Here is a 55,261-nt window from a genome sequence, read left to right on the forward strand (position 1 = left end):
TCGGCCTGCCCGAAGCCATCGACCTCCCCGACGACGCCCGGCAGGACCCGACCTGGTTCCGCACGAACGGCGAACGCTACGGCCGCGACGGATGCCGCGTCCCCATCCCCTGGGAGGCCGGCTCGCCGTCCTACGGATTCGGACCGACGGATGCCTCCTGGCTCCCCCAACCCGCCGAGTGGGCCGAGTACGCCCGCGACCGCCAACACGACGTACCCGGATCCACCCTCTCGATGTACCGCGCCGCCCTCCGCCTGCGCCGCGAGCACACCCTCGCGAACGGCACCCTCGAATGGGTCGAAACCCCCGGCGCCCCCGACGTCGTCGCCTTCACGAACGGGCCGCTCCTCGTCGTCGCGAACACCGGCGACACCACCGTCGCGCTCGACGAGGTCCTCCCCGACGAGCACACCGCCCCCGCGGCCGCGCAGCCCCTGCTCGCCTCGGGAGACATGGCCCGCGGCATCCTCCCCGCAGACACCACCGTCTGGCTCGCCCGCTGAGCCGACGTCGGCCGGTGCCGCCTCAGCGGCCGGTGCCGCCTCAGCAGCCGGTGCCGGCTAGTTGGTGTTGGCGTACAGCCACTCGAGCGGGTCGACCCAGGTGCCGTTGATGCCGCCGATGCGGATCTCGAAGTGCAGGTGGGGCCCGGTCGACATGCCGGTGTTGCCGGTCTCGCCGATGATCTGACCGACCCGCACGGTGTCGCCGATCTCGACGGTGCGCGATCCCTCGATCATGTGCGCGTAGACGCTCGTGACGGTCTGGCCGTCGATGACGTGATCGATCATGATGACCGTGCCGAGCGATCCGCCCTCGTCGGTCGACTGCGACACGACGCCGTCGGCGATCGCCTGGATGTCGGCGCCGAGGCCCGGGTTGAAGTCCTGCCCGTGGTGGTCGCTCGAGCAGCCCGCGCAGTCGCGGTAGCCGAAGCGGTCACCGATGTGCACGCCGACGGCGAAGGGCCACTGGATCGTGCCGTTCGGGTTGTTCGTGAACGTCGCCTCCGGGCGGATGCCGGCGGCCGCAGCGTATTCGGCGATCGACTGCGACTTGTACGACTCGAGCCCGAGCTCCGGGGTCGCGGCGATCGCGTCGCCGCTCGTGTCGAGCGTCTGGCCCGCCTCGCGGCCCGAGTCGGTGCCGGTGAGCGCCATCGCCTGCACGTCGTCGGAGCTGAGCAGCGAGAGCGACGGCACCGAGGTGGCGACCGCGAGCATGGCCGCGAAGCCCATCGCGACGAGGCTCGTGAGCTTGGCCGCGCCGCGGCGCGAGCGCGCCGGAGCGGTGCCGGCGAACGCGGCGTTGGCGGAGCGGGACGGCTGCTCGGCCCGGGGCGCCTCGGGGGCTGCGGTCTTCGCGAGCCGGTGCGAGCGATTCTGCGGCGCGGGCTCGCGGAGGGCGCGCCGGCTGAGCGCGGCCTCGGGGCTCGGTACCGGGATGGCGGGCACGGTGGCGGCGAGCTCGGGCTCCGCCGGGGCCGGGAGCGGCTCGGCGATGCGAGCGGCGGGGTGCTCCTCGACCTGGGGCGGCGCGGCCTCGGCGGCGGCGGCCACAGCCTCGGCGGGCACGGGCTCGCCCGAGATGATGGCGTCGAACAGCTCGAGTCCGCTCGGCTCCTCGACCGCGGCGACCGGTGCGGCGGGCGCCGGTGCGGCGGGCGCCGGTGCGGCAGCCGGCATCGGCTCGGCAGCGGCTGCCGGAACGACCGGTGCCGGTGCGGCCGCAGGGGCCGCCGCCAGCTCGGCGGCGCGCTCCCGTTCGCGAAGCTCTCGACGGGTCAGGGGTCGTTCAGACCGCAGCGGGGTCTGAGTGCCTGGCGTTGAACCGTCGGGCACGAGGGGGGACTCGAGCACGTAGGGGCTTTCGGCGTTGGGGGCGGACGTAGGGGCCGTCATCCCGAGCGGTGCTCGGATAACAGATTGGTAAAGGCTACCCCGGGCACGCCGATCGCGCCACCCGCCGGGCGGCATCGACCTGCGGCATCCGCTCCGTTCCGGGCGACGCGCCGTGTCGCGCCGGCGGCCATCCGACCCGCGCCGGCCCGCTCGCGGACGCGCGGCGCGGAAGGAGAACGCCTAGGCTCGGGAGCATGTCCGGAGCGCTCTTCCACGCGGGGAACCGAACGGCGCCCCGCACCGCCGGGCGACGGATCGTCTGGATGGTCGTGACCCTCGTTCCGCTCGGCGCCCTCGCGACGGTCTTCACCGTCGCCGCGGTGTCGGCCTGGGCCGACGGCGGCCCGCCGCCGCGCGAGCTCGGCGAGGCGGTGCAGTTCACGGTGATCGCCGCGATCTCCGGGCTCTTCTTCCTCATCACCGCGATCGGCGGGGTGGTCCGCGTGCGCGAGCAGCTCCGGGAAGAGCGGGCGCAGCGCGAGCAGCGCGCCCCGGGAACCACGCAGCACGGCTGATCCGGCACGGGTCGGGGACGCATCCACCGACCCGCCGGCCGGCACGCTCAGGCGGCCAGTCCGGCCGCCGTCAGCGCCGCCCGCAGCTCCGGGGCGAGCGCCGGGCCGGCGGCGACGAGCAGCTCGCTCGACTCCGGGCCCCCGTGCGGGCCCGTGACGAGCGCACCGGCCTCACGGGCGACGAGTGCGCCGGCGGCGTGGTCCCAGGGGTTCAGGCCCGTCTCGTAGAAGCCGTCGATGCGCCCGGCCGCGAGCGCGCAGAGGTCGAGCGCGGCCGAGCCGAGACGGCGGACGTCGCGGATGCCGGGGAGCAGCTCGGCGACGACGGCGCCCTGCGCCCGCCGCGCCTCCGCCGAGTAGCCGAAGCCGGTGCCGATGAGCGCCCGCGAGAGCGGCACCGGATCGTTCACCCGCAGCTCCGCGCCCGCGAGCCGGGCGCCGCCGCCCGCGCTCGCTTCGAAGAGCTCGCCGGAGACGGGGTTCACGACGACGCCCGCGAGCGGGGTCCACGCGGCCGGATCGGCGCCGCCCGTCACGACCGCGACGCTGATCGACCAGTGCGGGATGCCGTAGAGGAAGTTCACGGTGCCGTCGATGGGGTCGACGATCCACTCGAGGCCGCTCGCGCCGATGCGCGCGGCGTCCTCCTCGCCGAAGACGCCGTCGTCCGGTCGCGCCTCGGCGATGAGCGCCCGGATGAGCGCCTCGGTGTCGCGGTCGACGGCGGTGACGATGTCGAGGGGCGTGGACTTCGTCGCGGCGACGCTCACCCCCTCGCGCCGGGCGGCGAGGGCGTGCTCGCCGGCGCGGACCGCGATGTCGCGGGCGAGGCCGAGGAGCTCGGCCGGGGACGGAACGGCTGTGGAGGTCATGCCCCCACGCTACGCGGCGCGGGTCTCGGCGAGCGAGCGCTCCAGCAGCTCCCGCAGGACACCGAGGTCGACGTTCGTCAGCCGGGTGAGGTACAGGCAGACCTTGCTCGAACGGTGCGGCCCGAGCCGGTCGAGCAGTTCCGGCCAGCGCTCGGCGAAGTCGTTCGCGAGGTAGATCGTGTGCTTCGTCGGCCCGGGCGCGAACGCCAGCTCCGGCGAGCGCCCGCTCCGGCCGCTGTCGTAGCGGTACTCGTATTCGCCGAAGCCGACGATGCGGTCCGCCCACACCACGGGCGATTCGCCGCTGACCTCGGCGTGCAGGCGCAGCAGCACGTCGACCTCGTCGCGGCGGGGGCCGCTCGCCCGGTCGAGGACCTCGGCGACCGGCCGATCGGACGGTGACATCGCGGGTGCCGTGCTCATCGTCGCCCTCCTGATCCGCGGGTCCCGTCGACCGTCCGGATCCCGTCGGGGCTCACGATACGTGAGGCGCGCCCTCGCCGTCAGTCCCCCGTCGCGAGCCGGGCGGACAGGTACGGGCGGGACTCCGGGCGGACGAGCACGAGACTCACTGGCCGAACAGCGGAAGGTCGGGGTACTCCCGGTCGTCCGGCTCGCTCGGCGGCTCGTAGCCGAAGCGGTTGCGCAGCGCCGGGCCGCGCGCCTCGAGCACCGCGCGGGCGGCGACGAGCAGGATCCCCACGGCGAGCCACCCCGCGAGGAACGGGGCGGCCTCGCCGAACGACGGCGGCTCGAGCGCGGCGGCGGAGCCGTCGGCCGGCGTCTCGACGAGCGCGGCGAACCACCAGCCCGCGGCGGCGACGCCGCAGACCGTCCACCAGATGAGGAGCGTCGTCGCGGCGCCGACGAGCGACGTCGTCGCCGAGCGCAGCAGCGCGGCGTCCCCAGGCGCGGGCCAGTCGCCGGCCCCCGCGCGCCGGAGCGCGGCCGCGGTGCGGCGGAACGCGAGCACCCCGGTGACGGCGAGCACCAGGATGCCGAGCGCGAGCACGACCGCGCCGACGACGGTGCCGGCGTCGATGACCCGCTCGACCTCGGGGGCGTAGGCGACGGGATCGGCGTAGAGCCCGGGCTGACGGAGATACACGCCGAGGAAGACGACGCCGGCGCCGATCGCGACCGCGATCCGCCCGGCCTGCGCGACCCGGTCGAGCGCGCCCCAGCCGCGCCGCTCGGCCCGCCGCATCGCCCGCGTCGTGATGCGGGTGGCGGGGCCGCGGTCGCCGACGACGCCCGTCGGCAGCTGGGAACCGAGACGCTGCCACCAGCGGCGGTCGCGGAGGACGAGCAGCCAGACTCCCGCCGCGCAGGCGAGCACCGCCGCGAGCAGCGCGCCCGAAGCGACGGCCCACGGCCAGAACTGGGCCCGGCTGAGCTCGTCGTCGAGCCGGCCGCCGTACTCGGCGGCGAGCACGAGGCACGGGATGACGGCGAGGAGCGCGAGCGAGCCGAGCCCGATGAGGCTCACGATCGCCGGCGTGGAGGGCGTGCGCGAGAGCTGCCCGCGCACGAGCACGGTGTCCCGCAGCTCGGCGGTCTTCGCCGGCAGCCCGGCGTAGAACGCCCCGAGGGCGAAGCGCGCGGCGGTCGCGAGCACGCCGAGGAGCAGCCCGACGAGCACGATCCCCCCGGCCGAGGCGGCGACGATCCCGCGGCCGAGGCGCTCCGTCGAGCCCAGAGCGGGCTCCGGCACCGCGGCGAGCGCGACGAGCATCGCGGCGCAGTCGAGCATCAGGGCGACGGCGCAGCCGAGGAGCACCGCCAGCGCGACGGCCTTCGCCGTGTCCGCGGCGACCAGCCGTCGGGTCGGCAGCGCCTCATGATGACGGCGCGCGCGGCCCCGTCCGTTCCCCCCGCGTGTCCGTGCCATCCAGGCCACGCTAGCGTGCCCCGGCGGCCGGCTCAGCCCTGCGCCCGTCCCTGGGTGGACTCGCGCACGTGCAGTTCGAGGGGCAGCTCGATCGAGGCGCCGCGCTCGGTCTCGCCGCTCATCAGGCGGAACAGCAGCCGCGCGCACTCCGCGCCCGCCTCGCCGCCCTTCGTGTCGATCGCGGTGACGGAGGGGTGCATGGCGCGCAGCGCGCTGTTGTCGACGCAGGAGGCGAGCAGGAGGTCTTCGCCGATCACCCGGCCCGCGGCGGTGACGACGGGGGCGACGGCCGCGGCGAAGCCGTCGCTCGCACCGATGAGCGCGTCGACGTCGGGCTCGCGCTCCAACAGCGCGGCCGCCTCGGCCTGCGCCTGCGAGGCATCCGTGCCGAAGGTGGCGACCGCGACCGCGGGATCGACGCCGTGGTCCCTGCACCAGGCGAGGTAGGACTCCTGGATGCCGATCGACCAGTCGGACACCGTCGCCGAGGCGAGGAGCGCCGGCCGCCGGGCCCCGCGCGCGGCGAGGTGGTCGAGGAGCACCCGGGTGTAGCCGCCGTGATCGGACCACACCACCCCGGTGGGCTGCTGCCCGCTCGGGAAGCGCTCCGAGGAGACGACCGGCAGCCCGCTCGCGAGCAGCCGCTCGACCATCGCGTCGCCCTCCGCCGGGTCGATCATGACGAGCCCGTCGACGTGCGGGGCGTAGTTCGGCCGCGCCTCCTCGCCGGAGACGATGACGGTCACGTCGTAGTCGAAGCCCGCCGCGACGTCGACGACGCCGTAGACGAAGGAGAGGTAGTGCTCGCTGCGGAAGACGACCTGCGGGATGTACAGCCCGATCGCGCCGGTCGTGGCGGTGCGGAGCGAGCGCGCCGAGCGGTTGATCGCGTAACCGAGCTCGGCTGCCGCGGCAAGCACCGCCTCGCGGGTGGCGTCCGAGACGCGGCCGTGCCCGCGCAGCGCGTCGGACGCGGTCGTCTTCGACACCCCCGCGGCCCGCGCCACGTCCACGATCGTCGCCGGTGTCACGTAGCCTCCCCGAGTCCCCGCCATTGTGCCAGACCCTCCCCGCTCAGAACACCTGCCAGCTCGCGCGCTCGACCCGGCACGGGCCGCCCTCGTGGAACTGCAGCCGCCCCGCCTCGAGATCGAGCGCGATCGTGAGGAGGGTCTGCCAGCGGTGCTCGAACGCGAGCTCCGGGTCGGGGTGGCAGCAGACGGGGGCGCCGTCGGCGTCGTGCACGAGCATCCCGATGGCGCGCTCGACCGGGTCCTCGGAACGGAACACCTCCTGCCTCGCGAGCAGCTGCTCGAGGCGGGGGTAGCTGCTCGCCGTCGCCGGGGAGAGCTCGCCGCCCGACAGCGCGCCGTCGAGGAAGTGGTTCGTGTGCACGAGCAGCCCGTCCTCGCTCGGCCGCACGACGGCCGTGCCGCCCGAGCTCAGCTCGACGCAGACCGCGTCGGCGACGCCGTCGGTGTAGGCGACGACCGTGAGCACCGTCGACGCGCTGACCGCCGCGGAGGACGCGATCGCGACCGCCTCCTCGAGCGTGCGCGCCCGGTCGAGCACGGCGCGGGCCACGACGTGCACCGGCACCCCGATCCCGTCGCCGTCGCCCGCGTGGTTCAGGATGTTGAAGTGCACGCCGATGCCGGCGCTGTTCAGGCCGATCTTGCCGAGGATGCCGAACTCGGTGAAGTAGCGCACCTCGTGGTCCGGGCGGATCCGCGCCCGCACGACGAGCGTGTGGTCGTTCGAGACGTCGTGCCAGTCCCAGGTCTGCACGGTGCGGGGCGCGGCATCCGCCGGCAGGGTGACCACCGTCGAGCACTCGCCCTCGCCGATCGCGCCGACCGTCGCGAGGATCTCGGTGCGCGCGTTCAGCACGCCGAGCTGCCAGTGCTCGAGGCCCGCGCCGTCGGCGAGGCCGCGGAGCTCCGCGGCGAGCTCCGGCGCCCACTCCTCGGTGCGGGCGATCGCATCCCGGCCGATGCCGGGCAGCGCGGCGGGGTCGACGCCGACGACGTCGAACAGCTCGGCGTAGCCGCGGGCGTTCCACGCGATCTCCTCGGCGCCGAAGCGGCCGAGGGCGAGCCCGCGCTGGTAGGGGTCGAGCTCATCGGTCTCGAAGCGGCGGACGGTCATCTGGCGGGTCCTTCCTCGCGGCGGGCCGCGAACGGGGTGGGGCGGGTGGGGCGGAGCGCAGCGGGCGATCCGCTCATCTGGCCGCCTCGAGCACGGCGTCCCAGGCGAGCTCGGAGGCCACCGCGGCGAGCGCGATGGAGTTCACCGCCTGCTCGCCGAGGCGCGTGCTGCCGGCGGGCGGCAGGGCGATCTCGTCGGTGGTCAGCGCGAACAGCGTGTCGCCGTCGTGGTTCGTGTGGAACGGCTGGATGGCCCGGTGCATGGAGCTGTGCACCTGGCGGCCGAAGAGCCGCAGCTCCTTGTCGTCGAGCTTCACGTTCGTGACGACCGCGGTGATGGTGGTGTTGCCGGCCGCGGTGACGGGCTGCTCGCCGGCGAGGAGCGCGGCCTCGTAGTCGACGACGGGGAGGCGGCGCTCCCCCGTCGCGGGGTCGTAGTTGCCGCGGACGATCCGGCCGTCGCGGTCGACGACGACGCCGACCGGGTTCACGATCGTGACGACGAGGATGCGGATGTCGCCGATCCGGCGGAACGCGGCGCCCTGCCCGGTGAACTCGCAGCGGGAGAGGTCGATCTTCCCCGCCGAGGCGGTGATGCCGGCGCCCACGCGGCCGACCGGGATGGCGTCGGTGCGCGCGGCCTCGAGCGCGGCGCGGCCGAGCGCCGCATCGGGGACGATGCCCGTGTCCCGCGCGCCGAGGTCGTAGATGACCGCGCCCGAGGCGGAGCGGAGGTCCTGCCAGCCGACGCGGCCCTGCTCGCGCACGAGCAGCTCCTCGTCGACGCCGGTCGCCGCCGCGAGCCCGTAGGACGAGCCGCCCGCGAAGCAGATGGCGTGGTTGAACTCCTCGTAGCGGCCGATGATGCCGATCGCGCCGCCGCGCGCGTCGACGGCGGTGCGGGCGCCGTCGACGATCGTGATGACCGTGGCGCCGGTCGGCCCGTTCGCGTACTCGGCCGTGCCGACGGCGACGCCGGGGAAGTCGAAGGGCACGAGTCCGCGGCCGACGCCGTGGCTCGGCACGAGCTCGACGTCGTCGTTGCCGACGCGGTCGCCCCAGTACGGCGGCGGGGTGAGCCGGTGGGGGGCTGCGCGGCCGGCGTCGCTCGCGGCGGGGTCGATGAAGGGCACGGCGGTTCCTTCCGTGGCGGATGCGGTGGGCTGGGCGGTGGGCACGGGATCTGCGGCGGTCATCGCGCCGCCTCGAGCACGGCGTCCCAGGCGAGCTCGGAGGCGAGCGCGCCGATCGCGATGGAGTTCACGGGCGCGTCGTCGTCCTCGGCCGGGATGGCGGGGTTGAGGTCGATCTCGTCGGTCGTGAGCGCGAACAGGGTGTCGCCGTCGAGCGCGGTGTGGAAGGGCTGGATGGCCCGGTTCATCGAGGAGTGCACCTGCCGGCCGAAGTGGATGAGCTCCCGGTCGCTCAGCCGCACGTTCGTGATCACCGCGGTGATCGTCGTGTTGCCGCGCTCAGCGCGGGGCTGCTGCGCGCGCTCGATGGCGGCGATGTAGTCGCCCTCGAGCCGGCGGCGCTCGCCGCGCTCGGCGTCGTAGTTGCCGCGCACGACCTCGCCGTCGCGGTCGACGATGACGCCGACCGGGTTCGGCACGGTCACGACGAGCACCCGGACGTCGCCGGCACGTCCGAAGGCGGCGCCCTGGCCGGTGAGCTCGGTGCGGGCGTAGTCGATCTTGCCGGCGGAGGCGGTGGCGCCCGCACCGACCCGGCCGACGGGGATCCGCCCGTGCGCGGCGGCGCGGATCGCGGCGCGGCCGAGCGCGGCATCCGGGTGGATCGCGGTCTCCCGGGCCGAGTAGTCGTAGATCACCGCGGTGGAGACGAGCTGCAGGTCGTCGACGCCGCCGCGGTTGCCGCCGCGGGCGCGGAGCTCGTCGGCGACGCCGGAGCCGGCGGAGAGGCCGTACACCGAGCCGCCGGTGAGGCAGATCGCGTGCGCGAAGTACTCGAAGCCGTTGCTCATGCCGATCGCGCCGCCGCGGGCGTCGATCGCGAGCCGGGCGCCGCCGGGCACGTGCAGCACGGTGCAGCCGGTGGGGCCGTTCTCGTAGGTGGCGACGCCGACCTCGACGCCGGGGAAGTCGTACGTGACGACGTCGCCCGACCACTCCGTGCTCGGCACGAGCTCGACGTCGCGGTTCGTCGGCCTCGGACCCCAGCTGGGGAGGCCGGCGAGCCTCGGCGGGATCGCGGTGGCTGGGGTGTCGACGGTCACAGTGCCTCCAGGAGTTGGCGGGAGTATTCGTGTTCTGGGGTCTCGTAGAAGCGGGCGGTGTCGGCCAGTTCCACGATCTCGCCGAGCCGCATCACGGCGATCCGGTGGGCGAGGTAGCGCACGGCCGCGAGGTCGTGCGAGATGAAGAGCGCGCCGAAGCCGTGCTCGGCCTGCAGGTCGATGATGAGGTTCAGGATCTGCGCCTGCACCGAGACGTCGAGCGCGCTCACCGCCTCGTCGAAGACGATGAAGCGGGGGTTCGTGACGAGGGCGCGGGCGATCGCGATGCGCTGCCGCTGCCCGCCGGAGAGCTCGTGCGGGAACCGCCCGGCGAGGGCCGGGTCGAGCCGCACCTGGCGGAACAACTCGCTCACCCGCTCGGCGTGCGCCGCGGGGCGGGAGCCGTCGAGGGCGGCGAGCGGTTCGGCGACCGAGAGGCCGACGGGGATCCGCGGGTCGAGCGACCAGGAGGGGTTCTGCGGCACCGTCTGGATGAGTCCGCGCCGGGCGCGGCGCTGCTTCGGCCCGCCGATCGGCTCGCCGAGGAAGCGCACGGTGCCGCTCGTCGGCTCGCGGAGCCCGAGCGCGACGCTCGCCGTCGTGCTCTTGCCGGAGCCGGACTCGCCGACGAGGCCGAGCGTCTCCCCGGCCCGCACGTCGAGGGTCACCTCGCGCATGGCGACGAGCTCGGTGCGGCCGCGGCCCCAGCCGGTGCGGAACACCGTCGTGACGCGGTCGAGCTCGAGGATCGTCTCGCTCATCGGGCCATCACCTCCTCCTCGGGCGCCGGCTCGGCGGGATCGTCGGCGTCGTCGTCGGCGGTGCCGGCATCCGCCTTCCGGCCCTTCGCACGCCGTTTCGCGGCGCGCTCCTCGTCGCGGAAGGCCTCGGCGAGCGAGGCGACGTCGACGGAGCTCGTCTCGATCCGCTCGCCCGGCTGCACCCCGGCCGGGTCGGCCGCGGCGAGCGCCCGGGTGTAGGGGTGCGTCGGCGAGCCGAGCACCTGCTCCGCGGGCCCGTCCTCGACGACGCGGCCCGCGTACATCACGGCGACGCGCTCGCACCAGCGGCCGACGCTGCGCAGGTCGTGGCTCAGCCACAGCACCGTCGCCCCGGCCTCGCGGGCGAGGCCGAAGACGAGCTTCGTCACCTCGCTGCGCACGTTCGAGTCGAGGGCGGCGGTCGGCTCGTCGGCGACGAGGATCCGCGGCGAGCGCGCCATCGTCATCGCGATGACGACGCGCTGGGCCATCCCGCCCGAGATCTCGTGCGGGAAGAGTCGGAGCACCCGCTCGGGCTCCCGCATCCGCACCCGCTCGAGGTGGCCGACGAGCGCGGCGCGGTCGTTCGGCAGCCCCTGCAGGGCGAGCTCGAGCTGCCGGCCGATGCGCATCGTCGGGTCGAGGGCGGAGATCGGGTCCTGCGGGATGAAGCCGAGCTGCTCGCGGCGGAGCGCCCGCAGCTCCTTCACGCCGAGGGTGAGCACGTCGCGCCCGTCGACGAGCACGCGGCCCTCCGGGTAGCGGGCGTTGCCCGGCAGCAGCCGGCCGATGAGCGAGCCCAGGGTCGACTTGCCCGAGCCGGACTCGCCGACGAGGCCCACGGTCTCCCCCGCCTGCACGGCGAGGCTCGCCCCGTCGAGGGCGCGCACGATGGTGCCGCCCGTCGAGTACTCGACGGTGACGTCCTGGATGTCGAGGATGGCGCTCATTCGAGGGACCTCGCCTCTCTCGGTTCGAATCGGTCGCGCAGGCTGTCGCCGATGAGGTTGATGGCGAGGATGGCGAGCACGAGGATGAGGCCCGGCAAGAGGATGAGCCACGGCGCCTTCACCATGTAGAGGGTGCCCTCCTGCACGAGCAGGCCGAGGCTCGAGCCCGGCAGCTGCACGCCGTAGCCGAGGAAGCTCAGCCCGCCCTCGACGAGGATCGCGACGGACAGCGCGTAGGTGCCCTGCACGGCGATCGTGCCGGAGATGTTCCGCAGCACGTGCCGCGTCATGATCACGGGCGTCGACACCCCGCTGATCACGGCGGAGGTGATGAAGTCGCGCTGCGCCACGAGCCTCGTCGCCTGCCCGACCATCCGGGTCATGAGCGGCACGGTGACGAGCACGATGCTGCAGAGCGCGGCGACGTAGCCGGGCCCGACGACCGCGGCGACGAGGATCGCGAGGACGATCGCCGGGAACGCGTAGAGGATGTCGCCGATCCGCATGATGAGCCCGCCGGTGCGGCCGCCGCGGTAGCCCGCGATGATGCCGCAGAGGGTCGCGATCACGGCGGTGAGGAGCACCGCGACCGCGGAGAGCAGCAGCGTCGTCATGACGCCTTCGAGGAGCCGCGGCAGCAGGGAGCGGCCGAGGCTGTCGGTGCCCGCCGGGTAGGCCAGCGAGGGCGGCGAGAGCCTGGGCCCGACGATCGCGGTCGGGCTGCCGCCGAGCCCGAAGAGCCGGCCGAGGAGCGCCGCGGTGAAGAGCACCGCGAGCGTCCACATGGCGGTCTTCGCGAGCCCGTCGAACGACGCGAGGTAGTCCCAGGCGCGGCGGACGACGTTGCGCGGCCGGCCCTCGACCCGGATGACGGCGGTCATGCGCGTCGTCCCTTCTGCGTGACGCTCACCCGCGGGTCGACGAGCCCGGTGAGCACGTCGATCAGGAGGCTCGCGATCACGAACACGGCGGTCGCGAGGAGCACGCCCGCCTGGATCACGGTGTAGTCGCGCCGGTCGAGCGCGAGCACCAGGTAGGAGCCGATGCCCGGCACGTTGAACACCCGCTCGACGATCACGGCGCCGCCGAGGAGGTAGGCCGTGATGGTCGCCGTGAGGGTGAGCACCGGGATGAGGGCGTTCCGCAGCACGTGGTGGCGGATGATGAAGCCCTTCGGCTCGCCGCGGGCCACCGAGGCGGCGATGTGCGGCTCCACGAGCACCCCGATCACCGCGTCGCGGGTGGTGCGCGCCGTCGCCGCCACGCAGAACACCGACAGCACGAGCGCGGGCAGCAGGAGCGACACGACCCCGCGGCCGAAGTCCGTCGTCGGCGAGGTGAACGCGCCGACCGAGAGTCCGAGGTCGAAGCGGGAGAAGAGGAACACGACGAGGCAGCCGAGCACGAACTCGGGGAAGCTGATGCCGATCGTCGAGACGATCCGCGCCGCGACGCTGCCGCGGCCGGTCGAGGCGTGCGTGCCGGCGTACACCCCGAGCGGGATGCCGATCGCGATGGTGACGAGCATCGCCATCCCGGCCAGCAGTGCCGTGACCGGCAGCCGGGAGGCGAGCTCGTCGAGCACCGGCTGCTGGCTCGCGAGCGAGAGCCCGAAGTCGCCGCGGGCCGCGTTGCCGAGCCAGAGCAGGTACTGCTCGGGCAGCGAGCGGTCGAAGCCGAAGCTCTGCCGCAGCTGCTCGCGCTGCTCCTCGTTGGAGAGCGGGCCGAGCACGATCTGGGCGAAGTCGCCGGGGAGGCTCCTGACCGCGGCGAAGATCAGGATGGATGCCCCGAGCAGCACGACGAGCGCGCTGAGGAGCCTCCCCGGGAGCCAGTGGAGCAGGCGCATCGTGCTGCTAGCCCTCGCTCTTCAGACGGAAGTCCGTGACGTAGCGGAAGATGTCGCCGTAGCCCTCGTTCGAGTTGATCGTGGGGCTGATCAGGTCGTCGCGGTAGGCGATGACGCCGGGGCGGGTCATCAGCGGCACCTGCTCGGCGCTCTCGTCGACCGCGGCGCAGAGCTTCGTGATCGTCTCGTCGCGCGAGTCGCCGGCGGGCTCCTCGCTCGCGTCGACGACGAGCTGGTTCAGCTCGGGCGTGCCCTGCATGAAGCGGGCGGTGAAGCCGGCCTGGTCGGTGTTCCACCAGCGCGAGACCATGGCGGCGTCGCCGTAGCCGGCGTACCAGCTGACGCCGATGTCGGCGCCCGCGGTCTCGTCGGAGCCGTAGAACGTCGCCCCGTAGGTGGCGTCGTCGACGATCTCGATGTCGACGGTCACGCCGAAGGGCTCGAGCTGCTGCTGGATCACCTGGGCGATCTTGCCCGGCGCGCTCTCGGAGTTCCAGGTCTGGAGCGAGAGGGTGATGTTCTCGGCACCGGCGTCGGCGAGGAGCTTCGTGATCTCCTCGTCGCTCAGCTGCTGGCTCGGCAGGCCGTCGGGGTCGCAGGCGCCCGGCAGCGAGACCGGCGAGACGCCGGTCGCGAGGCCGTGGCCGGCGAGGGTGAGGTCGGAGAGCTGCGCGCGGTCGATCGCGGCGTTCACGGCGAAGCGCACGCGCTCGTCGGCGAGCGGCGAGTCGGGGTTCGTCGAGTTCAGGATGACGTAGTAGAAGTCGGTGTTCTGCTGGTTCACGACCTTGGCCTCGGGGGTCCCGGCGAGGAGGTCGAGGGCGTCGGCGTTGTTGAAGAACACGTACTGGGCGCTGCCGTCGCGGATGGCGGCGAGGCGGTTGGCCTCGTCGGGCACGATCTCGAGCTCGACGGCGTCGATGCCGAGCGAGTCGAGGCCGTGGTAGTGCGGGTTCTGCTCGAAGGTCCAGGACTCGTCCTGCACGTGCGCGGTGGGCACGAAGGGGCCGGTGCCGACCATCTCGGTCTTGAGGTCGACGGTGCCGTCGCGCACCTCCTGCACGGGGATGATGCCCGCGGGCGTGTTCGCGAGCGCCCCGAGCAGCGCCGTGTAGGGCGCGGAGAGGGTGATCGTCACCTCGAGGTCGCCGGTGACCTCGACGGACTCGATCGGACCGAGCTGCAGCGACCAGGCGGAGCCGGTCTCGAGGAGGAGCTCGATGCTGCCCTTCACGTCCTCGGCGGTCATCGGGCGGCCGTTCGAGAAGACCGCGTCGTCGCGGAGGTGGAAGACGTACTCGGTGGGGCTGACCTCGTCCCAGGACTCCGCGAGGCCGGGGGTGAACTCGAAGTTCTCGTCGATGTTCACGAGCGTCTCGTAGCTGAGGCCCATGATCGTCCACGAGCGGGCGGTGTCGGCCGTGCGCGGGTCGAGGCCGTTCGGCTCGACGGTGTCGTAGTCGAGGTAGGCGCGGAAGGTGCCGCTCGAGGCGATCGACTCGTCGGCGACCGCGAGGAAGCCGGGGGCGACCTCGGCGGCGCCGTCGTCGCCGCCGGCGGCGGGCTCACCGGTGCAGCCGGTGAGGAGGAGGGTGGCGGCGGCGAGGCCGCCGATGAGGGGGAACGCGTGTCGCATCGTTGTCGACTCCCTTGGGTTCGTGGGCGGGGGCCCGTGATCGGAGGGGTGGAGCAAGGGGTTCCTGGTGTGGCGATCGGGATGCCGGATCGTTCCGGCGTGTTGGAAAGCTAGCCGCGATCGAGAGCCCCGTCAAGACCTCGGGCGAAGAACTTCCGGAATCGAGACATCCCCGTGATCTCGGCCGTCGGATCGTTCCGGCAGCGTTGACGACGCCCGCTGCTCCCGCTAGTCTCACTGCGAATGCCGGATCGATCCGGCATCGATCGCCCCCGACGATGCGATCGCGCTGAAGGAGGCGCCATGGCACCCGCTCATCTGGAGCGCATCGTGCGCTACCCCGTGAAGGGGCTGCCCGGCGTGCCCGAGACCGGGCCGGTGCGGCTCGCACCCGGGCGGGGCCTGCGCTGGGACCGCGGCCACGCGATCGAGAACGGCACGACCGTGCCCGCGGACCGCACGGCCTGGCAGCCCCGGGAGACGTACTTCCACCTCGCGAAGTACGAGACGATCGCCCGCCTCGGCACCGCGCTCGCCGGTGCGGACGGCGACGACCCCGTGCTCACCCTCACCGCCGCGTCCGGCACCGCCGAGGTGCGGCTCGCGGGCGCCGAGCTCGACGCGGACGCCGCGAACGCCCTGCTGCGCGAGACGCTGCCGGCCGGCCCGCTCGGCCCGCCGACCCTCGTGCGCACGACGGCGGCCGGCCTCTGGGACTGGCCGGCCGCCCACCTCTCGATCATCAACCTCGCGACGCTCGAGGCGCTCGCCGAGGCCGCGGACGAAGCCGTCGACGCCCGCCGCTTCCGCGGCAACCTGTATCTCGGCGGACTGCCCGCGTGGGGCGAGCTCGCCCTCCTCGGCCGCCGCGTCCGGATCGGCGAGGCCGTGCTCGAGGTCTTCCAGCCCACCGACCGCTGCCGCGCCACGACCATCAACCCGCTCGACGCGGTCTCCGACCTGAACGTCCCCGCCCTCCTCGCGAGCCGCTTCGGTCACATGTTCTGCGGCGTCTACGCCCGCGTCGTCGTGCCCGGCCGCATCGCGCCGGGCGACGTGCTCGAGCCGTTCGACGAGCGGGCGCCGCTGCCGGAGGGCGAGCACGGCTGGCCCCGCGCCGGCCGGGTCGTCGAGCGCCGGCGGGAGTCCGACGCGATGACGAGCTTCTGGTTCGAGGATCCGCTCGACCTCCTGCCGCGCGCCCTGCCCGGCCAGCACGTCCGCATCCACGCGGCGGGCGCCGCGGCACCGAACTGGCGCAGCTACACGATCTCCGCGACCGAGCGCGACGGCGCGGCCGCCCCCGGGCGCTTCCGCATCAGCGTGAAGCGCGACGGCCGCATCTCCACCGAGCTGCACGAGGCGCTCGAGACGGGCGGCGAGCTCGTCGTCACCGGCCCCTTCGGCGACGTCGTGCTGAACGAGGACGCCTCCCGCGACCTCCTCCTCGTGAGCGCCGGCGCCGGCGTCACGCCGACGGCGGCGATGCTCCGCGCCCGGCTGGCCGCCCCCGGCACCGGCCGAGTCCGTGTCGTCCACAGCGAGCGGGACGCGGCATCCGTCGCGCTCTGGGACGAGGTGGAGCGCGCCGTCGCGGCGCTGCCCGACGCAGAGGCGTCGCTGCACCTCACCCGGGACCCGGAGGGCGCCGCCCGCCTCGGCGCCGCGAGCGGGCGGCCTGGCACCGAGACGTTCGGGGCGATCCTCGCCGAGCTCGACCTCGACCGCTTCGACGTCTACGCCTGCGGCCCGGGCACCTTCACCGCCGACGTGCGCGCCCGGCTCGCCGAGCTCGGCGTGGACCCCGAGCGGGTGCACGCCGAGGTCTTCTTCTCGCCCTCCGCCGCGGAGCTCGTCGAGCCGCGACCGCCGTCGACGAGCGGCCCGCACCGCATCACCGTCGGCGAGGACGAGATCGAGTGGCGCCCCGAGTCGGGCTCGGTGCTCGACGCCGTCGAGGGCGTCGGCATCGACTGGACGAGCGGCTGCCGCGTCGGCGTCTGCGGCACCTGCGTCCGGAAGCTCAGGAGCGGCACGGTGGAGTACCTGAGCGAGCCGCTCGCCCCGCCGCCCGCCGGCAGCGTGCTCGTCTGCTGCTCGGCGCCCACGAGCGACGTCGTGTTCGACCCCGGGGACTAGCCGCCCGCCGCCGGCCCCGCACCGACTCATCCGCTTCCCCTCACCCTGAAGGACCGCTCATGCCCAGCCTCTCCCTGCCCTCCGAGCTCGAGCTCGTGCAGCCGACCCCGCCCGAGCTCGGCCCCGCCGACGCCGAGCGCATCGCCCGCGACGCCTTCGGGCTGACCGCCGCCGCCCGCGCGCTCGGCAGCCACCAGGACCGCAACTTCCTCCTCGATCGCGGCGACGGGGCGCCCCTGCTGCTGAAGATCGCGAACCCCGGCACCACGAGCGCCGAGCTCGAGGCGCAGTCGGCCGCCGCCGCCAGGATCGCCGAGCGCGCGCCCGGGCTGCGCACCCCGCGCAGCCTGCCCGTCGCCGCGGGCGGGGCGGATGCCGCGGATGCCGCGGGCGATGCGGATGCTGCGACGGTCCGTGAGATCGAGGAGGACGGCCAGCGGCTCGGCGCCCGGGTGCTCGAATTCCTCGACGGCGGCACGCTCTCGGGCGGCGGCCATCTCTCCCCCGCGGTCGTCCGCGGCATCGGCGAGCTCGCCGCCCGCGTCGACCTCGCCCTCGCCGACTTCGACGCGCCCGGCGTCGAGCGACCGCACCAGTGGGACCTGCGCCGCGCACCGGCCGTGCTCGACGCGCTGCTGCCCTACATCGGCGACGCGGAGCTGCGCGAGCGCCTCGCCGGCGCCGCCCGCGAGGCCTGGGCCGTCGTCGAGCGACTCGCCCCCGAGCTGCCGGTGCAGGCCGTGCACGGCGACCTCACCGACGACAACGTCGTCTGGAGCGACCCGCGCACCCGGCTCCCCGACGGCATCATCGACCTCGGCGACCTGAACCGCGGCTGGACCGTCGGCGAGCTCGCGATCACCCTCTCCTCCCTGCTGCACCACGACGGCGTCGACCGCCGGGCGGCGCTCCGCGCGGCCACGGCCTACCACGCGCTGCGGCCGCTCTCCCGCGCGGAGGCGGAGGCGCTCTGGGCGCTCGTCGTGCTCCGCGCCGCCGTGCTCGTCGCGAGCGGGCACCACGTGGTCGCGACCGACCCGGGCAACGCCTACGCCGCGGAGAACCTCGGGCACGAGCTCGCGATCCTCGACGCCGCGACCGCCGTCCCGCTCGCGGTGCAGACCGCGCTCGTGCTCGCGGCGACCGGCCACGAGCCCGACACCCTCGGCCTGCCCGCCCACGTCGCGCTCCTCGCGGGGATCCGCCCCGAGGAGATCGCCGGCATCGAGCTCGGCACGACCAGCAGCGCGCTGCACGGCGGCCGCTGGCTGGAGCCGGATGCCGAGTCCGCCGCCGCCCGCGCGGCGCTCGCCGCCGGGGCATCCGCCGCCCTGACCCGATTCGGCGAGGCCCGGCTCACCCGCTCGGCGCCGTTCGCCCAGGAGGCCCCGGCGAACGTCGCCCTCGGCGTCGAGCTCGCCCTCGCCCGCCCCGTCGAGCTGCTCGCGCCCTGGCCGGGCGTCGTGACCGCCGGCGACGACGGGCTCGAGCTCCGCGGCGACGGCCTCGTCCTGCGCCTCGACGGCGCCGAGGCGGCCACGACCGCCGAGGCATCCGATGCGGCGACCGGGGCACCCGCGGCCGGGCACGTCGCCCGCGGGGCCGTGATCGGCCGCGCCGCGACCCAGCTCGCCGTCCGCGTGCACCGCGACGGCGGGCCCGGCGCCCCCTGGTTCGCACCCGTCGCCGATGCGGCGGGCTGGCTCGCCCTCGTCGCCGACCCCACGCCGCTCCTCACCGGCGCCGCGGCGACCGAGCGGGGCGCTGCCGGGAGCGAGTCCGCGCGCGAGCTCATCGCCCGCCGCGAGGCCGTCTTCGCCGAGGTGCAGGAGTACTACTTCGAAGAGCCGCCCGCGATCGTCCGCGGCTGGCGGGAGCTCCTGGTCGACGCCGACGGGCGCGTCTACCTCGACGCGCTGAACAACGTCACCTCGATCGGGCACGCCCACCCGCGGCTCGTCGAGGCCGTGACCGAGCAGTGGCAGCTCCTGAACACGAACTCGCGGTTCAACTACCCCGCCGTGGTCGAGTACGCCGAACGGCTCGCCTCGCTCGTGCCCGAGCCGCTCGACACCGTCTTCCTCGTGAACAGCGGCTCCGAGGCGGTCGACCTCGCGCTCCGCCTCGCGCGGGCGGCGACCGGCCGGCGCGACATCCTCGCCGTGCGCGAGGCGTACCACGGCTGGACCGACCTCTCCGATGCCGTCTCCACCTCCGTCGCCGACAACCCCGGCGCGCTCGCGAGCCGCCCCGAGTGGGTGCACACGGTCGACGCGCCGAACCCATTCCGCGGCCCGTACCGCGGTGCCGAGGCGTCGCGGTACGCGGGCGAGGCCGTCGCCGAGGTCGAGCGCCTCGCCGCCGCGGGCACCCCGGTCGGCGCGTTCATCGCCGAGACGTACTACGGCAACGCGGGCGGCATCGCCCTGCCCGACGGCTACCTCGCCGCGATGTACGACGCGGTGCGCCGGCACGGCGGCGTCGCCGTCGCCGACGAGGTGCAGGTCGGCTACGGGCGGCTCGGCGAGTGGTTCTGGGGCTTCGAGCAGCAGGGCGTCGTGCCCGACGTGGTCGCGGTCGCGAAGGCGATCGGCAACGGGCATCCGCTCGGCGCCGTCATCACGACGAAGGAGATCGCGGCGGCGTACCGCAGCCAGGGCTACTTCTTCTCCTCGGCGGGCGGGAGCCCGGTGTCGAGCGTCGTCGGCTCGACCGTGCTCGACGTCATCCGCGAGGAGGGGCTGCAGGAGAACGCCCGCGACACCGGCGGCTACTTCCGCGAGCGCCTCGCCGAGCTCGGCGAGCGGCACCCGCTCGTCGGCGCCGTGCACGGCTCGGGCTTCTACCTCGGGCTCGAGTTCGTCCGCGACCGGGAGACCCTCGAGCCGGCGACCGAGGAGACCGCGGCGATCTGCGAGCGGCTGCTCGGGCTGGGCGTGATCGTGCAGCCGACCGGCGACCACCAGAACGTGCTGAAGATCAAGCCGCCGATGTGCCTCGGCCGCGAGGGCGTCGACGCGTTCGTCGCCGCCGTCGACCGGGTGCTCACGACCGGCTGGTGAGGCATCCGCCCGTCCGCCCGCCCGCACACCCGATGATCCAGGGTTGCCCGACGTCCACGGCCGTCGGCAAACCCCGGGCGGGGTGAGCCGGGATCAGCCGGCGTAGGCGGCGCGGAGCGCGGCGCCGAGCCCGGCGTCGACGTTCGTCCAGTACTGGAAGAAGCGCTCGCGGATCTCGTCGACCGTGATCGCCCGGGCCTGGCCGAGCAGCGTCTCCTGGAAGCGCGCCTTCGCGTCGGCCGAGTACACCTCGCGGTAGAGCGTGCCGGCCTGGCCGAAGTCGTCGTCCTCGGTGTGCAGCGTCGCCGCGGCGCGCACGAGCTCGCCGTCCGACTCCCACGAGCCCTCGCCCGCGAGCTGCGCGTCGGCGACCGGGCCGCCGAAGGAGTTCGGCGCGTACACCGGCGTCGTCGGCGCGTTGAAGCGGTGCCGCTGCGCGCCGTCCTGCGAGTAGTTGTGCACGGGCGCGGCGTGCGGCGCGTTCACCGGCAGCTGCGCGTAGTTCGTGCCGACGCGGTAGCGCTGCGCGTCGGGGTAGCTGAACACGCGGGCCATCAGCATCTTGTCGGGGCTGATCGCGATGCCCGGCACGGTGTTCGCGGGCGAGAACGCGGCCTGCTCGATCTCCGCGAAGAAGTTCTGCGGGTTGCGGTCGAGCGTGAGCGTGCCGACGGGGATGAGCGGGTAGTCGGCGTGCGGCCACACCTTCGTCAGGTCGAAGGGGTTGAAGCGGTAGGTCTTCGCCTCCTCGTAGGGCATGACCTGCACCGAGAGGTCCCACTTCGGGAAGTCGCCGCGCTCGATGGCGTCGTGCAGGTCGCGGCGGTAGAAGTCCGCGTCGGCGCCCGCGATGGCCTCGGCCTCGGCGGCACCGAGGTGCAGGTCGCCCTGCCGGCTCGCGAAGTGGTACTTCACCCAGAAGCGCTCGCCCGCGGCGTTGATCCACTGGTAGGTGTGCGAGCCGAAGCCGGGCATCTCGCGCCACGACTTCGGCAGGCCGCGGTCGCCCATGAGGTAGGTGACCTGGTGGGCCGACTCGGGCGAGAGCGTCCAGAAGTCCCACTGCATGTCCGCGTCGCGGAGGCCGGAGCCGGGGAGCCGCTTCTGCGAGTGGATGAAGTCGGGGAACTTGATGCCGTCGCGGATGAAGAACACGGGGGTGTTGTTGCCGACGAGGTCGTAGTTGCCCTCCGTCGTGTAGAACTTCAGCGAGAAGCCGCGCACGTCGCGCCAGGTGTCGGGCGAGCCCTGTTCGCCGGCGACCGAGGAGAAGCGCAGCAGCGTCTCGGTCTCGGCGCCGGGCTGGAAGAGCGCCGCCCGAGTGTAGGCCGAGACGTCGTGGGTCACCTCGAAGCGGCCGAAGGCGCCGCCGCCCTTCGCGTGCACGATGCGCTCCGGGATGCGCTCGCGGTTGAACTGGGCGAGCTTCTCGACGAGGTAGCGGTCGTGCAGCGCGGTCGCGCCGTCGGGCCCCGCGGTGAGCGAGTGCGCGTCGCTCGCGACGGGCGTGCCGGTCTGGGTGGTGGTGGGGTTCGTCATGCGTTCGTCCTTCGGTTCGTGGGCGGATGGGTGACGAGCCGCGGCAGGGCGCGGCGGGCGCGGCAGGGCGCGCCGAACACCGCCGGGCAGGGCCGGCGGGGGCGGAGGGGCGGAGGCGGCTAGGCCGCGGGCTCCGATCTGCAGGATTCGCAGAGGCCCCAGAAGGTGACCTCGGCGGTGTGGATGGCGAAGCCGCCGGCGTCGGACGGTTCGAGGCAGGGCGGTTCGCCGACGACGCAGTCGACGTCGGCGACGGTGTGGCACTTCGTGCAGACGAGGTGGTGGTGGTTGTCGCCGGTGCGGCTCTCGTAGAGGGCGGGCGAGCCGGCGGGCTCGATGCGGCGCAGGAGGCCGGCGCCGGTCAGCGCGGCGAGCACGCCGTACACGGCCTGCAGCGAGGTCGTCGGCAGTTCGCCGCGCACGCGCTCGAAGACGGTGTCGGCGTCGAGGTGCCCGTGGCCGGTGAGGGCGGCGAGCACCGCTCGCCGGGGCGCGGTGACCTTGAGCCCGGCGGCGCGCAGTCGCTCCGCGCTGTCCATCGGGGCCCCGTGCGTCTCCATGCTCCGACCCTAGCAAGTTGTTTTGAATGAATCAAAACAACCCGAGCGGATGCCTCGGCGCGCAGCCTCGATGCGGCGGAGGCGCCGGGCGGATGGGAGGATCGTTGCTGTCCACCGCAGCTGAGGAGCGCCACCATGACCGGACTCACCGATGTCACCCTCGACGACGACGGCGACCTGACCGCCACCGCGACCCTGCCCGGCAACCGCGTCGTCGCCGTGCTCTCGGAGCCGGAGGAGGGCACCACCGCCGAGCTCGGCGCCATGCGCACTCTCGTCGAGCGCGCCCTCGCGCCGCTCGCCGAGTCCCACCTGCTGGCCGCCGACGCGCGCGCGGCCGAGGAGCTCGCCGTCGAGGACGGCGAGACGGTCGAGGTGGCGCTCGAGGGCGTCATCGTGCTGCCTGACGCGAAGCTCGTGCTCATGTACGACGCGCCCGGCCAGGGCGTCACGGTCTTCTGCGCCCTCGACGAGGAGCTGGCGGTCGCCGAGGTCGAGCTCGACGAGGACGACGAGGAGTTCGAGTACGAGTACGAGCTGGAGGGCGACGGCGAGGGCGCCGAGAGCCGCTCGTTCGCCACCATGGACGAGCTGCTCGACCACCTGAGCCGGGCCGACGCCGCCGAGGGCGGCACGGCCGAGGCCGAGGACGACAACCGGCCGGCGTGACCGCGCCCGTCGCCGTCCGCGAGCTCGGCGCCGCCGAGCTCGACGAGCTCGCCCCGCGCCTGCTCGAGATCCAGCACGCCGCCTACGCCATCGAGGCGGCGCTCATCGGCGACGACCGTATCCCGCCGCTGCACGAGACCGAGTCGGGGCTCCGCACGGCCGGCCTGCGCTGGCTCGTCGCCGAGCGCTCCGGCGAGCTTGCCGGCGCCCTCGGGTTCACCGTGGACGATGGCGTGCTCGACCTCGACCGCCTCGTCGTCGCACCGGAGCATGCCCGGCGCGGTGCGGGCCGGGCGCTCGTGGTCGCGGCCCTCGCTCTCGCACCCGAGGCGGTGGTGGCGACCGGCCGGGGCAACGAGCCGGCGCGCGGCCTGTACGAGTCCGCGGGCTTCGTGCACGAGGGCGACCTGGAGGTCCTGCCCGGGCTGTGGATCAGTCGCTTCCGGCGCGGCACCCCGACGCGGCGCGCCTCCGCCTGACGACCCGAGCACCACACCGCACCGCACCGAGCACCGGGAGCCGAGATGATCGCAGCGAACTGGCCGGCGGGCGCCCGCGCCCTCTCGATCGGCGAGGCGCTCGTCGACATCGTGCACGACCGGGCGGGCGGCGTCGCCGAGCACCCGGGCGGCAGCCCGCTGAACGTCGCCGTCGGCCTCGCCCGGCTCGGCGCCGACGTCGAGCTCGCGGCCTGCCTCGGCGACGACGAGCGCGGGGCGATGGTGCGGCGGCATGCCGAGGCATCCGGGGTGACGCTCTCCCGCGGCACGCTGGGCGCGATCGCCCGCACCTCGACGGCGCAAGCGACGCTCGCCGCGGACGGCGGGGCGAGCTACGAGTTTGCGCTCGAGTGGCGACCTGCTCGGCCGGACGTGACCGGCTTCGACGTCGTGCACACCGGCTCGATCGCGGCGTATCTCGAACCGGGCGCGACGACGGTGCTCGAGGCGGTCGAGGCGGCGGCATCCGCCGCGCTCGTCTCCTTCGACGCGAACGTGCGACCCACGCTCATCGGTCCGCGCGCCGGGGCGCTCGCCCGCGTCGCCGCCTTCGCCCGGGTCGCGCAGCTCGTGAAGATGAGCGACGAGGACGCCGCGTGGCTCTACCCGGGGCGCAGCGCCGAACAGTCCGCCGCTGCCCTCGCGGCGGAGACCGGCGCCGTCGCGATCATCACCCGCGGCGCGGCCGGCGGGCTGCTCGCGACGGACACCGGCGTGCACGAGTTCCCGGCGTTCCCGGTCGCGACCGTCGACACGGTCGGCGCCGGCGACTCCTTCATGGCCGGCTTCCTCTTCGCGGTCGTCGTCGGCGGCCTCGCGCCCGCGCTGCGGCGGCGGACGGCGGATGCCGAGCCGCTCCTCGACGCGGCCCGCTTCGCCGCCGCGTGCGCGGCGATCACCGCCTCGCGGGCGGGCGCGGATCTACCGAGCGCCGAGGAGGTCGCCGCCTTCCTCGGGCGCTGAACTCGGGCGCGAGCGCTGAGCTCGGCGCGGGCGCGGAGGCCCGGATGCGCCGGCTCGGGTATCTGAAGGGCTGGGCGCCTGACCCAGGTGCACGGGTGCAGGCATCCCCCGATTCCTGCACCCGCACACAGCCCCCCCGACTAAGATCAGCATACCGTCTCCCCGGTTTCCAGTGACCCCGAGCCAGATTGCCTTGGAGCGCCAGTGCTGTCCTTCGACCAAGCGGTCCCGCGCCGCCTCGTCCATCGGAAGTCCACGAGCGAGGTGCTGCCCACCGACTTCGTCCGCTGGGGCGATCGGGAGTACATCGCGGGGCTGCAGTGGCCGCGGCGGCACGGCTTCTTCGATGCCGCCGCCCGCGACTCCGCGCTCGTCACCGAGTCGATCCGCCAGCTCACGATCCTCACCTGCCACCGGGGCTTCGACGTGCCCTTCGACCACCGCTTCCTGATGACCGGGCTCGGCTTCGCGGTGCACGGCGCCCCGCGCACCGCACGCCCCGACTCGGCGATCGAACTGCACGGCACCGTGCGGGCGGTGCGCCTCGGACGCACCCCGCGCGGCGCCCTGCGCAGCGCGCGGTTCGACATCGTGCTCCGGACTCCGGACGGCAGCACCGTCGCCTCCGGGCACGGCGACGCCCTCGTCGTCGGCCCGGCCGCGTACGCGAGGATCCGCGGCGAGCGCGCGGGCTCCCCGCCGCCGTCCGCGCGACGGGGCCCGCTCGTGCCGCCCGCCGCTGTCGGCCGGACCGCCGACGAGGACGTGCTCCTCCTGCGGAGCGACGGCGGACTCGAGATCGACGTCGACCGGGGGCATCCGATCTTCTCCGACCACCCGCTCGACCATGTGCCGGGCGCCGCCCTCATCGAGGCGTGCCGTCAGGCGGCCCGCGTGGAGGCGGGCGATCCGGGGCTCGAGCTCGCGGAGTTCGAGGGCGGGTTCCGACGCCTCGTCGAGTTCGACGCGCCGGCGGCGATCCGGCTCTCGAGCCGCGCCGGGCGCACCTCGTTCGAGATCACGCAGCGCGGGCGCACGGCGATGACCGCCGAGGCTACGCTCGCTTCCGCCCCGGTGCCGGCACGGTGAAGACCTCGTCGGCGAGGGCCAGCTTCGCCGGGAGCTCGGCGGTCGGGATGATCGCGGTGAGCAGCACGCGCCAGAGGTCGTGGATGCGGTCGACGAGGTCGGCCCGCCCGGTGAAGGTCTCGGAGACGAGCTGCACACCGGTGTACGCGGGGATGAGCGTGCGGGCGAACACCTCGGGCGAGATGCGGCCGTTTGTCTCGCCAGCGGCCTCGGCCCGCCGCGCGAGCTCTTCGAAGGTCGCCATCCAGTCGCGGTACGGGTCGAGCAGCGGGGTGTCGAAGGTCGACGAGTCGGTGGTGAGGCGGATGCCGGCGCGCACGATGGGGTCGACGGTGAGCCGCACGGCGAGGTCCATGCAGAGGCGCAGCATGTGCTCCACCGGCGAGAGCTCGAGCTGGAGGATCTCGGCGGCGGCCTCGCGGGTGACCCGGTGCTGCTCCTCGATGAGGGCGCGGGCGATCTCCTCTTTGGAGTCGAAGTGGAAGTAGAGCGCACCCTTCGTGACCCCGGCGGCGGCACCGATGTCGTTCAGCGTGGCGTTGGCGTAGCCGGCGGTGCGGATCACCTCGGCCGCGCCCAGCATGATCTTCGCCCGCGTCAGTCGCGCCCGTTCCTGCTGGACCATTCCACCCCGCTTCGATTCGGCTGCGGTCAACCCTAGTCAACCGGTGGCCGGTGAACGGAGGTGAACCTGCCCGGATCTTCCCGTCCGGCCATCGCCGTCCTCGACGCGCGCGGCGACGTCTCCCGGCTGGATCACCCGGAGCGAGTGCCGGGCTGCGGGCTAATCCGCGCGCACGAGCTCGAAGGGCGCACCATCGGCATCGGTGAGCACGAGGACGCGCGCACCGGCGTCGACCTCGGCGGTGACAGCTGTCCAGACGGGCAGCGGGAGCACCGAGTTGTTGCAGCCGATCAGAGTCATCCCTCCGTCTCCGGCGGTCTCGAAGCGACCGCCGGAGACGTTCCACGTCCCACTCGCTCCATTGCAGCCGTCAGACGCCTCCCACGTGCCGTCCTCGGCGAACTCCACGAACGCATCGGGGTCCGGCGGGTCGGGCTCCACCCATCGACCAATGAGCTGCTCGGTTTCGCACCTACCGCGTGTAGACGTTCTCGGCGCCGGTGTCGACGGTGGGCGCCTCGAGCCCCTCGCTCCAGTTGACGGTGTTGCGGTCGCCGTGCACCTCGAACGCGGCCGTGATCGCGGTCAGCACGACGGTCGCGTCGTTCGCGTTGAGCATGAGGCGCTCGACCTCCTCGCCGTTGACGGTCGCGCCGTCGCCGTCGACCACCACGTCGCCGGTTCGCACCGTGGTGAGGTGCGTGTTCGCCGCCTCGGTGGCGAAGCGGCTCACGGAGTCGACGTTGAGCGTCACGCTGTCTGCGCGCACGCGCACCTCGCCCCACTCGGCGCCGAGCACGCTCGCGTTCGCCCCGGTGATCTCGACCGTCTCCGCGGATTCGATGTTGCCGGCGAAGTCTGCGCCCGTGATCGCGACCGCACCGCACGTCCCGTCGACGACCGCGCTGGAGCTGTCGGCGGTGATCACGATGTCCTCGCCATCGACGCAGCTGCCGCCCTCAGAGAGGTCGCGCCCACCGCCGGCCACGGACGCCTCGCTCGCATCGGCCGGAGCGGACTGCTGCGCGGCTCCGGAACCCGTCGCCGGAGCACCCCCGGCGCAGCCCGCCATCAGCAGCGCGAGCACCGCCGCCCCCGCACCGCCCACGATGCCCGCACGCAGCCTGCCGACGAACGCATTCCGAACCGTCATGTCCATCCCCTTCGAATCGATGCCGCCCAGCCGGATGACACCGGCTCGCATCGCTCCAGCATAGTTCGGGATACCAAATCGTCCCGGAAGTTCTTCCACAGCCCTCGACATCGCGTAACCAAATGGTTACTCTTTTCGCATGGACGGGGCACGAGCGCTGGCGGATCCGGTGCGGCGGGAGATCCTCGAGCTGCTGCGCGCGTCGCCGCAGCCCGCAGGGCGGATCGCCGAGCGCTTCCCGATCAGCCGACCGGCGGTGAGCAAGCACCTGCACGTGCTCCTCGAGTGCGGTGCGGTGACGGTCACCACGCGCGGGCGGGAGCGGGTCTACGAGCTCCGCACCGAGCCGTTCGACGAGCTGGCGGCATACCTGGCGGTCCTCACCGCTCCGCCGTTCGCGCCCCAGCTGGACGCGCTCGCGACCGAGGTCGCGCGCACCCGCCGCGAGCGGCGCACCGCCGATGCCGCGCGGAGCACGGCACCCGGCCCGGAGCAGAACAGGAGACGACGCGCATGAGCACTCCCGCACCGACCGGACGGATTCTGAAGACGGACTCCGGCCTCGACCTGATCGTCACCCGCACGCTGCCGGGCTCGCTCGACGACGCCTGGGCCAGCATCACGGAACCCGAACGCACAGCAAGGTGGATGGGCCGGTGGGAGGGCGACGCCGCCCCCGGCGCCACCGTCCGGCTGCAGCTCGGCTTCGAGGAGGACTCGCCCTGGAGCGACGTGAAGATCCTCGACTGCGAGGCGCCGCGCCGGCTCCGGCTGGCGCTCCTGACGCCCGACGCCCCGTGGGAGGTCGAGCTCGAGCTGACGCCCGTGGGCGAGCGCACGGAGCTCCGCTTCGTGCATCGGGCCATCACGGCGGAGGAGGCGCCGAGCGTCGCACCCGGCTGGGAGTGGTACCTCGACCAGCTCGTCGCCTCGATGCGCGGCGCCCCGCTGCCGAGCTTCGACGACTACTTCCCCGCGCAGCGGGCGCACTTCGCGCAGCAGTTGCCCTGAACCGACCGCCTCAAGAGAGGAGCTCGGGACGCCGAACGGCCGGCCCGCGGGAATCTCACCCGACGGAGCCGGCCGTTCGCACCCGCCTAGCCTCGAGCGCGCCGTCTCACGATGAGGACCGCCGCACCGGCGAGCATCGCGAGGAGCGCCGCCCCCCCGACCGCACCGAGCAGCACGCCGTCGACACCGGTGCCGGCGAGGGCCGGGCCGACCGTCACCGTGTTCTCGAGCGAGAGCTCGACCGCGGCACCCGGCTCGCCGCTCACCGTGATGGTGGCGACGGGGCTGCCCGCGTCGGTGGTCACGGTCACGGCGTCATCGGCGGACGACCAGTCCGCGCCCGTCCAGCGGATCCCGTCGGCGAGCTCTGCGGAGCCCTCTTCGACGCGGACCTCGGTGCCGAGCGGGAGCGCGTCGATCGTGACGGGCGCGCCGGCGGCGAGGCGGACCTCGCGGAGCTGCGGTTCGCCGAGCAGGTCGGTCCAGGCGATGGTCACCGGGAACTCGGTCTTCGCCGAGGCATCCGCCCCGTCGCCGCGCAGCGACTTGGTGATCGTGACGCTCCCGACCGAGGCGACGGCCGTGTTCACGAGCGACACCTCCGCGGTGTCGGCGGCGCCGATCGTCACGATCGCGGAGCCGGCATCGCCGGGCGCGACGCGGTCGCCGGACCACTCGGGCGTCGCCCAGGTGAACTGCGCACCGTCCTCGAGCCCGGTCTCCGTGAGGGTGACCTCGGTGCCGTGCGGAAGCTGCTGCGGGAAGTCCACGACGGTCCCGTCGGTCGGCACGGAGAGCTCGAGCAGCTGCTCGCCGTCACCGTCCGTCCACGAGGCCACCACGGTCACCTCGTCGGGGACGTCGGGGTGGTCGCCGCGGACGCCGTCGACGCGCTTCGCGATCGAGAAGTCCCCGGGAGCCCAGGTCGCCTCGTTCACGACGGTCACGAGGGCGACGTCGTCCTGCTGGTCCGACACGAGCACCGTGGCGGAGCCGTCGCCGTGGTCGTCCACGCCGGGCCCGGAGATCGTGACGGATCCCCAGACGACGGTGTCGACGCCCGGCCGGGTGCCCTCGGTGATCGTCACCTCGGTGCCGGCGGGCAGCTGCACGCCGAGCGGGGTCGGCTCCACGGTGTTGATCACCAGCTCACGGGTCTCGACGACGTCGTCCGCGCCGAGCCAGGAGGCGGTCACCGGGAACTCGGCCGTCGGGTCGACCTCGCCGGCCGCCGCGCCGGCGACGCCCTTCAGCAGGCTGATTCCCGCGGTGGACGTGGCGGCGTGGTTCTCCAGCTCCACGGTCGCCTCGGCGGACCGCCCGATCGTGACGATCGCGTCCTGCCCGTCGACCGTCACGCCGGTCCCCGACCAGGTCGGGGCGCCCCAGGCGATGCCGGAGCCGTCGACGAGCGGGGTCTCGGTCAGCGTGACCCGGGTGCCGATGAGGAGGTCCGTACCGAGCGGGACGGGGGTGCCGTCGGTCGGCACGGTCAGCGTCGTGCCGCCGGGCACGCCTTCCTCGGTCCAGCTCGCCGTCACCGTCACGGTGTCGGGGACGGCCGGGTTGTCAGCCTGCGCACCGGTCACGTTCTTCACCAGGGCGAAGGTGCCGACGGTCCGCTCCGCGCTGTTCGTGACCGTGATCGCGGCCGGGGTGGTCGTGTGCGCCGCGGTGACCGCGACGGTGGACGGGGTGATCACCGGCGCCGCCCAGGTGAGGGTGTCGTCGTCGACCGGGCGGAGCTCGGTGAAGCTCACCGTCGCCCCGATCGGCAGGCCGTCCAGCGTCACCGGCTCGCCGGCCCGGATCTGCAGGACCCGGTCGGACTGAGCGGGGAAGCCGGCGCCGAGCGCGGTCGTGTCGATCGCGGCGGTGACCTGGTAGCTGCGGTCGGGGGCGATGAGCCCCGCTGCGCCGCCGTCGAGCTCCTTCACGATGGTCGCGGAGCCGAGCAGCGCCTCATTGCTGAGCGACACAGCGACGTTCACGCCCGGGTCGATCGAAGCGATCGCGGTCTTCCCGTCCGGGCTGACCGTCACCCCGGGCCCGTCGGCGAACACCGGGTCGCCGAACACGACGCCGGGGACCGTCGGGAACGTCGGCTCGGTGAGCTCGACCTTCCAGCCCGTGCCGCGGGCGTTCAGACCGCTGATGGGGGCGCCGTCGAGCGGCACCTGCAGCTCGTACTCCTTCTGCACCGCGTTCGTCGGGTCGATCTCCTTGACGTGCACGGTGAACGTCGTGCCAGCGGGCACGAACGCGGCACCGGCGTTGTCCACGAGCGTCTTCACGAGCGACACGGAGCCGCGGGTCACGCCCTGACCGGTGCCGCTGCCGCTGTTGTTCTGCGTGGTGGTGGAGCTGAAGGAGACCCCGTCGCCGGTGAGCGAGTTGGAGTACACGGTGCCCGGGGCATCCATCCCGCCGCTGGTGGTGCACGTCGTGTACGTCAGGACGTACTGGTACTCGCGGCTGAACCCGTCGCTGGTGCCGGTCGGGATCGGCAGGTCGACCGCGTCGAGGGCGAAGGTGAGCGTGTTGCCGGCGAGCGAGGCCGCGGTGGACCCGGCGAGGTCGACCGTCTGCAGGCCGCCGTTCTGGATCTGGTCGCGCGCCTCGACCTTGAGGTTCAGCCGCGTCGCCAGCCCCGCGCTCGGGTCGCCGGCCGCGCAGACGGCCTGCGAGGCGGAGAGCACGTCCGTCAGCGTGAGGACGTCGTCGATGTCCTCGATCATCTGACCGGGGATGGTGACGGACCAGTTGATGGTGGTCTGCGGCATGTGCTGGACCCCGTCGAGGGTCACGGCCGAGGTGTTGATCCGGCCGCTCTTGCCCTGGCTCCGGTTCGGCACGGTCGCCTCGTTCGTCGCGACCGAGCCGTCGACATCGACCGAGTTGGCGTACGCGGTGCCGCCGTTGGGCAGCTCGGTGGACGTCACGCAGGTGGTGTACGTGATCACGTACCGGTGGTCGGATGGCTTGAAGGCCACGGCGCTGTCGTTGAGGTCGAAGCGCACCTGGAACGACTGCGCGCTCGAGGAGAGGGTGGTCGCGGTGAGCTTGCCGGTCAGGCTCTGCTGCAGCTGGTTGCTGGGGCCGTACCGTTCGGTGACCTGGATACCGCTGATCGTGTCGGTGCAGACTTCGTGCCCCGCGCCGAGGGTCTCGGTGAGCGTGAAGCCGTCCTTGCCGACGAGCTGGTCACCCGGGATGACCACGGTCCACGCGATCTTGCCGTTGCGCTCCGCGCCGCCGAGGACGCTGCCGGACTTGCCGAGGTTCAGGTGCCACGGCAGGTTGGCGACCGTGCCGACGCCGTGGCCGGCCTCGCCCCAGCCCTCGATCTGGGCGGAGTTCTCGTACTCGGTGCCAGCGGGGTCGATCGTCCCGTCCTCGGTGCAGGTCTGGTAGGTGACCCGGTAGGTGACGTTCGCGTCGAAGGGCCCGGCGAGCGCGAGCCCGAACGAGGTGTCGCCGGGTGCGCCGTCGAGCGTCGCGATGCTCGTGACGTCGACGACCGTGCTGCCGCGCACCGTCTGGACCTTCAGCCCGGCGGGGTCGCACAGCGCGTGGCCGGCGCCGAGGGTGTCGGTGATGCGCGCGGTCTGGTTGCCCGCGGCCACGAGGTTCGCACCGGGGATGTCGATGGTCCACGTCATCGACCAGTTGTTCTGGTTCATGACGCCGGACTTGGTGACCTCGCCGGGCAGTTCGATGCCGTCGTCGATCCCGCCCGTGCCGGGGAGGTCGACCATGACCGGCCGGGTGTTGAGATCGAACTCGATCGCTTCCGCGGTCGTCGCCTGGACCGCCTCGACCTGGAACTGCCACGTCCCCATGACGAGTTCCGGATACGCCGTGACCTCGTCCGTGAGCTCGCAGGTGGCGATCCCCGTCGCGGTGTCGGTGAGGCAGTTGCCCCAGACCACCGGGTCGCCGCTCGGGGTGGACCCGAGGAGCTGGAACGGCACGTTCTGCGGGAACTTCAGCTCCGGCGGGAGCCCGATGGTGAAGGTGTCGCCGGCGTTCGGAGCGGCGGCGCTCGCGTCCCAGGAGCCCGACACCGTGAGCGTGTCGCCGACGGTGGCCTGCGTGTCGGCCGGGGTGATGGTGACATCGCCGACGACGATCGCGCTGTTCGGAGCGGCGAAGGCGGCGGACGGCAGCACGACCACGGCGGTGAGCGCGAGGCCGATGGACCCGATGAGCGCCAGCAGGCGCCGGACGAGGTTGGGATGCGGTCGGTGACTTCGCGGCGTGGTCGAACGCACGGCACGCTCCTTCTGGGATTCGGGTGGGCGCGCGATCGGGTCGCCGCCATCGGGGTTTCGGCTCCGTGCGGAGCGCGCGCGTCCGTCGGCCGGGAAGCGTCGGTTCGGGTCGGATGCGCGTCAATTCGACTATGTCCGACCGAATGTGAGATACACCCACGGAACGGAGGACTTCACCCTCATTGCGCGGAGAATCCCCCTGAGGGTGAAATCCCCGGTGCGGATCAGTTCCGGATGCCGGCCTCGGACACCGCGAAGATCGCCGCCTCGAGCGAACGGACGCCGAGCTTCCGGTACGCCGACCGCAGCTGGCTGCGCACCGTCTCGACGCTGACGAACGAGTCCCGCGCCACCTCGGCGCGGGTCCTCCCGGACATCAGCCCGAGCAGCACGGCCCGCTCCCGGGGCGTGAGGAGCGCGTGCCCCTTCGACCGGTCGAGGTAGACGAGCTCGTCGTCGATCTCGGCGACGGCATCGAGCGCCTCGTTCGTCCCCGCCAGCTCCGCGAGCTTCGGGAGCACGCCGGGTCCGGCCACGACGAGGGACCTGGGGATGCCGTTCTCGAGCGCGAGCGCGACGGCGCGGCGGAACTCGCTCGACGCCACCGGTTCGTTGCCCTCCGCGAGCGCGCGGGCGGCCTTCAGCAGGTGCATCTCCGCGGCGGCTCTCGGCCGGTCCCGGCTCTCCCGGAGCACCGCCTCGACGAGACCCGCGGCCGCGGTCGCGTCCTCCGCGGCGCGGATCGCCGCGAGCCGCACGCGGACGACCCCGTGCGCATCGTTCGCCGCGCTGCGTTCGAGCAGCTCGACCGCGAGCGCGCCATGACCGGCCATCCCGTGCAGATGCGCACGCGCGACGTCGAGGTAGACGCTGTTCACCGGCTGAGCACGCACGTCGGACGGCCAGGATGCCGACTCGGCCTCGAGCTGGGCGAGCAGCCGCGACGGGTCCTTCCGCGCTGCCGGCAGCTGCGCCCGCACGGTCAGCGCGAGCGCCCACAGGTCGGAGTCCCGCTCGGCTTGCCGACTGTCCGCGAGGAGCGCCTCCGCGTCGTCGCCCTTCCCCCGATCGAGCAATCGGAGGGCGGTCGCGAGCCGGAGCGGCACGCCCATCGCCGAGCGCTGCCAGGGTTCGATGAGCTCTTCGAGCGCGGCCGCCTCCGCCACCGCGCGATCGGATGCGGGCCCTCGCCCGGCCAGTGCGTGCGAGAGCGCGGAGGAGCCGGCGGTGCGGTACGCGACGTCCAGCTGCCCGGTCGCGACCGCGTTCCGGAGCGTCTCCTCGGCACCGTCGACGACCGTCACGTACCCGGAGCTCATCCGCTCCGTGCGCAGCCAGTGGTGCTGCATGCGGGTGAGCATGCCGGCCGGGATCCGTGCGGCGGCGACGGGCAGCGCGGCCCGCGCACGCTCGACGTGGGCGAGGCTCTCGGCGGCCCGGCCCTCGGCGCGCGCGGCGATCGACGCGACGGTCGCGCCGATCACGGTGCGGAGCGCGGCCTCGTCCGTGGCTCGCTCACCGCCCCGGCGAACGCGGTGCGAGGTCGCTCCGGCTCGCCGCGCCGACTTCAGGTGAGCGGCCAGCTCGGCGAAGACCGCGGTGGTCAGCGCATCGGCCGGGTCGGGGGCGCTGAGGCGGAGCGCCAGCGCCAGCGTGATGGAGCGGTCCTCCAGCAGGTACATCCAGTGCTGCGCGACGAGTGCGGTGACCGCGTCGGCATCCCGGTCGGTGACGGCCCGGCGAAGGACGACGCGCGGATCCTCTGGATGTTCGGTTCTGCGAGAAAGCACCATGAAACCCGGATCGAGACCGGTCCGCTCGGGTTACGGACCGTTTCATCCATCTAAACAGAGGGCCGTCCGCCGCCTGGCTCACCGCTTCGCGATGGCCCTGGAACGGGGGGTCGGCGGCACCTCGCGGTCTGCACCGGCAGAGCGCGGTCGTCGGGCTCAGCCAGCCTCGTTCGGCACTCGGGGAACCGGATCGAACCCATCAGGAACCTGCACATACGTCGATGCATGATCGCGTCCGGAGGCGTTGATCGATTCGGAGATGTGAGCGACGAGCAGGCTGAACCAGCGGCGATCCGCGGGCCCGGATTCGAGCCACTTGAGGTCGCCGGTTTCATCGATCTGCCGAACGGTCGCTCCGCAGAGCCGGGGGTCGAACTGAAGAGTGACGACACGCCCATCCATGGCGCGGGCTTTCATGGTGAGCCCGGCCCGGTCAGTTTCGATGATGGTGTCGTCGAGTCTCGGCAGGATCTCGAACAGCCGGTCGACGATCGCGTCGTCGTTCCAGAAATCCACGACGGTCATCCTTTCATGAACGAATACTGACTTCGATCGGATCGGGATGGGCGGGGGCCGGGGGCCGGGGCCAGGCGGGATGGGAGGAACGACGAAGCCCCGGTCACCGAGGATGCTCAGTGGGACCGGGGCTTTCGTTTCTGGTGGCGAGTGAGGGATTCGAACCCCCGAATGCAATGCAGTCTGATTTACAGTCAGATCCCTTTGGCCGCTTGGGTAACTCGCCGTGTGCACCCGACCACGTTTTCCACACAACCGGGGGCCTCACAAGGATACTCGGTCGGACCCCGCTCGGGAAATCGAGCCGAACCGCGCCCGGACCGCCCGTTTCAACCCCGCGTCTCGCGCCACCAGGGCAGTTCCTCGCTGTAGTCCCTGGTCGCGTTCAGGTCGCGGGTGTCGGCCGCGGCATCCGCCTCCGCACGCGCCGCCATCTGCCCGTCGCTCGCCGAGGAGGCGGCGAGCTGACCGACCCGGCTCGGGTCGTACGCGGGCATCGGGACGTCCGGCTCGTACATCCGGCCGCGAAGGCCGGCGCGCTGGATGACCCGCTGGATCGTGAGCCCGCGCTCCCCCGGCCGGCCGACGAAGCGGATCTCGCGGAGCCCCTGGTCCTGCGCCGCCGACTCGAAGACGAAGTGGCCGTAGCCGATGATGCGTCCGACAAAGGGGGTGTGCACCGAGATGTCGAGGATGCGGGCGAGCGGCATGGTCGCGATCCGCTGGGAGAGGATGCCGTGCACCCGGAACACGCGCATGTTCGTGATGACGAAGCGGTCCATGCGCAGCCCGATGTAGCGCCAGAGCCCGTGCACGAGGAGCACCAGCGCGGCGAGCAGCGGCACGAAGTACAGCGGCTTCGGCAGCACGGCGAGCAGCAGCAGCACCGGCAGCGCCGCGACCATCTCGACGACGCAGCCGACCTTCGCAGCCCAGTGCTTGCCGACCTCGTCGATGATCACCTCGCCGTCGTCGGCGATGAGATACCGCTCGACCTTCGGGTCGAGGCCGAACACGCTCACGGGAGCATCCGCCGTCCGTTCAGGAGGCGAGCGAGGTGAAGAAGCGGCCGACGCCGTCGACGGCGGTCGCGACCCCGTTCACGGCACCCTGCACGAGGTTCGCTGCATCTTCGGGCCGGCTGATCATGTAGAAGAGCGCGAACACGACGACGAGCACGATGACGAGCGGTCTGATCCACTTCACGCGCGCGATCCCTTCGATCGGAGTCCGCCGTCGTTTCTACCCCACCCGAACGGGGGCCGCCACTATGACACGCGGATGGGGGACAAGACGGCCACGACGGGTACGGTGCTGTGATGCAGGTGACCCGCGTCCGCATCCACCCCGTCAAGTCCTTCGCCGGCCTCGACGTGCCGAGCGCCACGGTGCTGCCGTGGGGGCTCGCGGGCGACCGCCGCTGGGCGGTCGTCGACCCCGAGGGCACCTCGGTGACCGCGCGCGAGGAGAACGCGCTGCTCGGACTCGTCGCGACGCCGCTCGACGACGATGCGCTCCGGCTCGTCGGCGCTCGCGCGGGCGGGTCCGGCCCGGCCGAGGCGGACGACGCGCTCCTCGTCGCCGCGCCGCGCGACGCCGTCCCCGTCGCGGTCGGCCACTCGCGGCAGGGCACGGCGCTGCCCGCGGGCGAGGCGGCGGATGCCTGGATCAGCGCACGCCTCGGCCGCCCGCTCCGCCTCGTCTGGCAGCCCGACCCCACCGCGCGCACCGTGAAGCCCGACTACGGCGGGCGCCCCGGCGATTCGCTGACCCTCGCGGATGCCTCGCCGCTGCTGCTCGCGAGCGAGGCATCCCTGCGCCTCCTGAACGAGCTCGCCGCGGCCGACGCCGACGAACGGGGCGAGCTCGCGCCGGAGCCGCTCGTCATGGAGCGCTTCCGGCCGAACCTCGTCGTCGACGGCGAGACGGCGTTCGCCGAGGAGACGTGGACGCGGGTGCGCATCGGCGACGTCGAGTTCCGTGTCGAGGGCTGCTGCGACCGCTGCGTGATGACGACGATCGATCCGGAGACGCTCGTGCGCGGCAAGGAACCGATCCGCACGCTCGCGAGGCACCGCCGTCGCGAGGGCAAGACCTGGTTCGGCGTGCGGCTGGTGCCGGCGCTGGATGCCTCGGCCGGCGACACCGTCTCGGTCGGCGACGCGCTGCACGTGCTCGGCTGAGCCGTCCGCGCGGCTCCGGGCGGGCGCCTCCGCCCGCCGCCGCGCGGCCCTGGCTAGACTGGCGGCATGGCAGATTCGACGTTCGACATCGTCTCCAAGGTCGACAAGATGGAGGCCGACAACGCGGTCAACCAGGCCCGCAAGGAGATCGAGCAGCGCTACGACTTCAAGGGCGTCGGCGCCTCGGTCGAGTGGAGCGGAGAGAAGATCCTGCTCAAGGCCTCCTCGGAGGAGCGCGTCAAGGCCGTGCTCGACGTGGTGCAGTCGAAGTTCATCAAGCGCGGCATCACGCTGAAGAGCCTCGACGCCGGCGAGCCCTACGCCTCGGGCAAGGAGTTCCGCATCGAGATCGCCCTGAAGCAGGGCATCGATCAGAAGGCCGCGAAGGAGATCGGCAAGATCATCCGCGAAGAGGGCCCGAAGACGGTGAAGTCGCAGATCCAGGGCGACGAGCTCCGCGTCTCCTCGAAGAGCCGCGACGACCTGCAGGAGGTCATCCGCATCCTGAAGGCCGCCGACCTCGAGGTCGACCTCCAGTTCGTGAACTTCCGCTGAGCCCTGCCGGCTGAGGCGCGCAGCCGCCGGTGATCAGCGCGACGGCGCGTAGCCGCGGAGCCAGCGGCCGATCGACGCGTAGGCGGCGGCGCGGGCGGGCTCGCGCGAGAGCGTGACGTCGTGCAGCGCGCCGTCGATGCGCGACACGGTGACCTCCGGGCCGAGCTTCAGCGCCCGCTCGGCGATCTCGTCGACGACGAGCACGCTGTCGCTCGAGCGCATCGACTCGTCCCAGCGGGTCAGGATGCTCGAGCGCGCCGAGAGCAGGGTGAGCGTCGGCGTGCCGACGTCGATCCCGGCGGCGACGCGGGCGTGCCCGGCGAGGATCGCGTTCAACCACACCGGGCTGGTCGCGAAACCGCGGTCGGGGCGCCAGCGGTGGTCGTACTCCCACTCGCCGCCCTGCTCCTTCGCGACCGCGCGGGTGTAGAAGCCGAGGTCGACGTTCGGCAGCGGAGCGAGCGGGTGCACGCGGGCACCCAGGGCGAACACGGGGGCGAGCGCCTCCCGGCCCATCCGGCTCAGCTGGAACTCGAGCCACGGGCTGTTCAGCACGAGCGCGCTCGCCCGCCCGCGGTGGCGGTCGGACCAGAGCGAGAGGGTCAGCCCGCCGGTCGAGTGCCCCATCAGGATGAGCGGGCGGGTGGATGCCCCGCCGCTCGATGCGCGAACGGCGTCGAGCGCGGCGTCGAGGTCGGCGTCGTAGTCGGCGAGGTCGGTGATGAGGCCGGGCGTCTGCCCGGGGCGGAGGCTCCGCCCGTACTTCCGCAGGTCGAGGGCGAAGAAGCGGGCGCCCTGCGCGGCCCAGTACCGGGCGAGCTCGGGGTTGAAGAAGTAGTCGCTCCAGCCGTGCACCGAGAGCACGTCGCAGCCGGCGACGGGTCCGCGCGGGGTGCGGGCGAACGGCCACCAGCCGGATGCCGGGGGCGGCGTGTACCGCACGAGGGTCGCGACGAGCTCGCCCTCGTCGTCGGAGCCGAGCGGCAGGGTCAGCTGCTCGAAGCCCGGCCCGAGCAGGTCGGGCCGCCACGCAGCGGTCATGGCCCCAGGCTAGCGGGCCCGACCAGGAAGGCGAGGAGCGCCCCGGCGAGCATCGCCGGACCGAACGGCATCGCCCCGCCGGGCTCGAGGCGCCGCGCCGCGAGTGCCACGAGCGCGGCGAGGCCGCCGAGGAGGAACATCGCGAGCACCCCATACAGCCAGCTCGTCACCCCGAACCAGCCGAGCACCCCGCCCACGAGCGCAGCGAGCTTCACGTCGCCCATGCCCATCGCCCGCGGGGACGCGAGCGAGACGGCGAGGAAGAGCCCGAACAGCACCGCGGCGCCGACGAGGGCCGACAGCGCGCGCCCCGCGCCGGTGCCGCCGTCGAGCGCCGCCGCGACGGCGAGCAGCGCGGCGAGCGCGAGCCCCGCCCGGCCGAGCACCGCGTTGGGCAGCCGGTGCTCGAGCACGTCGACGATGCCGAGCACGGTGCCGGCGGCCGCGAACCCGAGGAGGGCGCCCAGCACGACCGCGGCCGAGGCATCCGTCGCCGGCTGCGTCAGCTCACCGCCGAACCGCCAGCCGAGCGCGCCGAAGGCGACCGCCGCGACCGTCGCTGCGATCGCGCGGATGCGGGTGCTCGGACACGAGCGGACGAGCAGCGTGCGCCCGACCCAGCCCGCGAGCGGCCACCAACCCAGCGCCGCGCCGCCCGCCGCCGCGACGAGCGGGAGGGCGGCGAGGACGACGGGCACGCCGCGAGGCTACCGAGCCGACGGGCCCCGCGCCGCCGGCCCTCCACAGGGTGCGTGCGGGCCCGGCCTACGCCTCGCCGCGGGAGAGCTCGACCATCTCGTCGCGGGGCACGACCTTGATGCGCACGCGGCCCTCGGCCTCACCGAGCGCGAGCTCGTGCTCGTCGAGGCGGTGCCAGCCGTCGAGGTCGGTCCAGCGGATGCCGCGCGACTCGAGCAGCTCGACGATCGCGCCCTCCTCAGGGTGCTCGGGTTGCCACCAGTTGCCGAGGTCGTTGATGACGTGCTTCACCGTCTCCATCGCGTCGGACTTCGTGTGGCCGATGAGGCCCACGGGCCCGCGCTTGATCCAGCCGGTCGCGTACACGCCGTAGAGCTGGCGGGGCTCGCCCGACTCCTCGTCGCGGATCAGCACCTGGCCCTCGTGGTTCGGGATGACGCCGAACTTCTCGTCGAACGGCACGCCCGGCAGCGGCGAGCCGAAGTAGCCGACCGCGCGGTAGACGGCCTGCACCGGCAGCTCGCGGATCTCGCCGGTGCCCACGACGCCACCGGCGCCGTCGGACTTCGTGCGCTCGTAGCGGATGGCGCCGACCCGGCCCGTGCCGTCGTCGACGAGCTCCAGCGGCTTCGCGAAGAAGTGCAGGTGCAGGCGCCGCGACGCCTGGCCCACCTCGCGCTGGCGCCACTGCTGCAGCACCTTGTCGATGACGAAGACCTGCTTGTTTCCCGACACCGCGGCCTTCGCCGCGTCGTCGTAGTCGAAGTCCTCGTCGTAGACGATCATGTCGACATCGCGCAGCTCGCCGAGCTCGCGCAGCTCGAGCGGCGTGAACTTCACCGAGGTCGGGCCGCGGCGGCCGAAGACGTGCACGTCGGTGACGGGCGAGGCCGCGAGCCCCTCGGCGACGTTCGCCGGGATCTCGGTGACCATCAGGTCCTCGACGTGCTTCGCGAGGATGCGGGCGCTGTCGAGGGCGACGTTGCCGTTGCCGATGACGGCGACCTGCTTCGCGTCGAGCGGCCAGGTGCGCGGCACGTCGGGGTGCCCGTCGAACCAGCTGACGAAGTCGGCGGCGCCGTACGAGCCCTCGAGCTCGACTCCGGGGATGTGCAGCGGGGCGTCGCGCACCGCGCCGGTCGCGAAGATCACCGCGTGGTAGTGCTGCTTCAGGTCGTCGAGCGTGAGGTCGGTGCCGAAGCGGACGTTGCCGAAGATTCGGATGTCGCCGCGGTCGAGCACCTCGCGGAGCGCCGTGATGATGCCCTTGATGCGGGGGTGGTCGGGGGCGACGCCGTAGCGGACCAGGCCGTAGGGCGCCGGCAGGTGATCGAACAGGTCGATCGACACGTCGAAGTTGCGCTCGGCTTTCAGCATGATGTCCGCCGCGTAGATCCCCGCGGGGCCGGCTCCGACGATCGCCAGGCGCAGCTTGTTCCTCGTCACGTGCTCGTTCTCCTCTCGCCCGAGCTCAGCTCGAGCGCTCCACGATGGTCTCGGCGAATCGCGTCAGCGCCTTCTTCACGCTGCCCTCGGGCAGCGGCGCGAGCGCGGCGACCGCCTCGTCCGCCCAGCGGTGCGCCTCTGCGAGCGTCACCCTGGTGGCCTCGTGCTCACGCAGCTCCGCCACGATGGCGTCGACCGTCTCCTTCGACGGCACGATCCTCGCGGCCTGCGTGTTGGTGTCGAGCGGGTCGCCCACGGCGTCGGCCGGGACGGGGAGCACGTCGCGCTCGATGCGCGCCAGCAGGGATGCCGCCTCGGCATCCTGCTTTGCGAGCTCGCGCAGACGCAGCAGCGGCAGCGTCACGACCCCGGCGCGCAGGTCTGTGCCCGGCACCTTGCCCGTCTCCGCCGGACGCGGCGACAGGTCGATGACGTCGTCGATGAGCTGGAAGGCGACGCCGATCTTCTCGCCGAACTCGACGAGCGGCGCCTCGAAGGCCGGGTCGGCGTTCGAGAAGATGACGCCCGACTGCGCGGCCGCCGCGATGAGCGAGCCGGTCTTGTCGGCGAGCACCTGGATGTAGTGGGCCACGGGGTCGTCGTCCGACTGCGGGCCGACCGTCTCGTGCAGCTGCCCGAGCACCAGGCGCTCGAAGGTGTCGGCCTGCATGCGGATGGCCCGCTCACCGAGCCGCGCCATGAGCTGGCTCGCGCGGGCGAACAGCAGGTCGCCGGTGAGGATCGCGATCGAGTTGCCCCACACCGCGTGGGCGCTCGGCACCCCGCGTCGGCGGTCGGACTCGTCCATCACGTCGTCGTGGTACAGGCTCGCGAGGTGCGTGATCTCGATCGCCTCGGCGGCGATGACGACCTCGTCGGTGACGCCGTCGCCGAGCTGCGCGGCGAGCAGGGTCAGCATGGGGCGCACCCGCTTGCCGCCGGCCTCGAGCAGGTAGCGCGTCGAGGCATCCGCCACGGGCGCCGTGAACCGCACCTCGTCGACGAGCCCCGCCTCGACCCGGTCGAGTCCGTCGTCGATGGCCCGCGCCATCGCCCGATCGGCCGCGGACGCGAAGACGCGCTCGCTCAGACCGAGGTTGGCGGCGAGGGAGGACCCGCGACGCGCGCCCTGGAGGCTCGATTTCACGCTGTCCAGCCTACCTGTGCGTCGGAGCGGCCTCGGCTATCGGCCGTGGCGAAGGCGGACCCGGCGCATCGCCCGTCCGGCGAGCCGCACGCCTCGCCCGCCCGACGGCCCGGTGCGCCCTACGCCTCGGCGGGCGCGAGCGGCTTGCGCCCGCGGTGCAGGGCCACGACGCCGAGCGTGAGGTTCCGCCAGGCCACGTCGCGCCAGCCGGCCTCCCGCAGCCAGGCCGCGAGCTCCGACTGCACGGGCCAGGCGTTGATCGACTCGTTCAGGTACTCGTACGCGGTGTCGTTCGAGCTCGAGAGCTTCACGAGGGGCGGCATCACCCAGCGCTGGTAGGCGCCGTAGCCGGCGCGCACGAGCGAGGCCTGCGGGTGGGAGAACTCGCAGATCACGAGCCGTCCGCCGGGCTTCGTCACGCGGAGGAACTCGCGGATCGCCTGCTTCGGGTCGCTCACGTTGCGCAGCCCGAACGAGATCGTGACGGCGTCGAACTCGTCGTCGTCGAACGGCAGCTGCATGGCGTCGGCCTCGACGAAGACGAGGTTCTGCACGTGCGCCTGGCGGCGCCGGCCGACCTCGATCATGCCGGGCGAGAAGTCGGCCGCGACGACGGAGGCTCCGCTGCGGGCGAGGCTCGCGCTCGAGGTGCCGGTGCCCGCGGCGATGTCGAGGATGCGCTCGCCCGGCTTCGGGTCGACCGCCCGGGTCGTCGCGACGCGCCAGAGCGGGGCGTTGCCCATCGACAACAGGGTGTTGGTGCGGTCGTAATTGGCCGCCACCCGGTCGAACATGGCCGAGACCTGCTCCGGGTTCTTGCCGAGGTCTGCGCGGGTCATCCCCCGAGTCTACGGCCGGCGCCCGAGACCCCGGCAGCCGCCTCGCCCCGGCCACCCCGCAGCGCCGCGCGGCGCCGCCCCGCGGCGGCCGACCCCGCGCAGGGCGGGCGTAGGCTGGGGCGGTGAGCCAGAATGCCGCCGCCTCCCCCGCCTCAGCGGGCTCGCGGCTCATCGTTCGCACGGTCGCGGTCGAGGAGACCGAGCCGCTGATCCCCCGCACCGATCCGCGAAACCCCCTCGTCTGGTTGCGCCGCGGCGAGGGCGTCGTCGGGCTCGGCGAGGTGCTGCGCATCGAGACCTCCGGCGCACGACGGATCGAGGATGCCGCGGCCGCGTGGACCTCGCTCGCCGCCGCCGCCGACCTCGACGACCGGGTCGGCCTCCCCGGCACCGGGCTCGTCGCCTTCGGCGCCTTCGCCTTCGCTGCGCACTCGTCCGCGACGAGCGTGCTGATCGTGCCCGAGCTCATCCTCGGCCGCCGCGACGGCCGCTCGTGGATCACCCGAATCGCCCTCGCCGACTCCGCCGAGGGGCAGGCGCTCGCCGCCGGCGGCGAGGAGGCATCCGCGCTCCTGCCGACGCCTGCGCCGAAGCGCCAGGTGCCGCGGGTCGCCTTCGCGCCCGGCAGCATGACGGCGGAGGGCTACGAGGCCGCCGTCGCCGAGGCCGTCCGCCGCATCGACGCCGGCGAGCTCGAGAAGGTCGTGCTCGCCCGCCAGCTCGTCGGCGAGCTCGACGAGGACGCGGGCCTCCGCGCGACCATCAACCGGCTCGCCGAGGACTACCCCGACACGTGGGTGTTCGCCGTCGACGGCCTCGTCGGCGCGAGCCCCGAGACGCTCGTGCGCGTCGACCACGGCACCGTCTCGGCCCGGGTGCTCGCCGGCACCGCGCCGCGCGGCGCGGGCGAGGCATCCGACCGCGACCATGCCGCGCAGCTCGCCGCGAGCGAGAAGAACCTCGCCGAGCACGCCCTCGCCGTCGCGAGCGCGGTGCAGCGCCTCGCCCCGCACACCCGCCGCCTCGACACGAGCCCGGAGCCGTTCACGCTGCAGCTGCCGAACCTCTGGCACCTCGCGACCGACCTCAAGGGCACCCTCGGCGACGGCTCGAACTCGCTCGACCTCGTGCGCGCGGTGCATCCGACGGCCGCCGTCGCGGGCACGCCCCGCCGGATCGCGCTCGACACCCTCGCCGAGCTCGAGGGCTTCGATCGCGGCCGCTACGCGGGCCCGGTCGGCTGGGTCGACGGCGACGGCGACGGCGAGTGGGCGATCGCGCTGCGCTGCGCGCAGGTCGACGGCGACGGCACCGTCACGGCGTACGCGGGCTGCGGCATCGTGCACGACTCGGTGCCGGCGGAGGAGCTCGCCGAGACCGAGATGAAGTTCCGCCCGATCGTCGAGGCCTTCGGCGGCTGACGCCGCCCCTGCTCGCTCAGGATGCCGCGAGCCGGCGCTGCTGCTCCGCGACGTCGTAGTCGGCTTTCGGCCACTCGAGGGCCATCCGCTCCAGGGCGTCGATGACGAGGTGCTGCACCGCGAGCCGCGCGTACCACTTGCGGTCGGCGGGAACGACGAACCACGGGGCATCCGCCGTCGCCGTGCGATCGAAGACGAGCTGGTACGCCTCCTGGTAGTCGTCCCAGCGGGAGCGCTCGTCGATGTCGCCCGGATTGAACTTCCAGTGCTTGTCGGGCCGGGCGAGGCGGTCGGCGAGGCGTGCGCGCTGCTCGTCCTTCGAGAGGTGCAGCATGACCTTCACGATCGTCGTGCCGGTGCGGGCGAGCTCCTCCTCGAAGTCGTTGATCGCGCCGTAGCGCCGCTCGATCTCGTCCGCCGGGGCGAGCTCGCGCACGCGGCCGATGAGGACGTCCTCGTAGTGCGAGCGGTCGAACACGCCGATCCGGCCCGCTGCGGGGACCTGCTTGTGGATGCGCCAGAGGAAGTCGTGCTCGAGCTCCTCCGGGGTGGGCTTCTTGAACGCGGCGAGCTGCACGCCCTGCGGGTCGACCGCGCCCATCACGTGGTTCACGATGCCGCCCTTGCCCGCGGAGTCCATCGCCTGCAGCACGAGGAGCACCCGCCGCTCGTCGCCGTTCACGACGTTGTTCGCGAACAGCTGCTCCTGGAGCCGGTTCAGCACCGCCGCGCCCTCGGCGAGCGCGGCCTGCCCGGCGGCCTTGTCGCCCTCGAAGCCGGGATGCGCGTTCGTGTCGGCGTCGGCGAGGCGGAAGCCGGGGCCGACGCGGAGCAGCTCGGCCGGATCGGCCGCCCAGAACGATTCGCGGTCCATCGTGCGTCCCCCTTCGCGCGGCGGATGCCGCATGGGCTCCATCATGGCGCCGCGGGAGGGGATCCGCACGGCGGGAGGATCAGAATCCCGAAACCGTCCTCCCTCGATGCGCATCTCCTCCCGCGGGGCTTACAGATCGAGTGCGGCGAGGAGCGCACGCGAGCGGCGCACATCGTGCTCGGTCCGCTCGATGAGCTCGTCGAGCGAGTCGAATCGGCGCATCTCGCGGAGCATCGCCACGGGTTCCACGGTGATCGCCCGGCCGTAGAGGTTCTCGTCGAGGTCGTGCACGTACGCCTCGATCCTCCGCTCGAACACGTCGTCGAAGGTCGGGTTGTCGCCGACGCTGACGGTGCCGCCGAAGCGCTCGGCGGCGGGCGGGAAGCGGATCCAGCACGCGTAGACGCCGTCGACCGGCGGCGCCTCCCCCTCGGCGACCTCGACGTTCGCCGTCGGGAATCCGAGCACGCGCCCCCGCCCGTGCCCGCCGACGACGACGCCGGCGAAGGGTGGGTCAGCCGGCGTTGCCGAGGGCATGGAATCGGCTCTGGTGGAACACGAGGGGCGCGACCTCGGGGAACATCTCGGAGCTGCGCACCTCGAGCAGCACGATCTCGTGGTCGCCGCCGTCGTACACCGCGTGGATGCCGCACTCGAGCCAGAGGGCGGCGCCCTCGACGAGCACCGAGCCGCCCTCGCCCGACCGCCAGCCGGCGTCGGCGAAGCGGTCGCCGGTGCGCGAGGACAGCTGCCGGCAGAGCGCCTCCTGGTCGGAGCCGAGCACGCTGAGCCCGAGCGCGGGCCGGTCGGCGAGCAACGGCCACGTCGTCGACGTCCGCGCGACGCTGACGGCGACGAGCGGCGGGTCGAGGGAGATGGAGGTGAAGGAGTTCACGGCCATGCCGGCCGGGGCGCCGTCGACGATCGCGGCGAGCGCCACCACGCCCGTCGGGAACGCCGACAACGCCCGGCGCAGCGCCAGCTGCGGTGCCTCGCTCACGGACTGCTGGGTGGTCATCGTCGACTCCGCTCTCCTGTTCCGCATCCGGCACAGGTAGTCAAGTTTGTCTATCTAGGGAAAGCTTATGCAGATTTGATCATGCAAAACAAGCGGGAACCTTCATCCGTCTGTCTACGATGGGAGCATGTCGTCACCAACGCGCCTCGTCGTGCTCGGAGCCGTGCACCAGTTCCAGCCCGTGCACGGCTACTTCCTCCGTCGCGAGCTCATGACCTGGCTCGTCGACGAGTGGGCGAACATCCAGCCCGGCTCGATCTACAACGCGCTCCGCTCGCTCGAGCAGGACGGCTACGTGCGCGAGAGCGGCACGGAGTCCGACGGCAAGCGGCCGGCCCGCACGAGCTACACGATCACGCCGGCCGGCGAGGTCGAGCTGATGCGGATGCTGCGCGACACCCTGTGGAACGTCGAGCCCTTCGATACGCAGGCGGTGATGGTCATCGCCTCGTTCATGTTCATCCTCAGCCGCCAGGAGGTCATCGCCGGCCTCGAGCACCGCATCACGAAGATCGACGCGATCGTGCTGACGAACGGCTTCCACATCGAGGACACCGCCCGCTCGGAGACGACCCCGAAGTACGTGCGCGAGATCTTCGAGCTCTCCACCGCCCGGCTGAAGGCCGAACAGGAATGGGCGCGCTCCCTCGTCGAGCGGCTCCGCCAGGGCGAGTACTCCTTCGCGGACGACCCGCGCGAGGAGCAGCCCCGGCGCTGAACCAGCAGCGCCGCGTCCCCCCGGCACCCGCCGCCCCGGCATCCGCCGTCCCGGCACCCGCCGTCCCGGCTTCCGCCGGGCGATCCGGAGGACCCGGGTCGTCCGCGCTCGGCCGAACGCGGACGACCCGTGCGCCACCCGACCCGATCAGGCGGCGCGACGCAGCGCGCCCGCGCGGTGCGCAGCTGCGGGGTGCTCCTCCGGGAGGGTGGCCGAACCACCGCCGAGGAGCCGCTCGCGGAGCGTCGCCCCCTCGTACTCGCTGCCGGCGACGCCGCGTTCGCGGAGGATCGGCAGCACGTGCTCGACGAAGTCCTGCGTCGAGCCCGGCTGGATCACCGGGGAGAGGAGGAATCCGTCGAGGTCGGCGCCCTCGGCGAGTTCGCACATCCGGTCGGCGATCTCCTCCGGCGTGCCGACGACGGGCTTCGCCCCCACGCCGTGCGCGTGCCAGTCCTTCAGCACGTCGCCGACGCTGAGCCCGGCGAACCGCGCGACCTGCGTCTGCGAGAGCTCGGTGTGCAACTCGGTCATCGGCGTGTCGGGGCTGTAGGAGGACAGGTCGAGCCCCGTGAACCAGGCGTAGGAGGCCACCGCGACCTCGGGGCTCTGCGCGTCGAGCACCCGCTGGTACTTGCGCTCCGCGTCCGCCGTCGTCTTGCCGACGACGCACGCGAACGCCGACATGATCTTCACGGCGGATGCGGCCCGGCCGGACGCGACCGCCTCGGCACGGATGGCGCGCGTGTGCTCGGCGAGCTGCGCCACCGAACCGGCGCCGATGAACATGCACTCGCCGTGCTTGCCGCCGAACGCCCGGCCCGCGGGCGACGCCCCCGCCTGGAAGAGCACGGGGGTCCCCTGGGGCGAGTACGCCGTGTTGCCGTAGCCGTGGGAACGGAAGTACGGCCCGTCGTGGGCGATGCGGTGCACCTTCGCCGGGTCGGCGAACACCCCGTCCTTGTCCTTCACCAGCGCGTCGGGCTCCCACGCGCCCTCCCAGAGCTTGTACACGAGCTCCATGAAGTCGTCGGCCATGCGATAGCGCTCGTCGTGCGCGACCATCGGCACTCCGAAGGCCTGCACCGCGGTCTCGGCCGTTCCGGTGGTCACGACGTTCCAGCCGATCCGGCCGCCCGAGAGCTGGTCGAGGCTCGCCATCCGCCGGGCGAACGCGTAGGGCTGCTCCGTCAGGATCGACCCGGTCATCACCAGGCCGAGCTGCTCCGTCTGCGACATCAGCGCGGCCGCGACGATCGCCGGGTCGAGCCGAGGCAGGTCGAGTCCCTCGACCGAGCAGATGTCCGGGCGGGAACCGTTCACATCGGCCCAGCCCCAGGCGTCCGCGAGGAAGAGGAAGTCGAGCCGGGCGTCCTCGCAGAGCCGAGCGAGGTCGCGCCAGTAGGCGAGCTCGTCGAAACGGATCCGCTCGTTGTCGGGATGCCGCCAGGTCGCCGTGCCCGAGTCGTTCGCCTGAGCGTTCTCGAAGAGCCCGAACCGCAGTCGTCTCATCAGTTTCTCCTTCTCGATGGGTCCGGCCCCTCGGGCCGGCGGGTCCTGGCGCCCACGGGCGCCGGTCGGTCTGGCTGGATGCCGGCGCCGCCGCGCCGGTCGGTCTAGCGGGCGACGACCTCGCCGTCGCTCCACCACAGGACGCGCCTGCGCACGACCGCGAGCAGCGAGACGAGGAGCACGCCCATCACGCACAGCAGGGCGATGCTCGCCCAGGTCACCGGCAGGTTCGCCTGCGCGGCGGACGTCGTGACGAGCGATCCGAGCCCCGCCTGCTGGCCGGCCGCGACGAACTCGGCGACCGCCGCACCGACGACCGCGAGCGGCAGCGCGATGCGCAGGCCCGCGAAGACGTACGGCATGCAGCCCGGGAAACGCAGGTCCCGGAAGATCTCCCACTTGCTCGCGTGCAGGGTTCGGAACACGTCGAGCGCCTTCACGTCGACATCGCGGAGTCCCGCGAGCGAGTTCACGAGCATCGGGAAGAACACGACGAGGGCGGTCACGATGTACTTCGGCATCATGCCGAACCCGAAGGCGACGACGAGCGCGGGGGCGATCGCGACGATCGGGGTGACCATCACGACCACGACGAGCGGCATGACCGCCCGCTCGATGAGTCGGAACTCGGCCATCACCACCGCGAGCAGGAAGCCCGCGACGATCCCGCTCGCCGCGCCGATCACGACCTCCTGCAGCGTCACGAGGAAGTTCGCCCAGTACATCGCCGGGTCGCCGGCGAGGCTCGCCCAGACCGCGTCCAGCGTCGGGATGACGTAGGGGTTCGTGATCGCCACGAGCTGCCAGCAGAGCGCGGCGACCGCGAACGTGACCGCGGTCGGCAGCCACACCTTCGGCCGCAGCCAGCCCGGTGCGCGGCGCGAGCTCGGTGCCTCGCGCCGAGTGCGGCGGTCCGCGAGCTCGGCGGCCGCCATCGAGGCGGTCGCATCGATCGTGTTCGTCTCAGACATGGGCTCCACCCATCACTTCGTGCAGCGCGGTGCGCACCACGCGCTCCAGCTCGCGGAACTCGTCGCTCGCGTAGGCCTCCTCCGTGCGGGGGCGCGGGAGGTCGACGTCGATGATCCGGTCGATGCGACCGGGGTGGGCGGCCATCACGACGATCCGGTCGGAGAGCATGATCGCCTCCGGCACGGAGTGCGTCACGAAGAGCACCGCCTTGCGGTTCGACTGCCAGAACTCGAGCAGGCCGAGGCGCTGCTGATCGCGGTTCATCTCGTCGAGGGCCGAGAAGGGCTCGTCCATCAGCATGATCGCCGGGTCGAAGACGAACGCCCGGGCGATCGCGGCGCGCTGCTGCATGCCGCCGGAGAGCTGGCCCGGGTACTTCGTCATCGCGTGGCCGAGACCGAAGGAGGCGAGGAGCTCCTCCGGGTCGCGGAGCGAGCGGCCGGCGTTCGCGCGGCGGTTCACCGTGAGCGGCAACCGGACGTTGTCGAGCACGGTGCGCCACGGCAGGAGCGCGGGCGACTGCGGGACCAGGCCGATCCGCTTGTCGGCGGCGGCGGCCCGCACGGTGGAGCCGTCGATCTCGACGCGGCCCTCATCGGCGTCGATGAGACCGGCGACGACCTTCAGCAGCGTCGACTTGCCGCAGCCCGACGGGCCGATGACGGAGACGAACTCCCCCATGCCGATCGTCAGGCTGACGTCGTCGAGCACCCGCACCCGGGCGCCGTCGGCGCCGAACGACTTCGAGACGTTGCTGACCCGGACCCCCGCGTCCGCGCCGACCGCGATGCTCATTCGCCCGGCCAGACGAGCGCGCCGTCCTGGTACAGGGAGGCGACGAGTTCGGTGTCCATCATGTCGGCGAGCGGCGGCAGATCCTTCAGGCCGCCGTACTCCTGCACGAGCTCGTACTCCGACTCCCACGCGGCCTCGCTGAGGACGCCCGGCGTCCCGCTCGCGCTGTCGCGGACCCAGCTCGACTCGACGCGCCAGGTGCGCTCCTGCTGGTCGACCGGGAAGGCGGAGCCCTGGTTGTTCGCCTCGGCGAGGGCGCTGATCTCCTCCACGCACGCGGCCTCGTCGTCGAGGCACTCCTGGAGGGCCTTGAGGCTCGCTCGCATGAAGTCCGCCGCGACCTCGCGATGGTCGGCGAGGAAGGCCGAGTTCACCTCCATGACGTTGTAGGTGCCGCCGACGCCGGAGTCGGCGGGCAGGAACTCGGTGAACGGCAGATCGAGGGAGCGGAGCTTCTCGGGCTGGTTGGAGGCGTATCCGACGATCGCGTCGACCTGCCCGCGGGTGACGACCGTGGGGTCGTAGTTGGTCATCTTGATGAGCTCGACCTTCGAGACGTCGACCCCTGCGGCGTCGAGCATCGCCGAGGCGACGGGCGTCAGGTTGATGAAGTAGCCGAGCTTCTTGCCCTCGAGGTCCTTCAGGCTGGTGATCTGCTCGTTCGCGAAGATCGAGAACGGCGAGGTGTCGCCGTACGTCGCGATGGCCGTGAGGTTCTTGCTGTTCGCCGCGGCGAGCATGACATCGGACGCCGAGCCGAGTGCGGTGAACTGGGCCTGGCCGGATGCCACGAGCTGCTGGCCGTTCGCCCCGGAGGCGTTGATCTCGACGTCGAGGCAGAGCGCGTCGAAGTAGCCGCGCTCCTTCGCGAGGAACACGTCGAGCTGACCGGCACTCGCGGAGTACCCGTAGCCGGAGATGTAGGTGATCGTGCCGGCGTCGCGGTTGCGCTGGCACGCCGCGTCGTCGATGAGCACGTCGGTGTCACCGGATGCGGGCTGTGCGTCCGCGCCCTGCTGGGCGCAGCCGCCCAGCACGGTGATGAGGGCGATGGCGGCGATCGCGGCGGGGAGGACCCGCCGGGAACCGCTCCGAGAAAACACGTCCATGTCGTTCCCTTCGGCCGTTCGTCGTTGATGGCCCGTTGAAATTAGCATATTCAATCTTGACTGTGCAAACAGTGACGAATGCCGCTCGAAGCGGCCTCGCCCCGGCCCCGGTCCCGGTCACGGTCACGGGCGGAGGAGAATCGCGCGACGGGAGGATCGAGGCCGCAACGGAGGCCTCCGCCCGCGCGAATCTCCTCCCACCGGGGGCAGCACGAGAGCGTGAGCGGGGCAGCACGGGAACGTGAGCGGGGCAGCACGGGCGCGCCAGCGGCCGGGCCGGGAGGGCGCCGCCGCCCGGGGTCAGCGGCTGAGCGGGACCTCGAGGATCGTGGGCTCCGTGACGGCCTCGCCGAGCGCGGCCTCGAGCTCGGACCGGGTCGCCGCGCGGCGGTAGCGCCAGCCGTACGCGCGGGCGAGCGCCTCGAGGTCGACCGACTGCGGGGTGTACTGCACCCGATCGAACGCTTCGGCGGGCGCGGATCCCGCGACCTCGAGCGAGTCGAAGATGGTGCCGCCGCCGTCGTTGCCGACGATCACGAGGAGCCGGGGACGGGCCTCGCCGGCACCGAGCAGGAGCGAGCCCGCGTCATGCAGCAGCGCGAGGTCGCCGAGCAGCAGCCGGGTCACGCTCGACTCGGCGCGCGCCGCGGCGTCCTGCGCGGCGCGGCCCGCCTTCGCCGCGGCGAGCTGCTGCTCGACCTCGGCCGCGCGGGCGAGCATCGCGGCGAGGTCGTCGCCGGCGGACGGGTCGAACGCGGCGGGCGACGCGGCCTGCGGCTCCGACGCGACGTCCGGCTCCGAGGCCGCGGACGCAGCGGCATCCTGCGCAGGGGACGCGGCCGCCGCACCGGACCCGGCTGCCTCGGCGCCCCCGCGCGCCGGCTGCTGACTCGCGATCGCGATGCCGAGCGCCGTCGCGACGGTGCCGTCGATCCCGGAGAGCCCGCGGTTCGCGTGCGCGTGGATGCGCCGACCGGGCACGACCCGGTCGGCGTCGCGGATCAGGCGGGATGCCCCGAGCACGAGCCGGTCGTGCGGCCAGCTCGCGGCCCACACCGATTCGGCGAGGAGCCGGCGGCCGACCGGTTCGCGCATCCGCCCGAGCTGCGCGTCGAGGAAGGCGCGCTGGGCGGCGAAGTCGGTGACGTGGCCGGTCTCGTCGACGCCGCTGCGCACGGGATCCGGCTCAGCGGGCGCCTCCGCCGCGGCGAGCGCCCGGCCGGCCTGCACCCAGCGCCCGAGCCAGGCCCGCTCGCCGTCGCCCGGGGGGCCGGGCTCGACGTGCACCGCGCGCTCGAAGCGGCGAGCGCGGTGCCCCGGGTTGAACCACTCGACGCCCGACGGGGCGACGACCACGGTCTCGACGCCGTCGCGCTGGACGAGCGCGGGCACCTCGCGGGAGAGCGTCGGATGCCCGAACACGATCACCCGCTCGACCGCGCCGCCGAGGGCGGGCTCGGCGAGCACCTCGCGGTAGGCGGGCACGAGGTTCGGCCCGAACCTGGCCCCGCTCGTCACCTCGGCGATGAGCGGCCAGCCGCCCGCGCGCGCGAGCGCCTCGGCGGCCGGTCCGGCGCCGGCCCCGGCGACGACGAGCGTGCGGGGTCCGCGGGCCAGCGCACCGGCCCGCCCGTTCGCACCGGGCTCGGTGCCCGGCAGGGCGGCGGGGGCTGCACCTCCCGCGGGACCGGACGCGGGCGGCAGCTCGGCGGGCGCGGACAGCGGCTCCCGCAGCTGCAGGTTCAGGAGCACGGGACCGGGACCGGGATGCGGCACGGGCTCGCCCGAGGCATCCCGCCCCTCCGCCGCGGCGACCGCGACGCGCGCGAGCTCCGCCGCGGCATCCGCCTCGCCGGGCGCGCCCTCGGGCGCCGAGACGTCGCGCTCGAGGCGCACGGCCCCGGCGAAGATGCCGGGCTGCATGGTGGTCTGGTTCGAGCGGATGCCGCGGAGCTCCGCCGGCCGATCGGCGGCGAGCACGAGGAGCGGCACCCCGGCGTGGTGGGCCTCGAGCACCGCGGGGTGCAGGTTCGCGATGGCGGTGCCGGAGGTCGCGACGACGACCGCCGGGCGCCCCGTCTCGATGCCGAGCCCGAGCGCGAGGAATCCGGCGCCGCGTTCGTCGATGCGCACGTGCAGCCGGAGCCGTCCGGCGCGCTCGAACTCCGCGGCGGCGAGGGCGAGGGCCTGCGAGCGCGAACCGGGCGCCACGACGACGTCGGTCACGCCGAGTCGTTCGAGCTCGGCGAGGAGCGCGACGGCGTACTCGCTCGCGGGACTCCCCCGACGTGCGGATGCCGCGGGCTGCTCGCTCGCGGCAGCCGGGTCAGTCATGCGGTCGGCCGGTCTGACCGGGGTCGGCCGGTCCCTCCGGGTCGTGGGGGCCGGAATCGCCGCGGCTCGGATGCCCGGCACCGGAATCGCGCCCGTCGCCCGTCTCGGGCTCCTCGTCGAGGTCGGCGAGCTCCTGCTCGAGGCGGCGGATGCGGTCTTCCTGCTCCGCGTCGGAGCCGAGCCGGCGGAGGAACTCGGCGTCGTCGTCGGGTGCGAGGGAGCGGCCGCTGCGGTTGCGGCGGCCCCGGCCGATCAGGAACCAGAGCACGCCGCCGATGACCGGCACGAGGATCACGAGGGCGACCCACCAGCCCTTGCGGAGGCCGCGCACGCGCAGCCGATCGAACAGCGCGCAATCGACGATCGTGTAGATCCAGAAGACGATCGCGGCTGCCACGACGATGACAGCGAGCCTCGGCATGCCCCTAGTCTAGGCGCGCCACATCACGGCAGGCTGGGAGCCCCCGCAGCCCGCGCTCAGCCGGCGCGCCTACACTGACAGGGTGAAATCGGTGCCCGTCTGGATCTGGTACACCGCGCTGCGCATCCTGCTCTTCGCGGTGCCCCTCGCCGTGCTGCTCATCGCGAACGTGAACGTGTGGGTGTCGACGCTCGTCGCGGCCGTCTTCGGCCTCAGCGCCTCCCTGATCTTCCTGCGGAAGCCGCGCGAGGCCCTCTCCGGCGACCTGTACGCCGCCCGGCACCGCGAGCAGCCGCTCGTGCGCGAGGACGACGCCGAAGAGGACGCGGCCGTCGAGGCCGTCGAGCACCCCGCGGAGTCCGCGGCGCCGAAGCGCGCCGAGTAGTCCGCACCGCCGCCGGCGGAGCGGCGCCGGCGGAGCGGCACCGGCGGAGCGGCACCGGCGGAGCGGCGCCGGCGGAGCGGCACCGGCGGCCGGGCTCCCCCGCGCCCCTCAGAGGGCGAAGACGAGCCCCAGCCCGACGCCGTACGCGAGCGCGGTGACGCTCGCGAGCTGCAGCGCGATGAGCAGCTCCCTGGCGGTGCGCGCCGAGATGACGATGACGCACGCCGGCAGCGCCGCGAGCAGGGCGAACAGCACGAGCCATCCGGCCGGGTAGAGCAGCGCCCAGAACGCGGCGATCCCGAACGGCGCGAGCATGAAGACGCAGAACAGGGCCCGGCCGACGGGCGCGCCGACGAGCACGGCGAGCGTGCGCTTGCCGGCCGTGCGGTCCTGCTCGACGTCGCGGAGGTTGTTCGCCATCAGCACGGCGCAGGCGAGGAGCCCCGCGCCGACGCCGCCCGACCAGGCCTCGAGGTTCACGTCGAGGGCCTGCACGTACGCGGAGCCGGCGGTGGCGACGAGCCCGAAGAAGACGAAGACGAACAGCTCGCCCAGCCCGGCGTAGCCGTAGGGGCGCTTGCCGCCGGTGTAGAACCAGGCGGCGACGATGGCCGCGGCGCCGACCGCGAGGAGCCACCACTGCTGGGTGATGACGACGAGCGCGAGGCCCGCGAGCGCGGCGATGCCGAGGAAGGCGAGCGCGACGGCGAGCACGTGCTTCGGCTTCGCGAGGCCCGAGCCGGTGAGGCGCGCGGGGCCCACGCGGTGGTCGTCGGTGCCGCGGATGCCGTCCGAGTAGTCGTTCGCGTAGTTCACGCCGATCTGCAGCGCGAGCGCGACGATGAGGGCGAGCACGGCGCGGGTCGGATGCCACGGGCCGTCCGCGATGGCGACGACGCCCGCGCCCGTGCCGAGCGCGACGGGCGCGACGGCGAGGGGCAGGGTGCGGAGGCGGGCGCCCGAGATCCAGTCGCCGACGGTCGCGGGACCGCGCGCGGCGACCGGGCCCTGGGCGGCGCGGGCGGGATTGCCGCTGCGGCCGTAGCTCTTCGCGCGGCGGATGACGGCGGGATCGGGGCGATGGGGCTTCTGGCGTACCACGGCCCTCAGCCTAGTTCCGCTGCCTATGCCCGCGCCGCGA

The 55,261-nt window shown here is 73.3% G+C and carries 53 protein-coding genes, 1 tRNA gene and 1 pseudogene (1 of these 55 cut by a window edge); 15 read left to right on the top strand and 40 right to left on the bottom strand.

Annotated features, from left to right (window positions below; all coding sequences use genetic code 11):
* Positions 1-503, top strand: a pseudogene (locus tag ROT00_RS16320) (DUF3459 domain-containing protein); the annotation flags it as partial.
* A gap of 57 nt (positions 504-560) precedes the next feature.
* Here the strand turns inward: ROT00_RS16320 and ROT00_RS16325 are convergent.
* Positions 561-1,685, bottom strand: a complete 1,125-nt coding sequence (locus ROT00_RS16325) for a M23 family metallopeptidase (RefSeq protein WP_404776093.1) — start codon at positions 1,683-1,685, stop codon at positions 561-563.
* Positions 1,686-2,095: 410 nt separating this feature from the next.
* On the opposite strand from ROT00_RS16325, the gene ROT00_RS16330 reads away from it, so the two are divergent.
* Positions 2,096-2,416, top strand: a complete 321-nt coding sequence (locus ROT00_RS16330) for a hypothetical protein (RefSeq protein ID WP_404776094.1) — start codon at positions 2,096-2,098, stop codon at positions 2,414-2,416.
* Between the two features lie 47 nt (positions 2,417-2,463).
* On the opposite strand, the gene ROT00_RS16335 is transcribed toward ROT00_RS16330, so the two are convergent.
* From ROT00_RS16335 to ROT00_RS16390, 12 genes are all read right to left on the bottom strand, one after another.
* Positions 2,464-3,288, bottom strand: coding sequence for an inositol monophosphatase family protein (locus tag ROT00_RS16335; protein WP_404776095.1), 825 nt, complete (start codon positions 3,286-3,288; stop codon positions 2,464-2,466).
* Between the two features lie 9 nt (positions 3,289-3,297).
* Positions 3,298-3,711, bottom strand: a complete 414-nt coding sequence (locus tag ROT00_RS16340) for a DUF1801 domain-containing protein (RefSeq protein ID WP_404776096.1) — start codon at positions 3,709-3,711, stop codon at positions 3,298-3,300.
* 145 nt (positions 3,712-3,856) lie between these two features.
* Positions 3,857-5,179, bottom strand: coding sequence for a hypothetical protein (locus ROT00_RS16345; RefSeq protein ID WP_404776097.1), 1,323 nt, complete (start codon positions 5,177-5,179; stop codon positions 3,857-3,859).
* Between the two features lie 32 nt (positions 5,180-5,211).
* Complete coding sequence (locus ROT00_RS16350) at positions 5,212-6,210, bottom strand: LacI family DNA-binding transcriptional regulator (protein ID WP_404776098.1); 999 nt, start codon at positions 6,208-6,210, stop codon at positions 5,212-5,214.
* Between the two features lie 43 nt (positions 6,211-6,253).
* Complete coding sequence (locus ROT00_RS16355; protein WP_404776099.1) at positions 6,254-7,327, bottom strand: C45 family autoproteolytic acyltransferase/hydrolase; 1,074 nt, start codon at positions 7,325-7,327, stop codon at positions 6,254-6,256.
* 73 nt (positions 7,328-7,400) lie between these two features.
* Positions 7,401-8,522: a P1 family peptidase gene (locus tag ROT00_RS16360; protein WP_404776100.1), complete on the bottom strand. Its 1,122-nt coding sequence runs from the start codon at positions 8,520-8,522 to the stop codon at positions 7,401-7,403.
* Positions 8,519-9,562, bottom strand: coding sequence for a P1 family peptidase (locus ROT00_RS16365; RefSeq protein WP_404776101.1), 1,044 nt, complete (start codon positions 9,560-9,562; stop codon positions 8,519-8,521). The genes ROT00_RS16360 and ROT00_RS16365 overlap by 4 nt, the downstream gene beginning before the upstream one ends.
* On the bottom strand, positions 9,559-10,323 hold the full coding sequence (locus tag ROT00_RS16370) for an ATP-binding cassette domain-containing protein (RefSeq protein ID WP_404776102.1): 765 nt from the start codon (positions 10,321-10,323) through the stop codon (positions 9,559-9,561). The genes ROT00_RS16365 and ROT00_RS16370 overlap by 4 nt, the downstream gene beginning before the upstream one ends.
* Entirely contained in the window at positions 10,320-11,273 is a 954-nt protein-coding gene (locus tag ROT00_RS16375) for an ABC transporter ATP-binding protein (protein ID WP_404776103.1), read from the bottom strand. Before ROT00_RS16375 ends, ROT00_RS16370 begins: the two co-directional genes overlap by 4 nt.
* Positions 11,270-12,154, bottom strand: coding sequence for an ABC transporter permease (locus ROT00_RS16380; protein ID WP_404776104.1), 885 nt, complete (start codon positions 12,152-12,154; stop codon positions 11,270-11,272). The genes ROT00_RS16375 and ROT00_RS16380 overlap by 4 nt, the downstream gene beginning before the upstream one ends.
* Positions 12,151-13,122 carry an ABC transporter permease gene (locus tag ROT00_RS16385; RefSeq protein ID WP_404776105.1) on the bottom strand — a complete coding sequence of 324 codons (972 nt, stop codon included), beginning with the start codon at positions 13,120-13,122 and terminating at the stop codon, positions 12,151-12,153. The genes ROT00_RS16380 and ROT00_RS16385 overlap by 4 nt, the downstream gene beginning before the upstream one ends.
* A 7-nt stretch (positions 13,123-13,129) precedes the next feature.
* Positions 13,130-14,758, bottom strand: a complete 1,629-nt coding sequence (locus ROT00_RS16390; protein ID WP_404776106.1) for an ABC transporter substrate-binding protein — start codon at positions 14,756-14,758, stop codon at positions 13,130-13,132.
* Between the two features lie 303 nt (positions 14,759-15,061).
* Here ROT00_RS16390 and ROT00_RS16395 point away from each other — a divergent pair, with 303 nt between their 5' ends.
* Together ROT00_RS16395 and ROT00_RS16400 are read left to right on the top strand one after the other, a co-directional pair.
* A complete protein-coding gene (locus ROT00_RS16395) occupies positions 15,062-16,897 on the top strand; it encodes an MOSC domain-containing protein (RefSeq protein WP_404776107.1) in 1,836 nt (611 codons plus the stop codon).
* Positions 16,898-16,956: 59 nt separating this feature from the next.
* The gene (locus ROT00_RS16400; RefSeq protein WP_404776108.1) at positions 16,957-19,959 is read left to right on the top strand and encodes an aminotransferase; all 3,003 of its coding nucleotides are present in this window, start codon (positions 16,957-16,959) and stop codon (positions 19,957-19,959) included.
* Positions 19,960-20,052: 93 nt separating this feature from the next.
* Here ROT00_RS16400 and ROT00_RS16405 read toward each other — a convergent pair whose 3' ends face one another.
* Both ROT00_RS16405 and ROT00_RS16410 read right to left on the bottom strand, forming a co-directional pair.
* Positions 20,053-21,498 carry a catalase gene (locus tag ROT00_RS16405; RefSeq protein WP_404776109.1) on the bottom strand — a complete coding sequence of 482 codons (1,446 nt, stop codon included), beginning with the start codon at positions 21,496-21,498 and terminating at the stop codon, positions 20,053-20,055.
* Between the two features lie 119 nt (positions 21,499-21,617).
* Complete coding sequence (locus ROT00_RS16410; protein ID WP_404776110.1) at positions 21,618-22,058, bottom strand: Fur family transcriptional regulator; 441 nt, start codon at positions 22,056-22,058, stop codon at positions 21,618-21,620.
* A gap of 135 nt (positions 22,059-22,193) precedes the next feature.
* Here ROT00_RS16410 and ROT00_RS16415 point away from each other — a divergent pair, with 135 nt between their 5' ends.
* The 4 genes from ROT00_RS16415 to ROT00_RS16430 all read left to right on the top strand — a co-directional run bounded on the left by ROT00_RS16415 (position 22,194) and on the right by ROT00_RS16430 (position 25,279).
* Positions 22,194-22,727, top strand: coding sequence for a hypothetical protein (locus ROT00_RS16415; protein WP_404776111.1), 534 nt, complete (start codon positions 22,194-22,196; stop codon positions 22,725-22,727).
* On the top strand, positions 22,724-23,206 hold the full coding sequence (locus tag ROT00_RS16420) for a GNAT family N-acetyltransferase (RefSeq protein WP_404776112.1): 483 nt from the start codon (positions 22,724-22,726) through the stop codon (positions 23,204-23,206). Before ROT00_RS16415 ends, ROT00_RS16420 begins: the two co-directional genes overlap by 4 nt.
* Positions 23,207-23,251: 45 nt before the next feature.
* Positions 23,252-24,190 (top strand): PfkB family carbohydrate kinase, encoded by a 939-nt coding sequence (locus ROT00_RS16425; protein ID WP_404776113.1) that lies wholly within the window; start codon positions 23,252-23,254, stop codon positions 24,188-24,190.
* 204 nt (positions 24,191-24,394) lie between these two features.
* A complete protein-coding gene (locus tag ROT00_RS16430; RefSeq protein WP_404776114.1) occupies positions 24,395-25,279 on the top strand; it encodes a ScbA/BarX family gamma-butyrolactone biosynthesis protein in 885 nt (294 codons plus the stop codon).
* On the opposite strand, the gene ROT00_RS16435 is transcribed toward ROT00_RS16430, so the two are convergent.
* The 3 genes from ROT00_RS16435 to ROT00_RS16445 all read right to left on the bottom strand — a co-directional run bounded on the left by ROT00_RS16435 (position 25,245) and on the right by ROT00_RS16445 (position 27,057).
* Positions 25,245-25,904, bottom strand: a complete 660-nt coding sequence (locus ROT00_RS16435; RefSeq protein ID WP_404776115.1) for a ScbR family autoregulator-binding transcription factor — start codon at positions 25,902-25,904, stop codon at positions 25,245-25,247. The two genes, ROT00_RS16430 and ROT00_RS16435, sit on opposite strands and share 35 nt — an antisense overlap.
* A gap of 159 nt (positions 25,905-26,063) precedes the next feature.
* Positions 26,064-26,345, bottom strand: a complete 282-nt coding sequence (locus ROT00_RS16440) for an META domain-containing protein (protein ID WP_404776116.1) — start codon at positions 26,343-26,345, stop codon at positions 26,064-26,066.
* Positions 26,346-26,376: 31 nt separating this feature from the next.
* Positions 26,377-27,057: a hypothetical protein gene (locus tag ROT00_RS16445; RefSeq protein ID WP_404776117.1), complete on the bottom strand. Its 681-nt coding sequence runs from the start codon at positions 27,055-27,057 to the stop codon at positions 26,377-26,379.
* A 139-nt stretch (positions 27,058-27,196) separates the two neighbouring features.
* On the opposite strand from ROT00_RS16445, the gene ROT00_RS16450 reads away from it, so the two are divergent.
* Together ROT00_RS16450 and ROT00_RS16455 are read left to right on the top strand one after the other, a co-directional pair.
* Complete coding sequence (locus ROT00_RS16450) at positions 27,197-27,574, top strand: metalloregulator ArsR/SmtB family transcription factor (protein WP_404776118.1); 378 nt, start codon at positions 27,197-27,199, stop codon at positions 27,572-27,574.
* Entirely contained in the window at positions 27,571-28,068 is a 498-nt protein-coding gene (locus ROT00_RS16455; RefSeq protein WP_404776119.1) for an SRPBCC family protein, read from the top strand. Before ROT00_RS16450 ends, ROT00_RS16455 begins: the two co-directional genes overlap by 4 nt.
* An 86-nt stretch (positions 28,069-28,154) precedes the next feature.
* On the opposite strand, the gene ROT00_RS16460 is transcribed toward ROT00_RS16455, so the two are convergent.
* From ROT00_RS16460 to ROT00_RS16485, 6 genes are all read right to left on the bottom strand, one after another.
* Positions 28,155-32,342: a DUF5979 domain-containing protein gene (locus ROT00_RS16460; protein WP_404776120.1), complete on the bottom strand. Its 4,188-nt coding sequence runs from the start codon at positions 32,340-32,342 to the stop codon at positions 28,155-28,157.
* Between the two features lie 224 nt (positions 32,343-32,566).
* Entirely contained in the window at positions 32,567-34,135 is a 1,569-nt protein-coding gene (locus ROT00_RS16465) for a response regulator transcription factor (protein ID WP_404776121.1), read from the bottom strand.
* Positions 34,136-34,291: 156 nt separating this feature from the next.
* Positions 34,292-34,651: a hypothetical protein gene (locus tag ROT00_RS16470; RefSeq protein WP_404776122.1), complete on the bottom strand. Its 360-nt coding sequence runs from the start codon at positions 34,649-34,651 to the stop codon at positions 34,292-34,294.
* Between the two features lie 141 nt (positions 34,652-34,792).
* Positions 34,793-34,877 (bottom strand) — tRNA-Tyr (locus ROT00_RS16475).
* A 103-nt stretch (positions 34,878-34,980) separates the two neighbouring features.
* Positions 34,981-35,673, bottom strand: coding sequence for a PH domain-containing protein (locus tag ROT00_RS16480; RefSeq protein ID WP_404776123.1), 693 nt, complete (start codon positions 35,671-35,673; stop codon positions 34,981-34,983).
* A gap of 19 nt (positions 35,674-35,692) precedes the next feature.
* Entirely contained in the window at positions 35,693-35,857 is a 165-nt protein-coding gene (locus ROT00_RS16485) for a hypothetical protein (protein WP_251203502.1), read from the bottom strand.
* A gap of 113 nt (positions 35,858-35,970) precedes the next feature.
* On the opposite strand from ROT00_RS16485, the gene ROT00_RS16490 reads away from it, so the two are divergent.
* Together ROT00_RS16490 and ROT00_RS16495 are read left to right on the top strand one after the other, a co-directional pair.
* A complete protein-coding gene (locus tag ROT00_RS16490; protein ID WP_404776124.1) occupies positions 35,971-36,834 on the top strand; it encodes an MOSC domain-containing protein in 864 nt (287 codons plus the stop codon).
* A gap of 66 nt (positions 36,835-36,900) precedes the next feature.
* Entirely contained in the window at positions 36,901-37,389 is a 489-nt protein-coding gene (locus ROT00_RS16495; protein WP_404776125.1) for a YajQ family cyclic di-GMP-binding protein, read from the top strand.
* Between the two features lie 33 nt (positions 37,390-37,422).
* On the opposite strand, the gene ROT00_RS16500 is transcribed toward ROT00_RS16495, so the two are convergent.
* The 5 genes from ROT00_RS16500 to ROT00_RS16520 form a co-directional block, all read right to left on the bottom strand.
* On the bottom strand, positions 37,423-38,430 hold the full coding sequence (locus ROT00_RS16500; protein ID WP_404776126.1) for an alpha/beta hydrolase: 1,008 nt from the start codon (positions 38,428-38,430) through the stop codon (positions 37,423-37,425).
* Complete coding sequence (locus ROT00_RS16505) at positions 38,427-39,128, bottom strand: prepilin peptidase (RefSeq protein WP_404776127.1); 702 nt, start codon at positions 39,126-39,128, stop codon at positions 38,427-38,429. The genes ROT00_RS16500 and ROT00_RS16505 overlap by 4 nt, the downstream gene beginning before the upstream one ends.
* Before the next feature lie 67 nt (positions 39,129-39,195).
* Positions 39,196-40,575, bottom strand: coding sequence for an FAD-dependent oxidoreductase (locus ROT00_RS16510; protein WP_404776128.1), 1,380 nt, complete (start codon positions 40,573-40,575; stop codon positions 39,196-39,198).
* Between the two features lie 25 nt (positions 40,576-40,600).
* On the bottom strand, positions 40,601-41,722 hold the full coding sequence (locus ROT00_RS16515; protein WP_404776129.1) for a polyprenyl synthetase family protein: 1,122 nt from the start codon (positions 41,720-41,722) through the stop codon (positions 40,601-40,603).
* Positions 41,723-41,841: 119 nt separating this feature from the next.
* Entirely contained in the window at positions 41,842-42,561 is a 720-nt protein-coding gene (locus ROT00_RS16520) for a demethylmenaquinone methyltransferase (protein WP_404776130.1), read from the bottom strand.
* Between the two features lie 122 nt (positions 42,562-42,683).
* On the opposite strand from ROT00_RS16520, the gene ROT00_RS16525 reads away from it, so the two are divergent.
* Entirely contained in the window at positions 42,684-43,982 is a 1,299-nt protein-coding gene (locus ROT00_RS16525) for an isochorismate synthase (RefSeq protein WP_404776131.1), read from the top strand.
* Positions 43,983-43,998: 16 nt separating this feature from the next.
* On the opposite strand, the gene ROT00_RS16530 is transcribed toward ROT00_RS16525, so the two are convergent.
* The 3 genes from ROT00_RS16530 to ROT00_RS16540 form a co-directional block, all read right to left on the bottom strand.
* Positions 43,999-44,856, bottom strand: a complete 858-nt coding sequence (locus ROT00_RS16530) for a polyphosphate kinase 2 family protein (RefSeq protein ID WP_404776132.1) — start codon at positions 44,854-44,856, stop codon at positions 43,999-44,001.
* A 129-nt stretch (positions 44,857-44,985) separates the two neighbouring features.
* A complete protein-coding gene (locus tag ROT00_RS16535) occupies positions 44,986-45,393 on the bottom strand; it encodes a riboflavin kinase (protein WP_404776133.1) in 408 nt (135 codons plus the stop codon).
* Positions 45,371-45,874, bottom strand: a complete 504-nt coding sequence (locus tag ROT00_RS16540) for a flavin reductase family protein (protein WP_404776134.1) — start codon at positions 45,872-45,874, stop codon at positions 45,371-45,373. Before ROT00_RS16540 ends, ROT00_RS16535 begins: the two co-directional genes overlap by 23 nt.
* Positions 45,875-46,001: 127 nt before the next feature.
* On the opposite strand from ROT00_RS16540, the gene ROT00_RS16545 reads away from it, so the two are divergent.
* The gene (locus ROT00_RS16545) at positions 46,002-46,592 is read left to right on the top strand and encodes a PadR family transcriptional regulator (RefSeq protein ID WP_404776135.1); all 591 of its coding nucleotides are present in this window, start codon (positions 46,002-46,004) and stop codon (positions 46,590-46,592) included.
* Positions 46,593-46,739: 147 nt separating this feature from the next.
* Here the strand turns inward: ROT00_RS16545 and ROT00_RS16550 are convergent, their stop codons facing one another.
* From ROT00_RS16550 to ROT00_RS16575, 6 genes are all read right to left on the bottom strand, one after another.
* On the bottom strand, positions 46,740-48,104 hold the full coding sequence (locus ROT00_RS16550) for an NtaA/DmoA family FMN-dependent monooxygenase (RefSeq protein WP_404776136.1): 1,365 nt from the start codon (positions 48,102-48,104) through the stop codon (positions 46,740-46,742).
* Positions 48,105-48,208: 104 nt separating this feature from the next.
* Entirely contained in the window at positions 48,209-49,075 is an 867-nt protein-coding gene (locus ROT00_RS16555; protein ID WP_404776137.1) for an ABC transporter permease, read from the bottom strand.
* On the bottom strand, positions 49,068-49,871 hold the full coding sequence (locus ROT00_RS16560) for an ABC transporter ATP-binding protein (protein WP_404776138.1): 804 nt from the start codon (positions 49,869-49,871) through the stop codon (positions 49,068-49,070). Before ROT00_RS16560 ends, ROT00_RS16555 begins: the two co-directional genes overlap by 8 nt.
* Positions 49,868-50,980, bottom strand: a complete 1,113-nt coding sequence (locus ROT00_RS16565) for an ABC transporter substrate-binding protein (protein ID WP_404776139.1) — start codon at positions 50,978-50,980, stop codon at positions 49,868-49,870. Before ROT00_RS16565 ends, ROT00_RS16560 begins: the two co-directional genes overlap by 4 nt.
* A gap of 300 nt (positions 50,981-51,280) precedes the next feature.
* Positions 51,281-53,314, bottom strand: coding sequence for a 2-succinyl-5-enolpyruvyl-6-hydroxy-3-cyclohexene-1-carboxylic-acid synthase (gene menD, locus ROT00_RS16570; protein WP_404776140.1), 2,034 nt, complete (start codon positions 53,312-53,314; stop codon positions 51,281-51,283).
* A complete protein-coding gene (locus ROT00_RS16575; RefSeq protein ID WP_404776141.1) occupies positions 53,307-53,735 on the bottom strand; it encodes a PLD nuclease N-terminal domain-containing protein in 429 nt (142 codons plus the stop codon). Before ROT00_RS16575 ends, menD begins: the two co-directional genes overlap by 8 nt.
* Before the next feature lie 82 nt (positions 53,736-53,817).
* Here ROT00_RS16575 and ROT00_RS16580 point away from each other — a divergent pair, with 82 nt between their 5' ends.
* The gene (locus tag ROT00_RS16580; protein WP_404776142.1) at positions 53,818-54,120 is read left to right on the top strand and encodes a DUF4229 domain-containing protein; all 303 of its coding nucleotides are present in this window, start codon (positions 53,818-53,820) and stop codon (positions 54,118-54,120) included.
* Between the two features lie 108 nt (positions 54,121-54,228).
* Here the strand turns inward: ROT00_RS16580 and ROT00_RS16585 are convergent, their stop codons facing one another.
* Entirely contained in the window at positions 54,229-55,221 is a 993-nt protein-coding gene (locus ROT00_RS16585) for a 1,4-dihydroxy-2-naphthoate polyprenyltransferase (protein ID WP_404776143.1), read from the bottom strand.
* Between the two features lie 23 nt (positions 55,222-55,244).
* Positions 55,245-55,261: the 3' portion of an AMP-binding protein gene (locus ROT00_RS16590; RefSeq protein ID WP_404776144.1), read on the bottom strand. It continues 1,195 nt past the right edge of the window; 17 of the gene's 1,212 nt are visible here — the last part of the coding sequence; its start codon lies off the right edge, out of view; its stop codon occupies positions 55,245-55,247.

Origin of the sequence: Agromyces mediolanus, assembly GCF_044917495.1 — a bacterium.
Taxonomy (GTDB): Bacteria; Actinomycetota; Actinomycetes; order Actinomycetales; family Microbacteriaceae; genus Agromyces; species Agromyces mediolanus_B.

Excerpts from the sequence above, each read along its gene's own strand:
- ROT00_RS16325 (WP_404776093.1), bottom strand. The coding sequence starts at position 1,685 with ATGCCGGCTGCCGCACCGGCGCCCGCCGCACCGGCGCCCGCCGCACCG.
- ROT00_RS16330 (WP_404776094.1), top strand. The coding sequence starts at position 2,096 with ATGTCCGGAGCGCTCTTCCACGCGGGGAACCGAACGGCGCCCCGCACC.
- ROT00_RS16335 (WP_404776095.1), bottom strand. The coding sequence starts at position 3,288 with ATGACCTCCACAGCCGTTCCGTCCCCGGCCGAGCTCCTCGGCCTCGCC.
- ROT00_RS16340 (WP_404776096.1), bottom strand. The coding sequence starts at position 3,711 with ATGAGCACGGCACCCGCGATGTCACCGTCCGATCGGCCGGTCGCCGAG.
- ROT00_RS16345 (WP_404776097.1), bottom strand. The coding sequence starts at position 5,179 with ATGGCACGGACACGCGGGGGGAACGGACGGGGCCGCGCGCGCCGTCAT.
- ROT00_RS16355 (WP_404776099.1), bottom strand. The coding sequence starts at position 7,327 with ATGACCGTCCGCCGCTTCGAGACCGATGAGCTCGACCCCTACCAGCGC.
- ROT00_RS16360 (WP_404776100.1), bottom strand. The coding sequence starts at position 8,522 with ATGACCGCCGCAGATCCCGTGCCCACCGCCCAGCCCACCGCATCCGCC.
- ROT00_RS16370 (WP_404776102.1), bottom strand. The coding sequence starts at position 10,323 with ATGAGCGAGACGATCCTCGAGCTCGACCGCGTCACGACGGTGTTCCGC.
- ROT00_RS16375 (WP_404776103.1), bottom strand. The coding sequence starts at position 11,273 with ATGAGCGCCATCCTCGACATCCAGGACGTCACCGTCGAGTACTCGACG.
- ROT00_RS16380 (WP_404776104.1), bottom strand. The coding sequence starts at position 12,154 with ATGACCGCCGTCATCCGGGTCGAGGGCCGGCCGCGCAACGTCGTCCGC.
- ROT00_RS16385 (WP_404776105.1), bottom strand. The coding sequence starts at position 13,122 with ATGCGCCTGCTCCACTGGCTCCCGGGGAGGCTCCTCAGCGCGCTCGTC.
- ROT00_RS16390 (WP_404776106.1), bottom strand. The coding sequence starts at position 14,758 with ATGCGACACGCGTTCCCCCTCATCGGCGGCCTCGCCGCCGCCACCCTC.
- ROT00_RS16395 (WP_404776107.1), top strand. The coding sequence starts at position 15,062 with ATGGCACCCGCTCATCTGGAGCGCATCGTGCGCTACCCCGTGAAGGGG.
- ROT00_RS16400 (WP_404776108.1), top strand. The coding sequence starts at position 16,957 with ATGCCCAGCCTCTCCCTGCCCTCCGAGCTCGAGCTCGTGCAGCCGACC.
- ROT00_RS16405 (WP_404776109.1), bottom strand. The coding sequence starts at position 21,498 with ATGACGAACCCCACCACCACCCAGACCGGCACGCCCGTCGCGAGCGAC.
- ROT00_RS16410 (WP_404776110.1), bottom strand. The coding sequence starts at position 22,058 with ATGGAGACGCACGGGGCCCCGATGGACAGCGCGGAGCGACTGCGCGCC.
- ROT00_RS16415 (WP_404776111.1), top strand. The coding sequence starts at position 22,194 with ATGACCGGACTCACCGATGTCACCCTCGACGACGACGGCGACCTGACC.
- ROT00_RS16425 (WP_404776113.1), top strand. The coding sequence starts at position 23,252 with ATGATCGCAGCGAACTGGCCGGCGGGCGCCCGCGCCCTCTCGATCGGC.
- ROT00_RS16435 (WP_404776115.1), bottom strand. The coding sequence starts at position 25,904 with ATGGTCCAGCAGGAACGGGCGCGACTGACGCGGGCGAAGATCATGCTG.
- ROT00_RS16445 (WP_404776117.1), bottom strand. The coding sequence starts at position 27,057 with ATGACGGTTCGGAATGCGTTCGTCGGCAGGCTGCGTGCGGGCATCGTG.
- ROT00_RS16450 (WP_404776118.1), top strand. The coding sequence starts at position 27,197 with ATGGACGGGGCACGAGCGCTGGCGGATCCGGTGCGGCGGGAGATCCTC.
- ROT00_RS16455 (WP_404776119.1), top strand. The coding sequence starts at position 27,571 with ATGAGCACTCCCGCACCGACCGGACGGATTCTGAAGACGGACTCCGGC.
- ROT00_RS16465 (WP_404776121.1), bottom strand. The coding sequence starts at position 34,135 with ATGGTGCTTTCTCGCAGAACCGAACATCCAGAGGATCCGCGCGTCGTC.
- ROT00_RS16490 (WP_404776124.1), top strand. The coding sequence starts at position 35,971 with ATGCAGGTGACCCGCGTCCGCATCCACCCCGTCAAGTCCTTCGCCGGC.
- ROT00_RS16495 (WP_404776125.1), top strand. The coding sequence starts at position 36,901 with ATGGCAGATTCGACGTTCGACATCGTCTCCAAGGTCGACAAGATGGAG.
- ROT00_RS16500 (WP_404776126.1), bottom strand. The coding sequence starts at position 38,430 with ATGACCGCTGCGTGGCGGCCCGACCTGCTCGGGCCGGGCTTCGAGCAG.
- ROT00_RS16520 (WP_404776130.1), bottom strand. The coding sequence starts at position 42,561 with ATGACCCGCGCAGACCTCGGCAAGAACCCGGAGCAGGTCTCGGCCATG.
- ROT00_RS16530 (WP_404776132.1), bottom strand. The coding sequence starts at position 44,856 with ATGGACCGCGAATCGTTCTGGGCGGCCGATCCGGCCGAGCTGCTCCGC.
- ROT00_RS16535 (WP_404776133.1), bottom strand. The coding sequence starts at position 45,393 with ATGCCCTCGGCAACGCCGGCTGACCCACCCTTCGCCGGCGTCGTCGTC.
- ROT00_RS16540 (WP_404776134.1), bottom strand. The coding sequence starts at position 45,874 with ATGACCACCCAGCAGTCCGTGAGCGAGGCACCGCAGCTGGCGCTGCGC.
- ROT00_RS16545 (WP_404776135.1), top strand. The coding sequence starts at position 46,002 with ATGTCGTCACCAACGCGCCTCGTCGTGCTCGGAGCCGTGCACCAGTTC.
- ROT00_RS16550 (WP_404776136.1), bottom strand. The coding sequence starts at position 48,104 with ATGAGACGACTGCGGTTCGGGCTCTTCGAGAACGCTCAGGCGAACGAC.
- ROT00_RS16555 (WP_404776137.1), bottom strand. The coding sequence starts at position 49,075 with ATGTCTGAGACGAACACGATCGATGCGACCGCCTCGATGGCGGCCGCC.
- ROT00_RS16560 (WP_404776138.1), bottom strand. The coding sequence starts at position 49,871 with ATGAGCATCGCGGTCGGCGCGGACGCGGGGGTCCGGGTCAGCAACGTC.
- ROT00_RS16565 (WP_404776139.1), bottom strand. The coding sequence starts at position 50,980 with ATGGACGTGTTTTCTCGGAGCGGTTCCCGGCGGGTCCTCCCCGCCGCG.
- menD (WP_404776140.1), bottom strand. The coding sequence starts at position 53,314 with ATGACTGACCCGGCTGCCGCGAGCGAGCAGCCCGCGGCATCCGCACGT.
- ROT00_RS16575 (WP_404776141.1), bottom strand. The coding sequence starts at position 53,735 with ATGCCGAGGCTCGCTGTCATCGTCGTGGCAGCCGCGATCGTCTTCTGG.